A 54,554-nucleotide genomic window follows, 5' to 3' on the forward strand; every position below is an offset into this window, starting at 1 on the left:
CACTTCGTGCCGGGCATCGGGCCGTCCCCGGACAAGATGCTCCAGGGCCGCCTCTTCGCCTATGGCGACGCCCACCGCTACCGCGTCGGCATCAACGCCGACCATCTGCCGGTGAACCGCCCGCACGCCACCGTGGCGCGCACCAACTCCCGTGACGGGTACCTCTACGACGGCCGTCACGCCGGTGCCAAGAACTACGAGCCGAACAGCTTCGGCGGCCCGTTCCAGACGGACCGTCCGCTCTGGTCCGCCACGGCCGTGAGCGGCGTGACGGGCGGTCACCCGGCTCCGGTCCACGCCGAGGACGACGACTTCGTGCAGGCGGGCAACCTCTACCGCCTGATGGGCGAGGACGAGAAGGAGCGCCTGATCGCCAACCTGGCGGGCTTCATCGCCAAAGTCTCGCGCGACGACATCGTCGAGCGTGCGATCGACAACTTCCGTCGGGCCGACGGAGACTACGGCAAGCGGCTGGAGGCCGCGGTCCAGGCCCTGCGCGGCTGAACTCCAGCACTGGACCGCTTGCGGTAGTGGACGGGCCGGGTTCCCTTGTGGGGGCCCGGCCCGTCCGTGCTACGCGGGAACCCGCTGCCGTGCCGGTGCCCAGCAGCGGATGATGTCGCGGACCGAGACGATGCCGGCGGGTTCGCCGCCGTCCAGCACGATGAGGTGCCGGAAGCCGCCGTGTGCCATGGCGGCAGCCGCCTCCTCCAGCGTCCAGGCCGGAGCGGCGAACACGACGTTGTTGGTGGTGTGGGCGTGGGCGCGTTCCGTGTCCGGGTCCTGACCCAGGCCCACGGAGTTGAGGATGTCGCGTTCGGTGAGGATGCCGATGCCGCCGGCGTCGGGGTCGTGGACCACCGCCGCCCCCACCTTGCGCGCGGACATCAGCGCGGCGGCCTGGCGCAGGGTGTGGGTCGGGCCGATGGTGAGGACGACAGTGCTCATGGCGTCACGGACGAGCATGGATGGAGCCACCTCCTGGGAGTGTCCCCGCCGTTTGTTCAGCGTTTCACAAGTTCACAAGTGGGGGGACTCTCAGAGTGGCAGGCAAAGGGAGGGTCAACAAGGGGGCGCTCGGTAACAACGGGGGGCTCAGTAGCGCTGGTTGAGATACCCCAGCAGCTCGTCGTGGAGCAGTCCGTTCGACGCGGCCGCGTTGCCGCTGTGGGGGCCCGGGCGGGCATCCAGGCCGGTGAAGGTGCCGCCGGCCTCCGTGACGACGATGGCGGTGGCGGCCATGTCCCACAGGGACAGCTCCGGCTCGGCGCACATGTCGATGGAGCCCTCCGCGACCATCATGTACGGCCAGAAGTCGCCGTACGCACGTGTGCGCCACACCTCGCGGGTCAGGTCCAGGAAGCCGTCCAGGCGGCCCTGCTCCTCCCAGCCGCTGAGCGAGGAGTACGCGAAGGAGGCGTCGGAGAGCGAGGAGACGCGGGACACCTGCAGCCGGGAGGCCTTGGTCAGGCTGCGGCCGGAGAACGCGCCGTGGCCCTTGGCGGCCCACCAGCGGCGGCCGAGGGCGGGGGCGGAGACCACGCCGACGACGGGCTGGAAGCCGCCCTCGCCGGCCTCCATCAGTGAGATGAGCGTGGCCCAGACGGGCACGCCCCGTACGTAGTTCTTGGTGCCGTCGATCGGGTCGATCACCCAGCGGCGGGGGCCGGTGCCCTCGACGCCGTACTCCTCGCCGAGGATCGCGTCCCGGGGGCGGGCGCGCCCGAGGTGGCCGCGGATGAGTTCCTCCGCGGCCTTGTCCGCCTCGCTCACCGGAGTCATGTCCGGTTTGGTCTCGACCTTGAGGTCGAGGGCCTTGAACCGGTCCGTCGTCGCGGCGTCGGCGGCGTCGGCGAGGACGTGGGCGAGACGCAGGTCGTCGAGGTAGTCGGGCATGCAACGAACCTATCTGCCGAGGTGGGGGTGGGGCTACAGGGGGTTGCCGGGGGAGTCGGGTGCCGTCCCGGGCTTGCTGTGGAGGATCTCGCGCGCCTGCTCAGCGGCGCGGGCGGTGCTCTCCGAGACGAAGTCGAGGAAACGGGCGACGTTCTCGAGGCGCGCGGCGGCCGGGGAGCCGGGGCCGAGGACGCCGACGCCCTGCCGGGCGATCCCCACGACCGCGGCGATGGAGCGGGCGCTGGCCATCATCGACTGGTACCAGACGTCGTCGTCGACGACATAGCGCTCGCGGCGTCCTTCGTCCGCTTCCCGGCGGACCAGGCCCTGACTGTCGAGGAACGCGACCGCCTTGGAGACGGACGCCGGGCTCACCTGGAGCCGCTGGGCGAGTTCGGACGCGGTGAGGCTGCCCGAGTCGGTCAGGCAGAGGCAGGCCATCACCCGGGACATCATCTTGGGCATGCCCGACCCCATCAGGACGGTGGTGAACGTCTCCTCGTACTCGCGTACGGCCTCGGCGTCCCGCCCGTCGGTCCGCGCGGGTGCCTTGGGGTCCCGGGGGGCGGCCTGCCTGCGGCGCTGGGTGCGGTGTTCCGTGGCGCGATGGGCCAGGTCGGCGCGGTAGGCCGTGGGGCCGCCGTTGCGCATGACCTCTCTGGTGACCGTCGAGGTCGGGCGGTCGAGACGCCGGGCGATCTCCGCATAGGCGAGGCCGTCGGCCAGCCCCAGCGCGATCTGCTGGCGTTCCTGCTGGGTGAGCCTGCCTCCCGGCATCGCGGCCTCCTTGGTGGTGACTGATGTCCGCAGCTTAGCGTTCACCTTCATTCCATTGCAACGAATGAGATCTGCTTGTTGCGTTAGGCCGCAGAGTCATTGCAATGAAATAACTGCTTTGAACTGGGCTTATGCCTGCAGAGTGCAACAAGCTTGTTGCCAGCATTGTGAATGCAACGTAGCTTTTCCATCGTTGGAAACGACGAACCCGAAGGAGAGCACGATGCAGAAGTTCGACAGCCCCGCCCCCGTCTCGGCCGTCCTCGACATCCCGGCCGGACGCATCCGGCTCATCGCGGCCGACCGGGCCGACACCACCGTCGAGGTCCTGCCCGCGGACCCCTCGAAGAGCCGGGACGTGAAGGCCGCGGAGGAGATCGAGGTGGCTTACGGCGACGGTGTCCTGCGGATCGAGGCCCCGGCGGCGAAGAACCGGATCCTCGGCCACTCCGGATCCGTCGAGGTGACAGTGCAACTGCCCGCCGGCTCCAGCGTGGAGGCCAAGGCGGCCGCCGCCGAACTCCGCGGCGTCGGGCGGCTCGGCGATGTCGTCTTCGAGGCGGCCCAGGGCTCGGTCAAGCTCGACGAGACCGGCAGCGCCCGCCTCACCCTGCTCGCCGGCGACATCTCGGTCGGCCGCTTGGGCGGCGCCGCGGAGATCAGCACCCAGAAGGGTGACGTCGGCATCGCCGAGGCCGTGCGCGGCGTGGTCGCCCTGCGCACCGAGCAGGGCGACATCTCGGTCGGCGCCGCCCGCGGCGTCTCCGCCTCCCTGGACGCCGGCACCGGCTACGGCCGGATCAACAACAGCCTCGTCAACGCCGACGGCGCCGCCTCCGGCCTGACCATCCAGGCGACCACCGCCTACGGCGACATCACCGCCCGCAGCTTGTAGAGACCCCAGCCTCTCCGAAGGAGCACCCCTCATGACCGACCTGGCCATCGCGGCGAACGGGCTGCGGAAGAGCTACGGCGACAAGACCGTCCTCGACGGTGTCGACCTGGCCGTCCCGGAAGGAACGATCTTCTCCCTGCTCGGCCCGAACGGCGCGGGCAAGACCACCGCCGTCAAGATCCTCTCCACCCTGATCCGCGCCGACGCCGGCGTGCTGCGGGTCGGCGGACACGACCTTGCCTCCGACCCGCAGGCGGTTCGCGCCGCGATCGGCGTCACCGGTCAGTTCTCCGCGGTCGACGGTCTGATCACCGGCGAGGAGAACATGCTCCTCATGGCGGACCTGCACCACCTGCCCAAGCGTGAGGGGCGGCGGGTCGCCGCGGAACTGCTGGAGCGCTTCGACCTCACCGACGCCGCGAAGAAACCCGCATCCACCTACTCCGGCGGCATGAAGCGCCGCCTCGACATCGCCATGACCCTGGTCGGCGACCCGAGGATCATCTTCCTCGACGAGCCCACCACCGGCCTCGACCCCCGCGCCCGCCACAACATGTGGCAGATCATCAGGGAACTCGTCTCCGGCGGCGTCACCGTCTTCCTCACCACCCAGTACCTGGAGGAAGCCGACGAGCTCGCCGACCGCATCGCCGTGCTCCACGACGGCACCATCGCCGCCGAAGGCAGCGCCGACGACCTGAAGCGGCTCATCCCCGGCGGTCACGTCCGGCTCCGCTTCACCGACCCGGCCGCCTACCGGCACGCCGCCGCCACCCTGCGCGGAGTCACCCCGGACGACGAAGCCCTCGCCCTGCGGATCCCCAGCGACGGCAGCCAGCGCGAACTGCGTTCCATCCTCGACCGGCTCGACTCGGCCGGCATCGAGGCGGACGAACTGACCGTGCACACGCCCGACCTCGACGACGTGTTCTTCGCCCTGACCGGTGGCGCCGCCGGCATCCCCGACCAGCCCAAGGAGACCACCCGATGAGTTCCCTCGGCCTCGCCGTCCGCGACTCCGCCACCATGCTGCGCCGCAACCTCCTGCACGCCCGGCGCTACCCGTCCCTCACCCTCAACCTGCTGCTCACCCCGATCATGCTGTTGCTGCTGTTCGTCTACATCTTCGGCGACACCATGAGCGCGGGCATCGGGGGCGGCGGTCCGGACCGCTCCGCGTACATCGCCTTCGTCGTGCCGGGACTGCTGCTGATGACCATCGGCAGCACCACGATCGGCACCGCGGTCTCCGTCTCCAACGACATGACCGAAGGCATCATCGCCCGCTTCCGCACCATGGCGATCCACCGCGGATCGGTACTCATCGGGCACGTCGTCGGCAGCGTGCTGCAGGCGGTCATCAGCGTGGTGCTCGTCGGTGCCGTCGGCGTGGCCATCGGCTTCCGCTCCCACGGCGCCGGCGTCCTGGAGTGGCTCGCGGCCTTCGGACTGCTCGTGCTCTTCGCCACCGCGCTCACCTGGATCGCCGTCGGCATGGGCCTGGTCAGCCCGAACGCCGAGGCGGCGAGCAACAACGCAATGCCCCTGATCCTGCTGCCGCTGCTGTCCAGCACTTTCGTCCCGCTCGACGCGATGCCGGGCTGGTTCCGGCCGATCGCCGAGTACCAGCCGTTCACCCCGGCCATCGAGACCCTGCGCGGTCTGCTGCTCGGCACGGGCATCGGTCACAACGGTTGGCTCGCCCTCGCCTGGTGCCTGGGCCTCGCGGTGCTCGGCTACTTCTGGTCGACCTCGAAGTTCAACGGCGACCCGAGGTAACCGCCGTGACCACGCGGGCCACCTCCCGCGAACGTCCCACCCCAGGGCGGCGTACACCGGCATCCCGCCGGAGTGCGCCGCCCGTTCGTCTGCCCGGGGCCAGTCCCCGGAACCGGGTCGGCGCACCGCGCGACACGGCCGAAACGCGCCCCCCGCACACACTCGCGAACCCTTGACAGTGCTTCCGTGCGCGTCAAACCTGGGCGCAGAGCCGCTGGCCCCAAGGGGAGGCGAAGATGCCTGCAGCGCGGGAATCCTTACTGGACGCCGCCTACACGGCGCTGGTGCGCCGGCCGTGGTCCGCCGTACGGATGGTGGACGTGGCCGCGGCGGCCGGTGTGTCCCGCCAGACGCTGTACAACGAGTTCGGCAGCAAGGACGGTCTGGCCAGGGCGCTCGTGCGGAGGGAGGCCGACGGATATCTCGCCGGAGTGGACCGCGCCCTCGCCGGGCACAGCGACGCCCGCGACCGGCTCACCGCCACCGCCGAGTGGACCGCCTCGGCGGCCCGGGACAACGTCCTCGTCCGCGCCATGCTCACCGGCTGCTGGAGCGAGCGGCTGCCCGCCCCCGCCCTGACGGCCGTGCCGTCCACCTCCGCCGTACCGGCCCAGCGCCGCGCCGACGGGCCACTGCCCTCACCCGGCGACTTCGTCGCCCTCGTCCGCGACCGGGCCGTCACCTTCCTGGCCGCCCCCGGCACGCCCAAGTCCGACACCGCCGACCTGGCCCGCTCCTGCGAACTCGCCGTCCGGCTCGCCCTGTCGTGCGTGGCCGCGCCACCCGGCGAGGGCGGCGTCGCCGGCCTGGTCCGCAGCGCCCTCCAGCGACAGGCGGACTGACAGGACGTCAGTGCGCCGACCCCGACAACTGCAACCCGACCACGCCGACGATGACGAGACTGATCGACACGATCTTCAGCGTCGACACCAGGTCGCCCAGGAACACCATGCCGTAGATCGCCGTCCCCGCCGCCCCGATGCCCGTCCACACCGCGTACGCGGGACCCACGTCGAGTCGTCTCAGCGCCAGGGTCAGCAGGCCGAAGCTGCCGAGGGCGAAGACGCAGAACGCGACCGTCGGCCAGAGCCGGGTGAAGCCGTGGGACAGCTTCAGACACACCGCGAAGCCGGTCTCGAGCAACCCGGCCACGATGACCAGCAGCCACGCCATGAGTCGTCCTCCCGTATCCCACGTTCAGTGACCGCTCAGTCAGTTTCGTCGCGCTCGTCATACTTTGGCCAGGCTTGCATCCGGCTTGCGTGCGATTATGCACTTACCGCACGCACACCGGCACAAACAACGCGGAGGTCAGTCGCCTTCCTTGCGCTCGCGCGTGGCCAGCAGCCGGCGCAGCGAGTACAGCCGCGCGGGATCCGCGTGGCCCTCGGCCACCCAGGCGTCCAGCGCGCAGTCCGGCTCGTCGTGACTGCACGCGCGCGGGCAGCCCTCGGTGCCCGGCTCCAGATCGGGGAAGGCATGGATGACCTGGGACGGGTCCACGTGGTGCAGCCCGAAGGACCGCAGGCCCGGGGTGTCGATCACCCAGCCGTCGCTGCCCGAGAGCGGCAGTGCCAGCGCCGAGGTGGTGGTGTGCCGGCCGCGGCCCGTCACCGCGTTGACATGCCCGGTCGTACGCCGCTGCTCCTCCGGCACCAGCGAGTTGACCAGAGTCGTCTTGCCGACGCCGGAGTGGCCGACGAAAGCGGTGATCTTGCCGTCGAGCTGCTCGCGCACGCGGGCGACGGCAGTGCCGTTCTGCAGTTCCTCGCGGCTGGTCACGACGTAGGGGATGTCGAGGTGGCCGTACAGCTCCAGCAGCTTGTCGGGCGGGGCGAGGTCCGACTTGGTCAGGACCAGCAGCGGCTCCAGGCCGCCGGCGTAGGCCGCGACCAGGCAGCGGTCGATCAGGCGGGGGCGGGGCTCCGGGTCGGCCAGGGCGGTGACGACGGCCAGCTGATCGGCGTTGGCGACGACCACCCGCTCGAACGGATCGTCGTCGTCCGCCGTGCGACGCAGGACCGAGGTGCGTTCCTCGATGCGCACGATCCTCGCGAGTGAGTCCTTCTTGCCCGTCAGGTCGCCCACGATGGCCACGCGGTCGCCGACCACCGCCGCCTTGCGGCCCAGCTCGCGGGCCTTCATCGCCATGACCACACGGTCCTCGACGAGGCAGGTCAGGCGGCCCCGGTCGACGGTGAGGACGAGGCCCTCGGCGGCGTCCTCGTGTTTGGGGCGGATGTTCGTCCGGGGCCGGGTGTTCCGGCGGCCCGGACGGGTGCGGATGTCGTCCTCGTCGGTGTGCTTGCCGTAGCGGCGCATGACCTGTTCCCCGCGTCCTACGCCCCGAGCATCCCGGTCCACAGGTCGGGGAAGTCGGGCAGGGTCTTGGCCGTTGTCGCCACGTTCTCGATCTGCACGCCCTCCACCGCCAGGCCGATGATCGCGCCGGCCGTGGCCATGCGGTGGTCGTCGTAGGTGTGGAAGATCCCGCCGTGCAGCCGGCGCGGGCGGATGTGCAGGCCGTCGGCGGTCTCCGTGACGTCACCGCCGAGTTCGTTGATCTCCTTGGTGAGCGCGGCCAGCCGGTCCGTCTCGTGCAGCCGCAGGTGGGCCACGCCGCGCAGGGTCGACGGGGAGTCCGCGAGGGCCGCGACCGCCGCGATGCCCGGCGTCAGCTCGCCGACCTCGCCCAGGTCGACGTCGATGCCGTGCACCGCGCCGGAGCCGGTGAACACCAGCCCGTACTCGGTCAGTTCGCAGGAGCCACCCATCTCGGTGAAGATCTCGCGCAGCCGGTCACCGGGCTGCGTGGTGCGGGAGGGCCAGTCCGGGACGACGACCTTGCCGCCGGTCACCAGCGCCGCCGCCAGGAACGGCTGCGCGTTCGACAGGTCCGGCTCGATGACCAGGTCCCGGCCGAGCAGGGCGCCCGGCGAGACCCGCCAGACGTTCGGCTCGCCGCCCGACTCGGGCGTGTCCACCTGGGCGCCGACCGCGCGCAGCATGTCGACGGTCATGCGGATGTGCGGCATGGAGGGCAGCGTGGCGCCGGTGTGGCGGACCTCGACCCCCTGGTTGAACCGCGGAGCGGACAGCAGCAGGGCGCTCACGAACTGCGACGAGGAGGAGGCGTCGATGGCGACCGTGCCGCCGTCCAGAGCGCCGCTGCCGTGCACGGTCAGCGGCAGCGCGCCGCGGCCGTCGTCGTCGATCCGGGCGCCGAGCTGACGCAGCGCGTCGATGACGCCGTTCAGCGGACGCTCGTAGGAACGGGGGTCGCCGTCGAACCGGACGGAGCCGTCGGCGAGCGCGGCGACCGGGGGCAGGAACCGCATCACCGTGCCCGCGTTGCCGACGTCGACCGTGGCCGGGCCGCGCAGGCCGGTGGGGAGCACACGCCAGGCCTCACCGGTGCCGTCGGGACCGACGCCCTCCTCGATCTCGATGCCCATGGCGCGCAGCGCGCCGGCCATCAGCAGGGTGTCGCGGGAGCGCAGGGGGCGGCGCAGCCAGCCGGGCTCGGAGGCGAGGGAGGCGAGGACCAGGGCACGGTTGGTGACCGACTTGGACCCGGGCACGTGGACCGTCGCGTCGACGGCTCCGCTCGCGTGCGGGGCGGGCCAGAGGGCGGTGTCTGCGGTGTTCGGGGCCATGGCCCCACTTTATAAGCAGGCCGTCGTGCGGGTGCGGCGCCGTGGGGCCGGTCGCACCCGCGTGGTTCAGCCGCGCGGCACGGCGGCCCCGGCCCCCTCGGGGCGGCCGTCACATCTCCAGCAGCCAGCGTCCCCCACCGATCAGCGAGCACAGCGACACCGCGTGGAACAGGAAGAACCAGAGGCCCGCCGGCACGTGCGTCAGCCGCGACAGCTGGTCGGCGTCCGAGTCCCCGGCTCCGCCCCGGGCCCGCTTCGCCTGGAGCTCGAAGGCCGGGCGGACCCCGCCGATCAGCAGGAACCACACCACCGCGTACGCGAACGCCGCCTGGACCTGAGGGCCGGCCAGCCAGGACACGAGCACGAACAGGCCGCCGGTGACGAGCATGGTGAGGGCGCCGTAGGCGTTGCGGATCATCACGAGCATGGCGAGCAGCAGGGCTGTGGCCAGCCACAGCAGGAGCGTGATGCGGCCGGAGCCCAGCAGGGAGGCCCCGCCGAGGCCCAGCAGGGGCGGGGCCGTGTAGCCCGCGGCCGCGGTGAGGATCATGCCGATGCCGTGCGGCTTGCCGCGGCTGACGGTCAGGCCGCTGGTGTCCGAGTGCAGGCGTATGCCCGTGAGGGTGCGGCCGGTGAGCAGGGCCACGAGCCCGTGGCCGCCCTCGTGGGCGATGGTGATGGCGTTGCGGGAGATGCGCCACAGGGGGTGCGGGACCACCACGGCGAGCGCGGCGCCCAGAGTCGCGATCACCACCCACAGGTCCGGGTCGGGCTGCGTGCCGGAGACCTCGTCCCAGAGGGAGGCGAGCGAGGCGGTTGCGGTGCTGTCCATGTAAGGCGTTGGCTCCCTGTGGGCGGATGGAATCTGGCAGTGTTGCACGTATGTGCGGACGGTATTCAGCGAGTCGTAGGCCAGAGGATCTCGCAGGAATCTTCGAGATCGAGAAGTGGGAGCCCGAGGAGACCCTCGCGCCGGACTACAACGTGGCGCCCACCAAAGAGGTCTACGCCGTCCTGGACCGCCCCCTGAAAGACGCTGACGACCCGCGGCCGGTTCGGCAGCTGCGCACGCTGAAGTGGGGGCTCGTCCCGTCCTGGTCGAAAACCCCCGAGGGCGGCGCCCGCATGATCAACGCCCGCGCGGAGACCGTCCACGAGAAGCCGTCCTACCGCCGTGCCTTCACCTCCCGGCGCTGCATCCTGCCCGCCGACGGCTACTACGAGTGGGTCACCGGCACCCAGGAGCGCGAGCTGGAGGTCGAGGGCAAGAAGAAGCGGCCCCGCAAGCAGCCGTACTTCGTGACACCGGCGGACGGGTCGGTCTTCGCCATGGCCGGGCTGTACGAGTTCTGGCGGGACAAGACGCTGCCGGACGACCACCCGCAGGCCTGGTGGGTGACGTGCTCGGTGATCACCACGGAGGCCGAGCAGAGCCAGCTCGCGGTGTCCCCGGCCGACGGGCCGCGGGCGCTGGCGGACATCCACCCCCGGATGCCGCTGATGCTGACGCCCGACCGCTGGGACGCCTGGCTGGACCCCTCCCGCACGGACGCCGACGGCCTGCGCGAGCTGCTCGCCCCGCCGCCCGCCGGGCTGATGCGGGCCTACCCGGTCGCCACGGCCGTCAGCAACGTCCGCAACAACGGGCCGGAGCTGCTCAAAGAGCTGGAAGGGCCCGAAGAGGGCACACTCTTCTGACGTGACGCATGTGACGAAGACCGCCGGAACGGCCACCGAGACCGTCGAGACCGACGCCGGAACCGCCCGTATCACCTGGCACGGGGCGAAGCAGGCCCGGCTGGTGCTCGCCGTCAGCCACGGCGCGGGCGGTGGCATCGAGGCCCGTGACCTGGTGGCCCTGGCCGAGGTCCTGCCCGCCCACGGCGTGGCCGTGGCCCGGGTGGAGCAGCCCTGGCGGGTGGCCGGGAAGAAACTGGCGCCCGCGCCGAAGACCCTGGACACCGGCTGGCGCGGCATCTGGCCCGCGCTGGCGAAGTCCGGTCTGCCGGTGATCTCCGGCGGGCGCAGCGCCGGTGCCCGGGTGGCCTGCCGCACCGCCACCGAGCTGGGCGCCCACGCCGTGCTCGCGCTCAGCTTCCCGCTCCACCCGCCGGGCAAGCCGGAGAAGTCCCGCGCCGAGGAACTGCTGGGCGCCGGGGTGCCCACCCTGGTCGTGCAGGGCGGCAACGACCCGTTCGGGAAGCCGGAGGAATTCCCCGACGGGGCGTTCGAGCTCGTGGAGGTCCCGTACGGGGACCATGGCTTCGCCGTGCCGAAACGTGCGGACATCTCGCAGGACGAGACCGTGTCCCTCATCACGGACGCGGTCGTGGAGTGGACCGGGTCACTCGGGTAAAGGTTCGGGAATGCCGGGGCGGCGGTCACTGTTGTGCGGGACGTACGTGCTGGAGACCAGCACCGACGTCGTAGGAGAGGGAGTCCGCCGCATGGGTTCGACCATCTGCCCGACCCGCAGCAGCCGCGCCGACCTGGACTGGACGGTGCTGCACGCGGGCAAGACCGCCTCTATTGGGGCGGCGGGTGGACCGGATCGTCGTCTATCCTCCGATTCGGGTGAGGCCGGTCTCGGTCTCACGAGAACATTCGAGGAGGTGGGTCCGGTCACTGGGACCGACGCAGGGACCGAAAACGGCCAGGCGGAGCAGCCCGAGGGCCAGGGCGGCACGGGCGCGGAGACGGCCTCGGAGCGCAGCGCGCGCTTCGAGCGGGACGCGCTGGAGTTCCTCGACCAGATGTACTCGGCCGCGCTGCGCATGACGCGCAACCCGGCCGACGCCGAGGACCTGGTGCAGGAGACGTACGCCAAGGCGTACGCGTCCTTCCACCAGTTCCGCGAGGGCACCAACCTCAAGGCGTGGCTGTACCGGATCCTCACCAACACCTTCATCAACTCGTACCGCAAGAAGCAGCGCGAACCTCAGCGCTCCGCGGCCGAGGAGATCGAGGACTGGCAGCTCGCCCGCGCCGAGTCGCACATGTCGACGGGCTTGCGCTCCGCGGAGTCGCAGGCGCTCGACCACCTGCCCGACTCGGACGTGAAAGAGGCGCTCCAGGCGATCCCCGAGGAGTTCCGCATCGCGGTCTATCTCGCGGACGTCGAAGGGTTTGCCTACAAGGAGATCGCCGACATCATGGGGACACCCATCGGTACGGTGATGTCCCGGCTGCACCGGGGCCGCCGTCAGCTGCGCGGCATGCTGGAGGACTACGCCCGTGACCGCGGGATGGTCCCGGCCGGTGCCGGAGAGTCGAACGAAGCGAAAGGCTCGGGGTCATGAGCTGCGGAGAGCCGCACGAGACGGATTGCAGCGAAATCCTCGATCATCTCTACGAGTTCCTCGACCGTGAGATGCCGGACTCGGACTGCGTGAAGTTCGAGCACCACTTCGAGGAATGCTCGCCCTGCCTCGAGAAGTACGGGCTCGAGCAGGCCGTGAAGAAGCTCGTCAAGCGCTGCTGCGGGCACGACGACGTACCGGGCGATCTGCGCGACAAGGTCATGGGGCGGATCGAGCTGATCCGCTCCGGCCAGGCCGTCCCCGAGCAGGACGTCACGGCCTCGCCCGCCACGCCCCAGGAGTCCTGACACTCCTGCGCTTTTCAACTACCCCACCTCTGAACGGGTAGTCGCCCTCGAACGCGTCACTCGAACGTGCTAATCCGCGGGCTATCGGCCCGCGGACCCCCCTGCCGCCGCCCTAGGCTCCGGGCCTGACGGACATGGCCGGGGGAGGGGCTCATGGAAGCGGTACCGGCACGGGCACGTGTCTACATCGCCTGTGTCGCCATGGCCGCGCTGCTCTGCCTGCTGCCGCCGCCGGGCGTACGCACGCCCTGGTGGGCGGTCGCGCTGCTCGCCGCGCTGTACGCGGGCTGCGAGCGCGTCGCCCGGTCCCGGTTCGCCGGGATCTCCCATCCGGCCGGGACCTTCTACCCCGTGCTGCTCGCCGGTGCCTTCCTGCTGCCGGCGCCCGCCGCGGCGCTGGTGGCCGTGCCCGGGGCGCTGCTCTCGCAGGCCGGGCAGCGGCCCGTGGCGCTCCGGCGCATCTGGCGGGCCGCCCAGCTCGTCCTCGGGGTGTGGGCCGCTGCCAGGGTGCACCGGCTGCTCGGCGGGCCGGACGCGGTCGTCGCGGGTGACGTGCCGTACGCGCTCGGTCCGGCCGGGGCGGCCGTGCTGGCGTTCTGCCTGGTGCTCGCGCTGCTCGACGGCGGAATCCTGGCCCTGGCGGAACGGGTGCCGGTGCGGCGGGCCTGGCGGGGACTGGTGGCGCGCTCGCTCGCGCCCATCGCCGTGCACGGCCTCGCCGGGCTGATGATGGCCGTCCTGTGGCGCAGCCCCTACGGACCGGTCGCCGCGCTGCTCGTGCTGCTGCCCATGTGCGTCTCGTGGTGGGCGTTCGCCCAGTACCACCGGGAACGCGCTGCTCACCAGGCGACCATCCGGGCGCTGGTCCAGGCCGTCGACATCAAGGACGGGTACACCCGCGGGCACAGCGAGCGCGTCGGGCACGCCTCCATGATGATCGCGCGCGAGCTGGGCATGGCCGACGAGCGCGTGGAGGTGCTCCGCTTCGCCGGGATCCTGCACGACGTGGGCAAGCTGGGCATGCCCACCCGGCTGCTCAGGAAGGACGGGCCGCTGACGCCCGAGGAGCGGCGGGTGATCGAACTGCACCCCGAGTACGGGCACGAGATGGTCCGCGGCATCGGTTTCCTCGGCGAGGCCCGCGCCGCCGTGCTGCACCACCATGAGCGGCTGGACGGCAGCGGCTACCCGTACGGGCTGGTGGGCCGTCAGATCCCGGAGTCCGCACGGGTCGTGGCGGTCGCGGACGCCTTCGACGCCATGACCTCCACCCGGAGCTACAGCAGGGCCCGGCCCGTCGCCGTGGCCCTGGCGGAGCTGGAGCGGTGCGCGGGCAGCCAGTTCGACCCGGTGATGGTCGCGGCTCTCGTCGAAGCCGTCGGGCGGACGGGGTGGCACCCCGCGGTCACCGCCGACGACGAGGAGGCCCGCCCGCCCCGGGTGCCCCCGCCTGGCGCCCCCCTGCCCAGCCGCCCGGGAGCACACCGATGAGCGCGTACCGGCCGCCACCGCTCCTCACCCTCGTCCACGCCTGCGCCGCCCTCCTCGCTGCCGGCTCCCTCGCCGTCACCCTCTACGACGGTCTGGAGGAACGCCGGGTCGCCCTCGCCTTCGGCGTCCTCGTCACCGTCGGTGAGCTCACCCGGCGCAACGGCGCACAGATCCGGGAGCCGGCCCCGCTCGGAGCCGCCGCTGCCCTTTCCTACGCCCTGCTCGGCGAGGCCGGCGGACAGGCCACCCACCACGGCCCGGCCCAGGTCGTCGCCGTGGTGCTGGCCGCCTCACTGCTCGGCAGCGTCCCGCACATCGCACGCGGGCAGGGGCCCACGGCCGACCACCTGGCGCGCCGGGTGCTCACCGTCGGGTTCGTCGCCGTGTGCTTCCAGCCCCCGTACAACCGGGGCATGTTCGACGACTGGGGCGGCCCCGCCTACGCCCTGCTGCTGCTCGCGCTGCTGTCGCTCACCGCGCTGTGCGACGCGGTGCTCGGCGCCGCCCTGGCCCACACCCGCACCGGCTGGCCCTTCGGGCCGGTGCTGCGGGACGAGCTGCGGGCCGTGTGCGGCATCGGGTCCGCCGTCATCGCCACCGGGGCGGTGATGGCGCTGGCGGTCGCCGTCGTGGGCCTGTGGGCGCTGCCCGTCTTCTCCGTGCCGCTGCTGCTCGCCCAGCTGTCGTTCCGCCGCTACGCCGCCGTCCGGGCGACCTATCGCCAGACCATCGCCTCCCTCGCCCGGGCCACCGAGGTCGCCGGCTACACCCCCTGCGGGCACGCCCGGCGGGTCGCCGCGGTCAGTCAGGCGGTGGGGCGTGACCTGGGGCTGACCGAGCCCGAGCTGACCGTGCTGGAGTACGCAGCGCTCATGCACGACATCGGCCAGCTGAGCCTCGTCGACCCGGTGCCGGCGGGCGCCACCGCCGCGCTGCCCGCCGCGGAGCAGCGGCGGATCGCCCTGCTCGGCGGAGCCGTCGTACGGCAGACGGGCGTCGACGAGGCGGTGGCCGTCGTCGTGGAGCGGCAGGCCGACCCCTACGCCGAGCAGCCGCTCGCCGCGCGAATCGTCCGGGCCGTGAACGCGTACGAGGAGAAGTCCCGGGAAGGAGGGCCCGGCGGGCCGCTGACGGCGCTGGAGGAACTCCGGCTCGCCACTGCCGGGACGTACGCCCCGGAAGTGGTGGAATCACTGGCCCGCGTACTGGCGAGGAGCAGTCTGACCCTGCCCGTGGCTGGGTAACCCATGGGTAATGAGCGCCCTTGAGGCCGTACGTGGTTGGATGCGAAGGAGAAGGTGTCCGGGGGCTCGAAACACAGCTACGGCCAGCCCACCGCACGGAACTGGCAGGCGGGAATCGTGAGGATCTTCGGCAAGGGACGGCACCGGCCCTCCGCCTCCTGGCGGCAGGCCACAGACCGGGCGTTCACCCTCATCGGCGACGGCCGGTACGAGGACGCGGGCGCCCTGCTGACACGTGCCGCCGATCTGGAGCCCTGGCTTTCCGAGTCCTGGTTCAACCTCGCGCTGCTGCACAAGTTCCGGCACGACTGGGAGCAGGCGCGGGCGGCCGGACTCAGGGCCGTGGCGCTGCTCGACCGGGACACCGGCGCGCCCGACTGGTGGAACGTCGGCATCGCCGCGACCGCGCTCCAGGACTGGCCGCTGGCCCGGCGTGCCTGGCAGGCCTACGGGCTGCGGGTGCCCGGGGCGGCCAACGACTCCGGTGAGCCCCTCGGCATGGACCTCGGCAGCGCGGCCGTGCGGCTGTCCCCGGAGGGGGAGGCCGAGGTCGTGTGGGGACGACGGCTGGATCCCGCGCGGATCGAGGTGCTGTCCATCCCGCTGCCGTCGTCGGGGCGGCGCTGGGGCGAGGTCGTGCTGCACGACGGTGTGCCGCACGGCGAGCGGACGACGGCCGCCGGGCACACGTATCCGGTGTTCGACGAGATCGAGCTGTGGGCGCCGTCGCCCGTGCCGACCTGGGTGGTCCTGCTGGAGGCGGCGACCGAGTCGGACCGGGACGCGCTGGAGCAGCTGGCGGGCGACGCCGGGTTCGCGGCGGAGGACTGGTCTTCCTCCGTGCGGTTGCTGTGCCGGATGTGTTCCGAGTCCCGTATGCCGTCGGACGAGGGTGACGGAGAGCATCTCGACCCGCATGATCACAGTGAGCCGGGGCATCCCGGGCCGCTGGGGCATCGCACGGACGGGCAGCTGTGGGTGCCGGAGCGGGAGTGCGGGTTGGCCGCGCCGGCTTCGCTGGTTCGGGGGTTGCTGGACGGGTGGGTTGCCGACAGTCCGGATTCTCGGGATTGGCGGGATTTGGAAGAGGTCTGTTAGCGCCGTCGTAGGCTGCGGGTGCGCCGTGGCTGGTCGCGCCCACGCGGCGGAGCCGCACATCGAAACAGTCCCGCGCCCCCAAGGAAAAGCAGGGCGTCCGACACCCGCGTACCCTGTATCAGCATCTCAGCCCGGTCAGTTTCAGGAAGGCGTACGTAACGTCATGGGTCAGCAGGACACCGATCAGCAGCACGCGGGCGTGCTTCCCGTCGATGACGAGGGGTACGTGATCGACACGGAGGGCTGCGAGGAGCGCGAGGCGGCCTGGCGGGAGCGGGGGACCTCGCGGCCGATCACGGTGGTCGGGAACCCGGTGCTGCACAAGGAGTGCAAGGACGTCACCGACTTCGGCGACGAGTTCCAGCAGCTCGTCGCGGACATGTTCGCCAGCCAGCGCACCGCCGAGGGCGTGGGCCTGGCCGCCAACCAGATCGGCGTCGACGCGAAGGTCTTCGTCTACGACTGCCCGGACGACGAGGGAGTCCGCCACACCGGCGTCGTCTGCAACCCCAAGCTCGTCGAACTGCCCGCCGAGAAGCGCCGCTTGGACGACAGCAACGAGGGCTGCCTGTCGGTGCCCACCGCCTACGCGCCGCTCGCCCGGCCCGACTACGCCGAGGTGACCGGGCAGGACGAGAAGGGCAACCCGATCAAGGTGCGCGGCACCGGATACTTTGCTCGGTGTTTGCAGCACGAGACCGACCACCTGTACGGCTACCTGTACATCGACCGGCTCTCCAAGCGCGAGCGCAAGGACGCGCTGCGGCAGATGGCCGAGAACGAGCCCCGCTACCCCGTGGTGGCCAACGACTGAGGCCTCAGCCGCACCAGGCGCACGGCGTCTGTTCGGGTTCACCACCCCGGACAGGCGCCGTTCCTCTGTGCCGTTCGCCTGTCCGTCGCACGTTCGATCGCTTCTGCTCTCCTGGCGATCCGCCGGTAGTCACACAACGGGAGGTTCCCGGCACTGTGGGGTAGTGAATGAAGCAAATGCGTTCCCAGAACGGTCAGTTGTAGTGCTGAATGGGATGAGCGGGGTATGCAACGGCGCACGCCCGGCACGAAGGGAGGGGCGCCCGCGCCAACTGGCGTCTGAGAGGGGTTAGTTCGTGCATGCTTTGTCACACGGCACCACAACGGCACCGGTCACGATCGCAGTACCACCGTCGCTCTCTCTCCCGGTGATCGAGGCGGCGTTTCCCCGGCGACTCCACCCGTATTGGCCGAAGTGCCAGGAGAAGACCCGGGCCTGGCTGCTCGAAAAGCGGCTCATGCCGGCGGACAAGGTGGAGGAATATGCCGACGGCCTTTGCTACACCGACCTCATGGCCGGGTACTACCTCGGCGCCTCCGACGAGGTCATGCAGGCGATAGCCGACTACAGCGCGTGGTTCTTCGTCTGGGACGACCGTCACGACCGCGACATCGTGCACGGCCGTCCCCTCGCCTGGCGGCTGCTGCGGGACCGGCTGCACTCGGCCCTCGACTCCCCCCGGGAGCACCTGCACCACGAGGACCCACTGGTCGCCGGGTTCGCGGACGGCGTCCTGCGGCTGTACGCGTTCCTGCCCCCGTCGTGGAACCTCCGGTTCGCCCGGCACTTCCACGCGGTGATCGACGCGTACGACCGGGAGTTCCGCAATCGCACCGAGGGAATCGTCCCGACGGTCGAGGAATACCTGCGGCTGCGCCGGCTCACCTTCGCGCACTGGATCTGGACGGACCTGCTGGAGCCGGCTGCCGGATGTGAACTTCCCGATGCCGTGCGAAAGCACCCGGCATATCGGCGGGCGGCGCTGCTGAGCCAGGAATTCGCAGCCTGGTACAACGATCTGTGCTCGCTTCCGAAAGAGATAGCGGGCGATGAGGTGCACAATCTCGGAATCAGTCTCATCACCCATGAGGGGATGACTCTGGAAGAGGCGGTCGTTGAAGTCCGGCGTCGTGTCGAGAAATGCATCACCGATTTCCTGGACGTCGAGCGGGAGGCATTGCGGTTCGCCGACGATCTCGCCGACGGCTCCGTACGGGGAAAGGAACTGAGTGCCGCCGTGCTGGCCTGCCTGAGCAATATGCGGAACTGGTTCAGTTCCGTGTACTGGTTCCACCACGAGTCCGGCCGTTACATGGTCGACAACTGGGACGACCGGTCCACGCCCCCGTACGTCAACAACGAAGCGGCAGGTGAGAAATGACCGTCGAGGCTGTGAAGCCCGAAACCCCGCCGGCCGGGCAACTGCGGGAGCCGCCCCGGGCTGGGGGCGGCGTCCCCGTCCTCGGGCACGGCTGGAAGCTCGCGCGCGACCCGCTGGCGTTCATGTCCCGGCTGCGCGATCACGGCGACGTCGTACGGCTGAAGCTCGGGCCGAAGACGGTGTACGCGGTCACCACCCCGGCCCTGACCGGCGCCCTGGCGCTGAGCAACGACTTCATCATCGCCGGGCCGCTGTGGGAGTCCCTGGAGGGCCTGCTCGGCAAGCAGGGCGTGGCCACGGCGAACGGCCCGGTCCACCGGCGCCAGCGGCGCACCATCCAGCCCGCCTTCCGGCTCGACGCCATCCCCGCCTACGGCCCGATCATGGAGGAGGAGGCCCACGCGCTGACCGAGCGCTGGAAGCCCGGCGAGACGATCGACTGCACCTCGGAGTCCTTCCGGGTGGCCGTGCGCATCGCGGCCCGCTGCCTGCTGCGCGGCGACTACATGGACGAGCGGGCGGAACGGCTGTGCGTCGCCCTCGCCACCGTCTTCCGGGGGATGTACCGGCGGATGGTGGTCCCGCTCGGGCCGCTCTACAACCTGCCGCTCCCGGCCAACCGCGAATTCAACCGCGCATTGGCCGATTTGCATCTCCTCGTCGACGAGATCGTCGCCGAGCGCCGGGCATCCGGTCAAAAGCCGGACGATTTGCTGACGGCGTTGCTGGAGGCGACGGACGAGAATGGAGACCCGATCGGGGAACAGGAGATCCACGATCAGGTCGTCGCGATCCTCACCCCCGGCAGCGAGACCATCGCCTCTACGATCATGTGGCTGTTGCATATGCTCGCGGAGCATCCCGAACACGCCGACCGGGTACGCGACGAAGTGCTGGCCGTCACCGGTGGGAGGCCGGTGGCATTCGCAGACGTCCGAGGACTCAGACACACCAACAATGTCGTCGTCGAGTCCATGCGTTTGAGCCCTGCCGTCTGGATTCTGACGCGCCGGGCGGTGCGGGACACGGAACTCGGTGGATACCGAATTCCGTCCGGGGCGGACATCATCTACAGCCCGTACGCGATCCAGCGCGACCCGAAGTCGTACCGCCGGAACCTGGAGTTCGATCCCGACCGCTGGCTTCCGGACCGGGTCAAGGACATTCCGAAGCACGCCATGAGCCCGTTCAGCGTGGGCAACCGCAAGTGCCCGAGCGATCACTTCTCGATGGCCCAGCTGACACTGGTCACCGCGACCCTGGCCACCAGGTACCGGTTCGAGCAGGTCCCCGGCTCCAAGGACGCCACCCGCGTCGGCATCACGCTGCGGCCGCACGACCTGCGGGTGCGGCCGGTGCCGAGGTGACGGAGGGGGCTTCAGGCCGCTTCGGGGCCTCTGAACGTCCGCCGGTAGGAGTTCGGTGTGGTTCCGATCGCCCGCACGAAGTGGTGGCGCAGCGTGGCCGCGTTACCGAACCCCGTTCGGCCGGCGATCGCGTCCATCGTCTCGTCCGTCGCCTCCAGCAGCCGCTGGGCCAGCAGCACGCGCTGGCGCAGGACCCAGCGGTAGGGAGTGGTCCCGGTCTCCTGCTGGAAGCGGCGGGCGAAGGTGCGCGGGGACATGTGGGCGTGGGCGGCGAGCTGCTCGACGGTGACCTCCTCGTCGAGATGGCGCTCCATCCACGCCAGCACGTCGGCGATCGTGTCGCCCTCGGGGTGGGGGAGCGGGCGCTCGATGTACTGGGCCTGGCCGCCGTCGCGGTGGGGTGGCACCACCATCCGCCGGGCGATCTTGTTGGCGACCTCGGAGCCCTGCTCCTTGCGCACCAGGTGCAGGCAGGCGTCGATCCCGGCGGCCGTGCCGGCGGAGGTGATCACCGGGTCCTCGTCGACGTAGAGCACGTCCGGCTCGACGATCACGCGCGGGTACTGCCGGGCGAGGTCCTTCGCGTGCTTCCAGTGCGTGGCGCAGCGGCGGCCGTCCAGCAGCCCGGCCGCGGCCAGCACGAAGACGCCGGAGCAGACGCTCAGCACCCGGGCGCCGCGGTCGACCGCGCGGCGCAGGGAGTCCAGCAGCTCCGGGGGGAAGTCCCGGTAGGCGTAGGTGTGGCCGGCCGGCACGGCGATCAGGTCGGCCGTCTCCAGCCGCTCCAGGCCGTGCTCGGTCTGGAGCGAGAAGCCCGAGTTCATGCGCAGCACCGGGCCCTCGGCCGAGGCGACGGCGAAGTCGTAGACCGGTAGGCCCTCGTCGCTCCGGTCGGTGCCGAAGACCTCGCACACCACACCCAGTTCGAAGGGGTTCACGCCGTCGAGCAGGGCGACGGCCACGTTCTGCAGCATGCCTCCAGTGTGCCTCGCCGTTGGCAGTAATTCGAGGGTCTACGGCAGTACTGCCACTGACGGTAAGGAGTCATCGGCGCGACAGTGGTGTCCATGAACACGAACCAGATCGAAGCACTCATCGGACTGACCGCCACGCTGGGGATCCTGGTCCTCCTGATCCTCCCGTCCGTGATCGGCCTGGTGCGCGAGCGGCGCATCGACCGTCAGATCAGGGAGGCTCAGGAGACCCGGGAAGGAGTAGTACCGGCTCAGAAGTCCTCGTCCAGGTCGACGGTGCCCTCCACCGCCACCTGGTACGCGGAGGGCCGCCGCTCGAAGAAGTTGGTCAGCTCCTGAACCCCCTGGAGCTCCATGAAGGAGAAGGGGTTCTCGGAGCCGTAGACCGGAGCGAAGCCGAGCCGGGTGAGCCGCTGGTCGGCGACGCACTCCAGGTACTGCCGCATCGACTCGGTGTTCATGCCCGGGAGGCCGTCCCCGCACAGGTCGCGCGCGAACTGCAGCTCGGCCTCGACGGCCTCCCGGAGCATGTCCGTCACCTCCTGCTGGAGCCGGTCGTCGAACAGCTCCGGCTCCTCCTTGCGGACGGTGTCGACCACGTCGAAGGCGAAGGACATGTGCATCGTCTCGTCGCGGAACACCCAGTTCGTGCCGGTGGCCAGGCCGTGCAGCAGGCCCCGGCTGCGGAACCAGTAGACGTACGCGAAGGCGCCGTAGAAGAACAGGCCCTCGATGCACGCGGCGAAGCAGATCAGGTTGAGCAGGAACCGGCGGCGGTCGGCCTGGGTCTCCAACCGGTCCAGCTTCTCCACCGAGTCCATCCACTTGAAGCAGAACGAGGCCTTCTCGCGGATGGACGGGATGTTCTCCACGGCCGAGAAGGCCGCCGCACGGTCCTCCGGGTCGGGCAGATAGGTGTCGAGCAGCGTCAGATAGAACTGGACGTGCACGGCCTCCTCGAAGAGCTGACGGCTCAGATACAGCCGCGCCTCGGGGGAGTTGATGTGCTTGTACAGCGTCAGCACCAGGTTGTTCGCGACGATCGAGTCGCCCGTGGCGAAGAAGGCGACCAGCCGGCCGATCAGGTGCTGCTCCGCCGGCGACAGCTTGGCGAGGTCGGTGACGTCCGAGTGGAGGTCGACCTCCTCCACGGTCCAGGTGTTCTTGATGGCGTCCCGGTAGCGCTCGTAGAAGTCCGGGTAGCGCATGGGGCGCAGGGTGAGCTCGAAGCCGGGGTCGAGAAGGTTCTGGGTGCTCATTACTGGCAGGCCTCGCAGGACTCGGGGTTTTCCAGGGAGCAGGCGACCGCTTCGGGGTCCGGGGTGGCCTGCGCGGGGACGGTGGCCTGGGCGGCGCGGGCGATGCGGGTCGCCGGGCGCGAGCGCAGGTAGTACGTCGTCTTCAGCCCGGACTTCCAGGCGTAGGCGTACATCGAGGAGAGCTTGCCGATGGTCGGCGTCTCCAGGAACAGGTTCAGGGACTGGGACTGGTCCAGGAACGGGGTCCTGGCCGCCGCCATGTCGATCAGGCCGCGCTGCGGGATCTCCCACGCCGTGCGGTACAGGGCGCGCACGTCCTCGGGGATCCAGGCGAAGTCCTGCACCGAGCCGCTGGCCTCGCGCAGGGCCTCCCGGCTGCGGGCGTCCCACACGCCGAGCCGCTTCAGCTCGTCCACCAGGTAGGAGTTGACCTGGAGGAACTCGCCCGACAGCGTCTCGCGCTTGAACAGGTTGGACACCTGCGGCTCGATGCACTCGTACACGCCCGCGATCGAGGCGATGGTGGCCGTGGGGGCGATCGCGAGGAGCAGCGAGTTGCGCATGCCGGTCGTGGCGATGCGCTCGCGCAGGGCCGCCCAGCGCTCCGGCCAGGTCAGCTCCGTGTCGTAGTGGTCGGGGTGCAGCACGCCCCGGGCCGTGCGGGTCTTCTCCCAGGCCGGCAGCGGTCCGTTGCGCTCGGCGAGATCGGCGGAGGCCTCGTACGCGGCGAGCATGATCCGCTCGGCGATGCGGGTGGAGAGCGCCTTCGCCTCGGGCGAGTCGAAGGGCAGGCGCAGCTTGAAGAAGACGTCCTGGAGGCCCATCGCGCCGAGGCCGACCGGGCGCCAGCGGGCGTTGGAGCGGCCCGCCTGCTCGGTCGGGTAGAAGTTGATGTCGACGACCCGGTCGAGGAAGGTCACCGCCGTACGGACGGTCCCGTCCAGCCGCTCCCAGTCCAGATCGCCGGTCGATGTGTCGACAAAGGAACCCAGGTTGACCGAGCCCAGGTTGCAGACCGCCGTCTCCCCGTCGCTGGTGACCTCCAGGATCTCCGTGCAGAGGTTGGAGGAGTGGACGACGTGGCCGGGCTCGGCCGTCTGGTTGGCGGTGCGGTTGGCGGCGTCCTTGAAGGTCATCCAGCCGTTGCCGGTCTGCGCCAGGGTGCGCATCATGCGGCCGTACAGCTCACGGGCGGGCAGCGTCTTCTTCGCGAGGCCCTTCTCCTCGGCCGCCCGGTACGCGGCGTCGAACTCCTCGCCCCACAGGTCGACCAGCTCGGGCACGTCCGAGGGGGAGAACAGCGACCACTGCGCGTCGGCGTTCACGCGCCGCATGAACTCGTCCGGCACCCAGTGGGCGAGGTTCAGGTTGTGCGTGCGGCGGGCGTCCTCGCCGGTGTTGTCGCGCAGCTCCAGGAACTCCTCGATGTCGGAGTGCCAGGTCTCCAGGTAGACCGCGGCGGCGCCCTTGCGGCGGCCGCCCTGGTTCACGGCGGCGACCGAGGCGTCGAGGGTCTTCAGGAACGGGACGATGCCGTTGGAGTGGCCGTTGGTGCCGCGGATCAGGGAACCGCGGGCGCGGATGCGCGAGTACGCGAGTCCGATGCCGCCGGCGTGCTTCGACAGCCGGGCCACCTGGTGGTACCGGTCGTAGATGGAGTCCAGCTCGTCCTTGGGGGAGTCGAGGAGGTAGCAGGACGACATCTGCGGGTGCCGCGTGCCCGAGTTGAAGAGGGTGGGGGAGGAGGGGAGGTAGTCGAGGCGGCTCATGAGCCCGTAGAGCGCGGCGACTTCGTCGACGGAGCGGGGAGTGTCGTCCTCGGCGAGACCGGCGGCGACTCGCAGCATGAAGTGCTGGGGCGTCTCGACGACCTTGCGGGTGTACGGGTGGCGCAGCAGATAGCGGCTGTGCAGGGTGCGCAGGCCGAAGTAGCCGAAGCGGTCGTCGGCGCCGGTGTCGATGAGCGCGTCGAGCCGGGCCGCGTGCAGCCGGACGAACTCGGCGGTGCGGTCGGCGATGAGGCCCTCGCGGTGGCCGACCGCGACGGACTCGGTGAACGAGGTGACGCCCTGCGAGGCGGCCTCCTCGCGGATGCCGATGGTCAGCAGCCGGGCGGCCAGCCAGGAGTAGGCGGGGTCCTCGGAGATCAGACCGGCCGCGGCCTCCGTCGCCAGCTCCCGCAACTCGCTCTCGTCGGCCTGCGCGGAGCGGCCGCGCAGCGCGGCGGCGGCGACCCGGCCGGGCTCGGCGTCGGGGAGGTCGGCGGTCAGCTCGGTCAGGGTCCGCAGCAGCGCGGCACCGGGGGCGTCGTGCTCTTCTTCGGTGGCTGAGACCGGTTCGGCTGGCGCGATGGTCACGTGGGGCTCTCCCTCGCTCGGCACGGGGGCCTCGTCGAGGGCAGGGGGCAGCACACGAGCGCACGCGGCGTCGCGTCCACCGGCCCATTCCACGAGGCCCGGACGTCGGGGCACACCGGCCGGGTGGCCGGGTGCGCTGTCGGCAGGTCCTCGGACTGACGCCCATGCGCAGAAATGGGCATGGGTACACCGTTGCGGGACAGTTCCGGATTCGCACCGGATTCCCCTGCGGCGGCAGCGAGCATGAGCATACATCTTGTGTCGGGTTCCGGTGTCACCCCCAGATGTTGTGTCGCGGCTGTGTCAGAGCGTCAGCTTTACGTGACAGCGGGCCGCCGTGACGCTTGGTCACGGCGGCCCGCTGCGGGGTGTTCGTGGTGGGCCGGGGCCCTGGAATCAGTGCGCGGAACCAGCAGTCGCCGGCGGAAGCTCCACCTGGACCCCGGGGTCGCCCGCGTCGGCCGTGTAGTCCTCCGGCTTGGTCTCGTCGATGCCGTCGGGGGCCTTCAGGGCCTTCAGGACGAAGGTCAGGACCACCGTCACCACCACGTTCAGGACGAACGCCGTGAGGCCGATGTAGCCGATCTCCCCGATGCCCGGGATCTCCTTCGCGGAGCCGCCGAAGTGCTTCTGGGTCGGGGAGGCCACGCCGTACGCGGCGACCGTGCCGTAGACCATGCCGACCGCCCAGCCCGCGAGCAGGGCCCAGCGGTGGAACCAGCGGGTGAACAGGCCGCCGACCAGGGCCGGGAAGGTCTGCAGGATCCAGATGCCGCCCAGCAACTGGAAGTTGATGGCGACCGTCTTGTCCATGGTGAGGACGAAGGCCAGGGCGCCGACCTTCACCAGCAGCGACACCAGCTTGGAGACCTTGGTCTCCTGCGCGGGAGTCGCGTCCGGCTTGATGAAGTCCTTGTAGATGTTGCGGGTGAAGAGGTTCGCGGCCGCGATGGACATGATGGCCGCGGGCACCAGCGCGCCGATGCCGATCGCCGCGAACGCCACGCCCGCGAACCAGTCCGGGAACATCGTCTCGAACAGCTGCGGGATCGCCAGCTGCCCGTTCTGCACCTTGATCCCGGCCGCGATCGCCATGAACCCGAGCAGCGCCAGCAGACCCAGCATCAGCGAGTACAGCGGCAGGATCGTGGTGTTGCGACGGATCACCTCACGGCTCTTCGAGGACAGCGTCGCCGTGATCGAGTGCGGGTACATGAAGAGCGCGAGGGCGGAGCCCAACGCCAGCGTGGCGTACGTCCACTGGCCCGGCTCGGCCGGTGTCAGCGCACCGCGCGGCGCACCCGTGGCCGGGTTGGTCTGGCTGTACGCCTCGCCGGCCTTGGCGAAGATGTCGTCGAAGCCGCCGAGCTTGATCGGGATGTAGATGATCGCCACGGCGATGACGATGTAGATCAGCGTGTCCTTCACGAACGCGATGAGTGCGGGGGCCCGCAGGCCCGAGGAGTACGTGTACGCCGCCAGTACGCCGAACGCGATCAGCAGCGGCAGGTCCTTGATGAACCAGTTGGTGTTCTCGCCGCCGCCGACGCCCATCACGTCCAGCACGGCCTGGATGCCGACCAGTTGGAGCGCGATGTAGGGCATCGTCGCGAGGATGCCGGTGAGGGCCACGGCCAGCGACAGGCCCTTCGAGCCGAAGCGGCCGCGCACGAAGTCGGAGGTCGTGACGTAGCCGTGCTTGTGGGACACCGACCACAGGCGGGGGAGGAAGGTGAAGATCAGCGGGTACACCAGGATCGTGTACGGCACCGCGAAGAAGCCGGCCGCGCCCGCCGCGTAGATCGCCGCCGGCACGGCGACGAAGGTGTACGCCGTGTACAGGTCGCCGCCGAGCAGGAACCAGGTGATCCAGGTGCCGAACGAGCGTCCGCCCAGGCCCCATTCGTCGAGGCTGTGCTCGTTCTCGGCCTTGCGCCAGCGCGCGGCCAGGAAGCCCATGACCGTCACGGCCAGGAAGAAGAAGATGAAGACGCCGAGCGCGACGCCGTTCACGCCGTCCTTCACTGCGACGCACCGCCCTTCGCGGCCGAGCGGGCGCGCTGGTCACGCTGCCAGAGCTTGTAGGCGATCATCGTCAGGACGGTGGAGATGAGCACCCACGCCATCTGGTACCAGTAGAAGAACGGGATCCCGATGAAGGCCGGGTCGGTCTTGGCGTACGAGCCGACCCACAGCATGGCCACGAACGGCGCTATGAGGCAGACGGCGATGACGACGCGCATGGGCGTCACCACCGGCCCTCCGCTGACTTCCGGTGCTTGCGACATCAGGCGGCTCCGTCCCCTTGGTGATCACCTGTAGTGCGCAGGCAATCTAGGTCAGGGTGCGGCGACAGCGGAACCCCTCGTCCGCAATGCGGTACCCAACCGAAACCAGGCCCCAGCAGCGGCGGAAGCCCTGCCGGTGCCCCCTAGTCGACGGGGCGCTTCAGGCGGGCCACGAACTTGTAGCGGTCCCCCCGGTAGACCGACCGCACCCACTCCACCGGCTGGCCGTCCCGGTCCAGGGAGTGGCGGGAGAGCATCAGCATCGGCAGGCCGACGTCCGTGCCGAGCAGGCCGGCCTCGCGCGGGGTGGCCAGGGACGTCTCGATGGTCTCCTCGGCCTCCGCGAGGTGGACGTCGTAGACCTCGGCCAGCGCGGTGTAGAGGGATGTGTACTTCACCAGCGAGCGCCGCAGTGCCGGGAAGCGCTTCGCGCTCAGGTGGGTGGTCTCGATGGCCATCGGCTCGCCGTTGGCCATGCGCAGTCGCTCGATGCGCAGCACGCGGCCGCCGGGCGTGATGTCGAGCAGCCCGGCCAGGCGGTCGTCGGCCGTGATGTAGCCGATGTCCAGCAGCTGCGAGGTGGGTTCGAGGCCCTGGGCGCGCATGTCCTCGGTGTACGAGGTCAGTTGCAGCGCCTGCGAGACCTTCGGCTTGGCGACGAAGGTGCCCTTGCCCTGGATGCGTTCCAGCCGGCCCTCGACGACCAGTTCCTGCAGCGCCTGGCGCACGGTCGTGCGCGAGGTGTCGAACTCGGCCGCCAGCGTGCGCTCGGGCGGGACCGGCGTGCCCGGCGCCTGCGTCTCCGTCATGTCGAGCAGGTGCTTCTTCAGGCGGTAGTACTTGGGCACGCGTGCGGTACGGACGGGCACCCCGTTCTCGTTCTCCGCACTGCTGACGTCGGTGCTCATGCTCCGCCTTCCCGGCTGGGTCTGCCGACACGATCCCACTTGTATACCGTCGGCGCCTCTTTTGGTCTAGTCCACCATTCCCTGTGGTCTACCAGCAGTATGCCGTGCCCGCCCGGGTTTTCGCTGGCTTCTTACTTAAAGGTTCCTGCATATGTAGGTCGCATAACGGCTGGTCAGGGCTGTATCGGGAGCCTTGACAGGCTTCGTGGTCTGGTCCAAGCTCCCCGTACTGGTCTACACCATTGGTCCAGGCCCGGCCCCACGTTCACTGCGAGGAGCCAGGGGGTTGTGGGATCCCTGAGGAGGGTGGCGTGAAGCGCAAGCTGATATCCGCGATCGGTATCGCGGGCATGATGGTCTCCATCGCGGCGTGCGGGGGCGAGGGTGACGGGGGTTCCGACAAGGGCGCGGACGCCAAGGAGCTGACCGTCTGGCTCACCGTCGACGCCCAGAACAACTGGCCCGGACTGGTGAAGGCCGCCGACGCCGCGGTGAAGAAGAAGCACCCCGGCCTCAAGATCAACCACGAGTACTACGGCTGGCCCGACAAGAACGCCAAGCTCGACGCCGTCCTCGCCACGGACAAGGCCCCCGACGTGGTCGAGATGGGCAACACCGAGATGCTCGGCTACATGGTCAAGGGCGCCTTCGCCCCCCTCGACCAGGCGAAGTTCGACAACTCCGACGCCTGGCTGGACGGCCTCAAGGCCTCGGTCACCTACGAGGGCAAGACCTACGGCGTGCCCTACTACGCCGGCGGCCGCGTCGCCAACTGGCGCAAGGACGTGGCGGCTTCCGTCGGGGTGAAGTCCACACCCAAGACGTACAAGGAGCTCACCGCCGCCCTGGACAAGATCCAGAAGAAGCAGGGCGACAAGTTCAGCGCCTGGTACCAGCCCACCCGCGACTGGTACGCGGCCATGTCCTTCGTCTACGACGCCGGCGGCGCCATCGCCACCGAGTCGGGCGGCCAGTGGAAGGCCTCCCTCTCCTCGCCCGAGTCCCTCAAGGGCCTGAAGGAGTTCAAGAACGTCGTCGACTCGTACATGCACGGCGACAAGACCAAGGACGAGTCCGACCGCTACATCGTCTACGGCCAGGGCAAGTCCTCCATGATCTTCGCCGCCGCCTGGGAGGGCGCCACCGCCGAGGACCCGAAGAACGACAAGACCGGCAAGCTCAAGGGCAACCTCGAGAACTTCGTGATGCCCGGCCCGTCCGGCAAGAACATGCCCGTCTTCCTGGGCGGCTCCGACCTCGCCGTGCCGGTGAAGTCCGACGCGCAGGCCCTGGCCGCCGAGTGGATCAACGCGTTCGCCGGCTCCTCCGGGCAGAAGGGCCTGATGGCCAAGGGCAACCTGCCCAACAACAAGACGGACCTCGCCACGCTCAAGAACGACCCGAAGACGGCCGTCCCCGCCACCGCGGCCGAGTCCAACTGGTTCGTCCCGATGGCTCCCGGCTGGGGCCAGGTCGAGAAGGCGCAGATCCTGCAGACCATGCTGCAGAGCATCGGCACCGGCAAGAAGTCCGTCGAGGCCGCCGCCAAGGAGGCGGACGCCGCGATCGACAAGGTCATCAACACCAAGTGACCTTCGGGCGGGGCCCCACCGGGTGGGGCCCCGCCGTCGTCAAGACCTGAGGGACCGCCGAGGAGCGCGCGATGAGTGCCGCAGACACCCACATCCCTGCCAAGGTGCCGCCACCGCGGCAGGCACCCCCGCCACCCCCCGACAGCCGGCGTCCCCGCGGGCAGCGCACGTCGGGCGGGGCCGCGGTCCCCTGGCTGCTGCTCGCGCCCTGCCTGCTGATCCTCGCCCTGGTCATGGGCTATCCGCTGGCCCGCCTGGTCACCCTGTCCTTCCAGAAGTTCGGCCAGTCCCAGCTGTGGGGCTTCCAGCCGGCCGAGTCGGTCGGCTTCGACAACTTCGCCAAGGTGCTGGGCGACGGCGAGTTCTGGGCCGTCGTCCTGCGCACCATCGTCTTCGCGGGCGGCGCCGTCGTCCTCACGATGGTGATCGGCATGGCGCTGGCCCTGCTGCTCCAGCGGGTCTCGGGCTGGCTGAAGGTGCTCATCAACATCGTGCTGGTGGCCAGCTGGGGCATGCCGGTGATCGTCGCCACCACGGTCTTCAAGTGGCTCTTCGACTCCGACTACGGCGTCTTCAACGCGCTGCTGAGCAAGCTGCCCGGCGTCGACATGGTCGGCCACAACTGGTTCGCCAGCGGACCCGAGGGTCTGGCCGTGATCATGCTGCTGGTGATCTGGGGAGCCGTGCCGTTCGTGGTCATCACGCTCAGCGCCGGTCTCACCCAGGTCCCCAAGGAGCTGGAGGAGGCCGCCCGCCTGGACGGCGCCGGCTCCTGGGGCGTCTTCCGCTACGTCACCCTGCCCGTCCTCAAGCCGATCATCGTGATGCTCACGACCCTGTCGGTCATCTGGGACATGGGCGTCTTCCCCCAGGTGTTCGTCATGCGGGGCGGCCACCCCGAGCCGGAGTTCCAGGTCCTCAACACCTACTCCTACGACCGGGCCTTCGTCGTCAACGACTACGCCCAGGGCTCGGCCATCGCGCTGATCACCGTCCTGCTGCTGCTCGGCGTGGTCGCCGTCTACATGCGGCAGATGCTGAAGATCGGAGAGGTCGAATGAGCACGCTCGCCGGAGCCGGCCGCCGCAAGTCGCGGCTGGGCTGGAACCTCCTCGGCCTCCTGGTCTTCGTCACCGCCGGCTTCCCGCTCTACTGGATGCTCAACACCGCGTTCAAGCCCGCCAAGGACGCCATCGACGCGGACCCGAGCCTGCTGCCGACCGGCATCACCCTCGACAACTTCACCCGGGCGCTGGACATCGCCGACTTCTGGGGCCCGGTCGGCCGCAGCATGGTGGTGTCGCTCGCGGTGGTCGTCATCGGCATGGTGGTCGGGCTGCTGGCCGCGCTCGCCATCTCCCGGTTCGCCTTCCGCGGCCGCAAGATCGTGATCGTGGGCATCCTCGCGGTCCAGATGGTCCCGCTGGTCGCCATGATCATCCCGGTGTTCCTGCTGCTCAACGACCTGGGCCAGTACGACCGGCTGACCGGCCTCATCATCACGTACCTGACCTTCATCCTGCCGTTCACGGTCTGGACGCTCCGGGGCTTCATCGTCAACATCCCGAAGGAACTGGAGGAAGCGGCCATGGTCGACGGCTGCTCCCGCACCGGCGCCTTCCTCCGGGTCGTCTTCCCGCTCCTGGCCCCCGGCATGGTCGCCACCTCGGTCTACGGTTTCATCCAGGCCTGGAACGAGTACCTGTACGCCCTGATGCTGCTCAGCCAGAAGAACCAGACCGCGACCGTCTGGCTGGGCAACTTCACCACCAAGCACGGCACCGAATACGCCCCGATGATGGCCGGAGCCACGATGATGGCCGTGCCGATCGTCGCCCTCTTCCTCCTCGTCCAGCGCAAGATGGCCGCGGGCCTGACCGCGGGCGCCGTGAAGGGATGACCTCACCCGATGACGACACTCGCCAGCGGCACCGACACGCTCACCCGCGACGCCCTGACGGTCCTCCAGCCCGGCTTCACCGGCACCACCGCCCCCGACTGGCTGCTGCGCCGCCTCGGTGAGGGCCTCGCCTCCGTCGGGCTGTTCGGCCGCAACATCGCCTCTCCCGGCCAACTGGCCGCCCTCACCGCCCAGCTGCGGGCCGAGCGCGACGACGTCCTCGTCGCCATCGACGAGGAGGGCGGCGACGTGACCCGCCTGGAGGTGCGCAACGGCTCCTCCTTCCCGGGCAACCACGCCCTCGGCGCGGTCGACGACGTGGAGCTGACCCAGCAGGTCGCCCACGAACTGGGCCGCCGCCTCGCCGCCTGCGGCGTCAACCTCAACTGGGCCCCGTCCGCCGACGTCAACTCCGACCCGCGCAACCCGGTCATCGGCGTCCGCTCCTTCGGCGCCGACACCGCGCTGGCCGCCCGGCACACCGCCGCCTACGTCACCGGCCTGCAGTCCGCCGGGGTCGCCGCCTGCACCAAGCACTTCCCGGGCCACGGCGACACGGCCGTCGACTCCCACCACGCCCTGCCGCGCATCGACGTCTCCGCCGAGGTGCTCGCCGAGCGCGAACTGGCCCCCTTCCGCGCCGCCATCGACGCCGGCACCCGGGCCGTCATGAGCGCCCACATCCTGGTCCCGGCCCTCGACCCCGAGCGCCCGGCCACCCTCTCCCGCCGCATCCTCACCGGCCTGCTCCGCGACGAACTCGGCTATGACGGCCTCATCGTCACCGACGGCATGGAGATGCGCGCCATCGCCGGCACCTACGGCATCGAACGCGGCAGCGTCCTCGCCATCGCCGCGGGCGCGGACGCGATCTGCGTGGGCGGCGGCCTCGCCGACGACGCGACCGTGCTGCGCCTGCGCGACGCCCTGGTCTCGGCCGTGCGCGCGGGCGAACTCCCGGAGGAACGCCTCGCCGAGGCCGCCGACCGGGTACGGGCACTGGCCCGCTGGGCCGGCACGGCGGGCCGCCCGGCCGAGGACACCCACGGCACCGAGATCGGCCTGCACGCCGCCCGCCGCGCCCTCACCGTGACCGCCGCGCCCGGACTCGGCGACCCCGCGACCTTCAAGCCCCTCACCGAACCGCCCTACGTCGCCGCCCTCACCCCCGTCGCCAACATCGCCGTCGGCGACGAGACGCCGTGGGGCGTCGCCGCCGAGCTCATCCACCTCCTGCCCGGCACCGTGACCGGTAGCTTCTCCGCCGGGGACGGCCCGGAGAGCGAGGCCGGGGAGAACGCCGGCCGCGCGGCCCTCCAGGCCGCCGGACCGCGCCGCATCGTGGCCGTCGTCCGGGACGAACACCGCCACCCCTGGATGGCCTCCGCCCTCGGCACCCTGCTGGCCGCCCGCCCCGACACCGTCGTCGTCGAGATGGGCGTCCCGCAGGCAGCCCCGCGCGGCGCCCTGCACATCGCCACCCACGGCGCGGCCCGCGTCTGCGGCCGGGCGGCGGCCGAGGTGATCGCCGGGACCACAGGGGTGTGAGAGCGGGGAGCGGACGGGCCGTCGCGAACACCTTCCTGGGTCCCCTTGCCCGGCGATGAGTTCCGGCCGCGTCCCGAGTCTCCTCCGGTGACCGCCGCAGCGGCGTCGCGGGACGCCGTCCGGCACGGGACTTCACGGAGGACACCATGACGACCACCCCGGACGACCCCACCACAGCCCTGCCCGGCCGCCCGCCCGTGGTGGACCTGGCCACCTGGCAGACCGCCCGCGACGAGCTGCTGATCCGCGAGAAGGCCCACACCCGCGAGGGCGACGCCCTGGCCGCGGCCCGTCGCCGGCTGCCGATGGTGGAACTCGACGGCACGGCCCGGGTCGCCGGCCCCGACGGGCCGGTCCCGTTCCTCGACCTCTTCCAGGGCCGCGACGAGCTCGTGGCATACCAGCACATGTGGTACGACGGCGCACCGCACCAGGGGCAGTGCGAGGGCTGCACCACCACCGCCTGGCACCTGAAGGACGCCGTCTACCTCAACGCCCGCGGCGTCTCCTTCGCCGTGCTGACCACGGGCCGCTGGGACGAGGTGGCCTCTTACGTCGCGTTCATGGGATACACCCAGCCCTGGTACTCGGTCCGCGACGTGGCCCCACCGGTCGGCGGCGAGATGGGCTACCTCAGCTCCTTCCTGCGCGACGGCGACCGCGTGTTCCTCACCTACCGCACGACGGGCCGCGGCAACGAGCGGGTCAACGGCTCCCTCGGCCTGCTCGACATGCCGCCCTACGGCCGCGGTGAGGCCTGGGAGGACAACCCCGACGGGTGGCCCGAGGGGCGTGGGCCGTGCTGGTCCTGGCGCTCCGACGCCGACGGGAACGCCACCTGGGGCCCGACCAGCCGCCCCGTACCGCAGTGGACCCGCCCCGGCGCGACCCCCGTGGAGAGTCTCGGCCGGCGGGGCCACCACCACTGACCCGACCACGCCCCCGACGGCGACAACCGGACTGCGGTTGTAAGCATGCATCCGAATGTAGTACTTCTTATATATGAGCGAGCAGGTGCACAACAGGTTGGCCGTGGTGCGCGCCGAACACAAGGTGTCGCGCCAGAGCCTGGCCGAGGCAGTGGGAGCCCACTACCAGACCATCGGCTACATCGAGCGGGGGCAGTACAACCCGAGCCTCGACCTGGCGCTGAAGATCGCGAAGTTCTTCGGTCTGCCGGTCGAGGCCCTGTTCTCCCTCGAACCGTTCCGGCCGCTCACGGACGAGGTCTACGGGAGGAAACAGCCATGACGACGACACGCCTGACCCGCTACGACCGGAGCATGCTGTGGCTGATGAACGACCGCCGCGCAGCGGCCTGGTACGCCACGGCAGCACGCCGCCGCCTGGCCGTCGCCGCCCATCTCACCCTCACCCTGGCCATCGGCGGTGTGATGACCCACATGTTCCTCGCCGAGGGCGAGCCGCTGTGGACCGTGGCCGTGACGGCGGTGCTGCTGCTCCCCTGGATGGTCGCGACCGGCGTGATCAACGGCGCCACCCGGGGCCTGCTGGAACTGCGCGAACGCGCGCTGGACGAGCGCCAGTCGGCGGAACGCAGCCGCGTCCTGGCCCGGGCCCACCGCGTGACGACGCTGCTCCTCGCGGCGACGGCGGTCACCCTGCTGATCATGGGCGGGACCGCCGGAGACGCCCCGAAGGCCTACGCCGCGCCCCTGCTCATCGCCGTCCTCGTCGTGCACTGGGTGATGCCGCTGTGGGTGGCCGGCTGGCGCGCCCAGGACGAGCCGGCCGACGACGACGTAGTGGAGCCCGGGGCCCTGGTCCCCTAGAACCCGCCGCGCGGGTCGGGCCGCAGGGGAGCGACAGCACTGCCCGGTCCGGCAGGATGCCTCAGATTCCCTGCCACTCCGGCTTGTTGGCGTAGGTGTGCCGGAAGTAGTCCGCCAGCTTCAGCTTCGACGCGGCGGCCTCGTCCACGACGACGGTCGCATGCGGGTGGAGCTGGAGCGCGGACGCGGGGCACACCGCGGCGATCGGCCCTTCCACCGTCGCCGCGACCGCGTCCGCCTTGCCCTCACCGGTGGCGAGCAGCACCAGATGCCGGGCCTCCAGGATGGTGCCGATGCCCTGCGTGATCACGTGATGCGGCACCTGGTCGATGTCACCGTCGAAGAAGCGCGCGTTGTCGATCCGGGTCTGCTCCGTCAGCGTCTTGATCCGCGTCCGCGAAGCCAGCGACGAGCACGGCTCGTTGAACCCTATGTGCCCGTCGGTCCCGATCCCGAGCAGCTGAAGGTCCACACCCCCCGCGTCCGACAGTGCCTTGTCGTACGCCTCGCACGCCCCCTGCACGTCCTCCGCCGTGCCGTCCGGGCCCGTGAACTGGTCCATCCCGATCCCGAGCGGCTCCAGCACCTCGCGCCGCAGCACCGAGCGGTACGACTCCGGATGATCGGCGGGCAGCCCCACGTACTCGTCGAGCTGCGCGATCCGCGCCCGCCCGACGTCCACGGCACCGGAGCGCACCTTCGCCGCCAAGGCCTCGTAGACGGGCAGCGGCGTCGAGCCGGTGGCCACGCCGAGCAGGGCGCCGGGCTTGCGGCCGAGCAGCTGGGCCATGGCCTCGGCAATGAGCTCGCCGCCCGCCTTGGCGTCCGGAACGATGACAACTTCCACGCTGGGCCTGCCGATCTGAGAGGAGTGCTCAACTGGGACTGGACCTGGAGGGGGTCGTGTGGTTTAGACCAATCTAACAGAGCGGTCCTGTCCCTCCCAGGGTGAGCAACGCCGTTCCCGCACGGGCAGCGCCCGCGTGCCGACCAGGTCGCCACGGGGTGAACTTTCCCGCTCAGGGCTTGGAGCGGGAAGTGGAGCAGGGCGAAGCGGCGCGGGCGCGGGACATCGCCGCTCCGCGCAAGGCGCGGGATGCGGATACAGGGCCTCCAGGATGGGCGCTGCCCGGTCCGGGGGAGTGGAATGGGGTCTGCAGCCGCCCAGCCCGCGCTCCTGGAAGGACCAGCCATGACCGCCGCCGCCACACCGGACCCCCTCAGTGAGCTGCCGGGCCGGACCATGGCCCGTGAGATGGCCGAGCAGCCCGCCGTCCTGCGCCGGATCCTGTCCGAGGGTGCCCCCGCCATCCAGGACGTCGCCCGGCGCATCGCCGCCCGCGCGCCCCGCTTCGTGCTGCTGACCGCCCGCGGCACCTCCGACAACGCCGCGCTGTACGCCAAGTACCTCCTGGAGATCCGGCTCGGCCTGCCGTGCGGACTCACCTCGATGTCCACCACCACGGCCTACGGCGCCCGGCCCGACCTCACCGACGTCCTCGTCGTCACCGTCAGCCAGTCCGGCGGCTCTCCCGACCTGGTCGCCTCCACCCGGGCCGCCCGCGAGGCCGGCGCGATCACGCTGGCCGTCACCAACAACCCGGACTCACCGCTCGCCGGCGTCTCCGAGTACCACATCGACATCATGGCCGGACCGGAGAAGGCTCTTCCCGCGACCAAGACCTACACCGCCTCCCTTCTCGCTCTCTACCTCTTCGTCGAGGGCCTGCGCGGAGGCGACGGCGCGCCTGCGCAGGTGCTTCCGGAGCTCGCCGAGCAGTTGCTCGCCCGGCAGGACGAGGTGCGCATCCTCGCCGCCCGCTACCGCTTCGCCGAGCGCATGGTGATCACGTCCCGCGGCTACGGCTACCCCACGGCCAAGGAGGCCGCCCTCAAGCTGATGGAGACCAGCTACATCCCCGCCCTCTCCTACTCCGGCGCGGACCTGCTGCACGGACCGCTCGCCATGGTCGACAACGTCTCCCCGGTCATCGCCGTGGTCACCGACGGCAAGGGCGGCGAAGCGCTCCAGCCCGTCCTGGACCGGTTGCGTGGCCGCGGCGCCGACCTCGTCGTCATCGGCCCCAGGCACCAGGTCGAGCAGGCTTCGGCCGGCTTCGTCCTTCCCACGGACGACGTGGCCGAGGAGGTCCAGCCCATGCTGGAGATCATCCCGCTCCAGCTCCTGGCCTACGAGGTCACCATCGCCCGGGGCCAGGACCCGGACGCGCCCCGGGCGCTGGCGAAGGTGACGGAGACTCGCTGAGGGCGGGGGTACTGAGGCCCGGACCGGCGACACGGTCTGATCGCCACATCCGCAGCCCCCGACCTGGTCTCCGCATCCACCGCTGCCCCCTCATTCGCCCTCCGACGGCTACGTGAGCGAACCCCCCGTCACATCCACCCAGCTGCCCGTCACCCACCGCCCCCCGTCCGACACCAGGAACGCCACCACGTCGGCGACCTCGGCGGGCTCGCCCACTCCGCCCAGCGCCGACAGCGCCGCGGCCTTCGCCCAGCCGTCGGGACTGCCGTGCAGCAGGGCTGCCGTGTTGTCGGTGTCAATGATCCCCGGGGCCACCGAGTTCACCGTGATGCCCCGGCTCCCCAGCACCTTGGACAGGTCGCGCGAGAAGACGTCCAGCGCACCCTTCGTCATCGCGTACGCCATGTTGTCCGGCATCGCCGCCGTCCGGGCCAGCCCCGACGAGATGTTGACGACCCGGCCGCCGTCCCGCAGACGCATCATGCCGTGCTTGAGGATGAAGAACGGCGCCTTCACATTCACCGCGAAGACCTCGTCGTACTCCCGCTCCTCCAACTGCCCGATCGGCCGTGTGTTGCCGATCGCCGCGTTGTTCACCAGGATGTCCAGCCCGTCCGCGTGCCGGTCGAACTCCGCCCACAGTGCCTCGGCGTCCCCCGGCACTCCCAGCTCCACACCCAGCGCGAACGCCGAACCCCCGGCCTTCTCGATCGCCGCGACCGTCTCCTTCGCCGCCGTCTCGTTCCTGCCGTAGTGCACCGCGACCCGAGCGCCGTCGCGCCCCAGTCGCTCGGCGATTCCTCGCCCGATGCCCCTGCTCGCCCCCGTGACGAGTGCCGTCCTGCCTGTGAGCACGCCCATGACGGCGCCCCCCTTCTCATTTATCTAGCGGTCGCTACAGAAATGACCGTACAACAGCCCGGCGTCATTTCTCTAGTGCCCGCTATAAAATGCACCCCATGGTGAACGACGACGCAGCCGCGAAGGCCCGGACGGGGTCTGACGCCGCGAACGCGGGAGCCGCCGAGAAAGCTGCCGGCGGCGGCAAGGCCAGGACCAAGTCCCGCGGGCGCCCCCGCTCCTTCGATCGTGAGACCGCGCTGGAGAAGGCCCTCCTCGCCTTCTGGGAGCACGGCTACGAGGCCACGTCCGTCTCCGACCTCACCCGCGTCATGGACATCGGAGCGCCCAGCCTCTACGCGGCTTTCGGCGACAAGCGGTCCCTCTTCGAGGAGGTCGTCCGCGTGTACGGCACCAGGTACGGATCCTTCACCGACCGCGCCCTCGCCGAAGAGCCCACCGCCCGGGACGCCGTCGAGCGCACCCTGCGCGAGGCCGCCACCGCGTACACGCAACCCGGCCACCCGCACGGCTGTCTCGTCGTCCACGCGGCCACGAACTGCTCGACCCCCGAGGTGGAGGAGTCCCTGCGGGACCGCCGCAACGCCAACATCGCCGCGTTCGAGAGCCGTATCAGGGCTGACGTCGCCGCCGGTGTGCTGCCGCCGGCGACCGACGCCGCGGCCCTGGCCCGGCACACCGGGGCGATGATCCAGGGCATGTCACAACAGGCACGCGACGGGGCGAGCCGGGAGGAACTGGAGGCGGTCGCGGAAATTGCCCTGTCCATCTGGCCCCGCACAGGAACCCACACGGGTTAGGCTGCCTGCTGGACGCCGGAGCGTCCGACGTGTCGCAGAAATGACAACAACGAACAGCCTCCCACGCATGGACACCCATAAGTGGTCTAGTCCACAATGCGTTACGAGAGCGCGTGTGCAACGCGCACCAGCCTCCGTCTTCCCCGCACAGGAAGGCGGACCGAGGAACCGAGGCTCTCTGCCCTGACTGCCCCGGCTCCTCATCCTCGGCCGACCGGGACCGCACACCCCACGGCCGATGTTGCTCCGGGCTGCGGTGCCGGGAGGGTTGAGGGTCCCTCTCAGGCGCCGCGGCCCGCGGGTGTTTCAGGGCCGTACGAACCCCCGGGTACGCTCGCACACGTGCCCTCCATGAACGAACTCGTACGCCAGCACACCGCCCTCGACGACACGGATCTCGAGTGGCTGCACCTGCTGGTCTCGGAGTGGCAGCTGCTCTCCGACCTCTCCTTCGCCGACCTGGTCCTGTGGGTCCCCACCAGCGACGGCACCCGGTACGTCTCGGTCGCCCAGATGCGTCCCAACACCGGCCCGACCTCGTACCAGGACGACATGGTGGGCCATCTCGTCCCGCGCGGCCGCCGGCCGATGCTCGACGCCGCCCTCGACGAGGGCCGCATCGTGCGCGAGGGCGACCCGGAGTGGCGAGAGGAGGTCCCCGTCCGGGTCGAGTCGATCCCCGTACGGCGGGAGGGGCGCGTCCTCGGTGTCATCGCGCGCAACACCAACCTCCTCACCGTGCGCACCCCGAGCCGCCTGGAGCTCACCTATCTGCAGAGCGCCTCCGACCTCGCGCAGATGATCGCCGCCGGGTCCTTCCCGTTCGCGAACCAGCAGCTCGACATGGACGCCTCGCCCCGGGTGGGTGACGGCCTGATCCGACTCGACGCCGACGCCATCGTCCAGTACGCCTCCCCGAACGCCCTGTCCGCCTACCACCGGCTCGGCCTCGCCTCCGACCTCGTCGGGCAGCACCTGGGCAAGACCACCGCCGAACTCGCCCCGACCCGGGGCCCGGTGGACGAGGCGCTCGCCAAGGTCGCCAGCGGCTGGGCGCCGCGCGAGTTCGAGATCGAGGCCAGTGACGGGGTCATCCAGTTCCGTGCGATTCCGCTCAAACCGAAGGGCACCCGCATCGGTTCCCTCGTCCTGCTCCGTGACGTCACCGAACTGCGCCGCCGTGAGCGTGAGTTGATCACCAAGGACGCGACGATCCGGGAGATCCACCACCGCGTCAAGAACAACCTCCAGACGGTGGCTGCGTTGCTCCGCCTGCAGGCCCGGCGGATCGAGTCCGACCGCGGGCGCGAGGCCCTCGAAGAGGCGGTGCGGCGCGTCGGATCGATTGCGATCGTGCACGAGACGCTCTCCCAGAACCTGGACGAGCGGGTGGAGTTCGACGACATCGCCGACCGTGTGCTGGCCATGGTCGCGGAGATCTCCCCGGGCAAGGTCGCAGGCCGGCGCACCGGCCGCTTCGGCATCCTCGACGCCGAGGTCGCCACGCCGCTGTCTATGGTGCTGACCGAGGTGTTGCAGAACGCGCTGGAGCACGGTTTCCGTGAGGGCGACACCGGCACGGTCGAGGTCTCGGCGGTCCGCGGCGGCACGACCAAGGAGGCCCGACTGCTGGTCACGGTCCAGGACGACGGGGTCGGCCTGCCGGAAGGGTTCGATCCGCACACCGCCGGCAATCTCGGCCTGCAGATCGTGCGGACCCTGGTGGAGGGGGAGTTGGGCGGCACCTTCGACATGGTCCCGGCCCCGGAGCGCGGCACCCGCGTGATCCTTGACATCCCGGTGCGGTCACAGAAGTAGCGGGGCATTCGGAATCCCGGCACAGGGGCCGGAAAAGCAATGAGCCCCGGGCCACCAAGTGGCCCGGGGCTAAAGCTCGTTGCTGCTTAACTAAGCGCATCGGGGGAACTGCGCGCTGCGGCTCGGGGGCGGGAGATGCGTACTCGCTGTACGCGCCGCCAAGCTCAGGCTGTCAGCAGGGGTGGGTTGTCAGGCGGAGGCCTGACGAGCCCGGTTGCGGGCGGCGCGGCGCTTCATGGCACGGCGCTCGTCCTCGCTGAGACCACCCCAGACGCCGGAGTCCTGGCCGGACTCGAGCGCCCACTGCAGACACTGCTCGATCACCGGGCAGCGACGGCAGACGGCCTTGGCTTCCTCGATCTGCAGCAGCGCAGGACCGGTGTTGCCGATGGGGAAGAAGAGCTCGGGGTCTTCCTCGCGGCAAACGGCGTTGTGACGCCAGTCCATGGCTGCTACCTCTCCTTGGTATTACGTGCAGGTGCTTGTGAATGTGAACGCTTTCACGAATCCCTCAACAAGTGAAGGGCCGACCGTCAGGTTCCCTGACGAAGGTCCTGTGAGTTGGAGAGGGGTTCTGGTGATCAGTGGAGGCCGGTCTTGCGGGCCGTCCCGATCGCCACGTAGAGACTCGCAAACCTCAGCGGCGGATACAACCCCTTCTGGAAAGTTTTTTTTGATTCTTCGGTGTCGACTAGGTCACAGCCGTACTTCCATGGGGTGGATCCTGGCCTAAACGTTCGAGTGAAAGGACTTTAGCCAGTTCTGCTCACACAATCACACGCAGTGCACGGCGTACGCCTGTGAACGTCACGCTTGTCCGCAGCCCCAGGTGGTCACCGTCCATCTGGAGGGGGAGCGGGACCTTCGAATGCAAGGTGAACTCTGTCAAGTCATGCAGAGAGGTGGCGTGCTTGCCATGGGGTCCGCGCTCGGGGGACGAAGTGAGCAACTGGGTGCCATACCGGGCAACAGCCGCGGTGGAGAGGCGGCTGAGACCGAAGAGATCGAGCCCGGTATCGAACGAGGCTTTAGGCGCCGCGTAGATCGGGCGATTCCCCAGAAACGTCCAGGGCGAGGTGTTCGAGACTATGGACAGCACCAGATCGGTGACCGGATCCTCGCCGGCCCGCTCCAGCGTGATCGTCCCGTTGCGGCGGTTCGGTTCACCGAGGAGCTGGCGCACGACCTGGCGCACGTAAAGAGCGTGTGTGGATTTCCGGCCGCGCTCGCGATGCTGCTCCACACGACCCACCACACCGGCGTCGAAGCCGAGCCCCGAGTTGAAGGTGAACCACCGGGACGGCACCGCCTCGTCCTCCGTGCCCGGCGTGCCCGAGGTCAGCCCGAGGCCGACGGTCCGTTCGCTGCCGTCGCGCAACGCGTCCAGCAGGGCGCCGGTGGCCTCCACGGCGTCGTTGGGCAGGCCCAGGGCGCGGGCGAAGACATTGGTGGAGCCGCCCGGGACCACGGCGAGGCCGGGCAGCTGCTCCGGGGCGGGACCGGCGTGCAGCAGGCCGTTGACCACTTCGTTGACCGTGCCGTCGCCGCCGAGGGCCACCACGAGATCGATGTCGTCACTGTCCGCCGCCTGCCGGCCCAGGTCGCGCGCGTGACCGCGGTACTCGGTGGTGACCGCCTCCAGCTTCATCTCGCTGGCGAGCGCATGGATCAGTACGTCGCGTGTGCGCGCACTCGTAGTGGTTGCCGCCGGATTGACCACGAGAAGTGCACGCATGACTGGCAGCGTACCTACTGGGTGGTACCGGGCCCATACCGAGGTAGGGATCAGGTAAGAGACAGGAGGTGAACGGCACCACAGGGGGCGTGTGCGACGGGGGCTACCCTTCAGGGGTGAGCAGTGAGCAGACCCCCACCACCGAGGAAACCACCGGCCCCCGCCCCCGGCGTCTGACGTACGCCGCGCTGCTGGCCGCACTGGAAGGGCTCGCGCTGGTCGTCGGAGGCGTCTGGATCCTCGTCCTCGGCCTCACGGGCCATCCGGACGACCGGCAGCAGGCCGTGACCGGAGGCATCACGCTGGTCGTGCTCGCGCTGCTGCCACTGCTCGCCGCGCGCGGGCTGCTCTGCCGCCGCAGCTGGAGCCGCGGCCCGGCCGTCATCACCCAGCTCATGGCGCTGCCGGTGGCCTACAACCTGCTGCAGGCCGACAGCATGGCCATTCCGGCCGGGATCGCACTCGCCGTCGTGGCTGTGGCGTCGCTCGTCCTGCTGGTGAACCCCGAGACGACCCGGGCCCTCGGGATCCGCGGGCCCGGCAACCTGGAGAAGTAGCCGTCACTCCTCGACGAGGAGCTTCTCCCGCAGCTGAGCCAGCGTGCGCGCCAGCAGCCGGGAGACGTGCATCTGCGAGATGCCGACCTCCTGCGCGATCTGCGACTGGGTCATGTTGCCGAAGAACCGCAGCAGCAGGATCCGCTTCTCACGCGGTGGGAGATCCTCCAGCAGCGGCTTGAGGGACTCCCGGTACTCCACGCCCTCCAGCGCCTCGTCCTCCGCGCCCAGGGTGTCCGCTACCGCCGGGGACTCGTCGTCGGTGTCGGGGACGTCCAGGGACAGCGTGGAGTACGCGTTGGCGGACTCCAGACCCTCCAGGACCTCCTCCTCCGAGATCGCCAGCTTCTCCGCGAGCTCATGGACCGTGGGGGAGCGGCCGTGCAGCTGCGAGAGCTCGGCCGTGGCCGTGGTCAGCGCCAGGCGCAGCTCCTGCAGCCGGCGCGGGACGCGCACCGCCCAGCCCTTGTCGCGGAAGTGCCGCTTGATCTCGCCGACGACCGTCGGGGTCGCGTACGTCGAGAACTCCACGCCGCGGTCCGGGTCGAATCGGTCGACCGACTTGATGAGGCCGATGGTGGCGACCTGGGTGAGGTCGTCCAGCGGCTCGCCCCGGTTGCGGAAGCGGCGTGCGAGATGCTCCACCAGCGGCAGATGCATCCGGACCAGCTGGTTGCGCAGCTCCGCGTACTCGGGGCTGCCGCTGCTCAGGGTGCGCAGTTTGAGGAACATCTCGCGCGCACCGCTGCGATCCGGAGAGCCGTGCTGCGCACCTGACGCGTGGTGTGCGCGCGGCGCCTGATCCTCGGAGTCTCGCTCGTGCTCGTTCATCGTCCCGCCCGTCGCCCTTCCCCGAGCCCTCGCCTCCTCCGCCACTCTCGACTCCTCGCGAGTGGGGGGACCCCCCTGGGCCGGGGATGCGGTGATCCCCCCGCCCGGAGGCGCGCTCCGTACGGCACCGTCCCGGTCCGGCCGCCCGCCGCCCGGGAGGACGGCCCCCGTGGAGTCGTCCTCGGGATGCGGGCGGGCCTGCTCGGGGATGCCGTCGATGCCGTCCGCCATGCGCCGGGCACCGCTCGGGCCGCTGGTGCCCGTGCCCCCGGCCGGCAGCTCTCGTGTGCCGCGCTCTTCGTCCCGCACCGGCCCGTCCTCGCTCCTCACGCCGGCCCGGGTCCCGCGCCGCGCTGTTTGTAGAGGCTGATCGAAACGGTTTTGTCCTTGTCCACGGCCGAGGAGACCTTGCCCGCGAGAGCGGACAGGACCGTCCAGGCGAAGGTGTCCCGCGACGGGGCATGGCCATCCGTGGTGGGTGCCGAGACGGTGACCTCGAGCGAGTCGTCGACGAGGCGGAAGACACAGCTGAGCACCGAGCCGGGCACGGCCTGCTGAAGCAGGATCGCGCAGGCCTCGTCGACCGCGATGCGCAAATCCTCGATCTCGTCGAGGGTGAAGTCCAAACGGGCCGCGAGACCGGCCGTGGCCGTACGCAGCACCGACAGGTAGGCACCCGCGGCCGGCAGCCGGACTTCCACGAAGTCCTGGGTCGCGGGCTCGCCTGCGATCTGGGACACCCTCACCTCCATGGTGGTACAAGCGTTTCAGGGCCGAGGGTCGCCCCCCGGGGTAACGCGATACGTGGTTCAGCGGTGACGCTATCGCGCTCTTGACGGTCCTGTCCCCGGGACCCCAACCCCTTGTCGTCACTCACAGTAAACCTGTGGATACGCTCCGTGTCTAGGGGTTGGGCGGGCCCAAAAGGGAAGAGCGCGCGCCGGGTTGACGTACCCAGACGTCAGACGGTCGAACCGTCCGGCGCCGGGGTCCTGTCGCGTCACACCAGGACGTGGTCGACGAAGCACCAACGCCAGGTCTCCCCAGGCTCGTGGGTCCGCATCACGGGGTGACCGGACTCCTTATGATGCTCCGCCGCGTGCCGTCCCGGCGAGGAGTCGCAGCAGCCGACGTGACCGCAGCTGAGGCACAGCCGTAGTTGCACCGGATCCATGCCCTCCGCCAAGCACTCCGGACACGTCTCGCTGAGCGGGCCGGGTTCGGGGTGCGGCAGCGCGTCGGCGTGCGTGCACTGTTTCATGATTGCCAGGTTACGACGGTCGGGCGGAAGACCGCGTCGAAAAATGAGGGCGGGCGAGAACGATGGACGTGATGCCACTGCTGCTGCTCGTGGCGGGGAGTGCCGCGATCGCCGCGGCCGCGCGGCGTACCCCGGTGCCGGCGCCGCTGCTGCTGGTGGCCGTGGGACTGGCGGTCAGCTACGTCCCGGGGGTGCCCGACTACACGCTCGACCCGCACATCGTCCTGCCGCTCATCCTGCCCCCGCTGCTGCACACCGCCGCCACCGACAGCTCCTACCTCGACCTGCGGGCGCAGCTGCGGCCCGTCGCGATGCTGTCCGTCGGGTACGTGCTGTTCGCGACCTTCGTGGTCGGCTGGGCCCTGTACGTGATCGTGCCGGACATGCCGCTGACCGCGGCCCTGGTCTTCGGCGCGGTGGTGGCACCCCCGGACGCGGTCGCGGCGACGGCGGTGGCCCGGCGGGTCGGACTGCCGTCGCGGATCACCACGATCCTCCAGGGCGAGTCCCTGCTGAACGACGCGACCGCGATCACCGCCTACCGGGTGGCCCTGGCCGCCGCCGTCGGCGAGGGCGCGACCTGGGCCGGGGGCATCGGCGAGTTCCTGCTCGCGGCGATCGGCGGCGTCGTGGTCGGCCTGCTGCTGATGGCGCCGATCCACTGGCTGCGCACGCACGTGAAGGAGGCGCTGCTGCAGAACACGCTCTCCCTGCTGATCCCCTTCGTCGCGTACGCCGTCGCCGAGCAGGTGCACGCCTCCGGCGTCCTCGCGGTCGTGGTCGTGGCGCTCTATCTGGGGCACCGCGCGTGGGAGGTCGATTTCGCCACGCGTCTGCAGGAGGAGGCGGTCTGGAAGATGGTCGCCTTCGTCCTGGAGTCGGCGGTGTTCGCGCTGATCGGACTGCAGCTCCCGGTGGTCCTGAAGGGCCTCGGGGAGTACGAGGGCGTCGAAGCCGCCTGGTACGCGGTCGCCGTCTTCCTGGTCGTCGTCGCGGCCCGGTTCGTCTGGGTGTACCCCGCAACCTTCCTGCCGCGGCTGCTGTCGGCCCGGGTGCGGGAACGGGAGCCGAACCCGAGCTGGAAGGGACCGTTCGTCATCGCGTGGGCCGGGATGCGGGGCGTGGTCTCGCTGGCCATCGCCTTCTCGATCCCGCTCACCATGCACGGCGGCGAGGAGCCCTTCCCGCAGCGCAACCTCATCCTCTTCCTGACCTTCACGACGGTCATCGGGACCCTGGTCGTGCAGGGCCTTACGCTGCCCCCGCTGATCCGGCTGCTGAAATTCCCCGGGCGGGACGCCCAGACCGAGACGCTCGCCGAGGCCAACGCCCAGGCGCAGGCCTCCCGGGCCGCCGAACGGCGCCTGGACGAGCTTCTCACCGACGAGCGCAACGCCCTGCCCGCCCCGCTCGCCGACCGGCTGCGCATCGTCCTGGAGCGCCGCCGCAACGCCGTCTGGGAGCGGCTCGGGCAGGCCAACCCGATCACCGGCGAGTCCGTCGACGACACCTACCGGCGGCTGTCGCGGGAGATGATCAGCGCCGAGCGCGAGGTGTTCGTCAGGCTCCGGGACGGCCGCTACATCGACGACGAGATGCTGCGGACCCTGCTGCGCAGGCTGGACCTGGAGGAGGCGGCCGCCTTCCGGGAAGCCGCGTGACCGGCTCGGAGGAGACGGAGCGACACCTCAGAGGAGACGGAGCGACACCTCAGGGGAAGGGGCGGCCGGTGACCACGGCCGCCACCGCCGTTCCGCGCGGGAAGGCGTCTTCACCGGCCAGGGTGACCAGCCCGTACAGCAGCTTGGCGACGTAGAGCCGTTCGACGGGCAGGCCGTGCCGCTGCTCGAAGTCCGCCGCGAAGGCGTCGAGCTCGGCGGGCACGCGCGCGTAGCCGCCGAAATGGAAGCGGTCGTCCATGCTCCAGGTGCCGCGGCGGCCACCGAAGGCCTCGCGCTGCAGGGCTTCCGTCTCGGCGGTCAAGAAGCCGCCCCTGAGCACCGGCACGCCCAGGGCGCGCTGGCCGGGAGCGAGACCGGCGGCCAGCCCCGCGAGCGTGCCGCCGGTGCCGCAGGCCACGGCGACGGCCTCGGCGCGCCCGCGCAGCTCGACGCCGAGCGCCCGGCAGCCCCGCACCGCCTCGGCGTTGCTGCCGCCCTCGGGGACGACGTAAGCCTCCTCGGCGTCCGCCGCGCGCAGGATGCCGGCCAGGGCCGTCGGCTCGGCCTTGCGGCGGTACGTCGCCCTGTCGACGAAGTGCAGCCGCATGCCGTCCGCCGTGCAGCGGGCCAGCGAGGGGTTGAGGGGCCGGCCGGCCAGCTCGTCGCCGCGTATGACACCGACCGTCGGGATGCCGAGCAGTCGGCCGGCCGCGGCCGTGGCGCGCAGATGGTTGGACCACGCTCCGCCGAAGGTGACGACGGTCCGGCCGGCCGCCGCTGTCAGGTTCGGCGCGAGCTTGCGCCACTTGTTGCCGATCAGTTCCGGGTGGATCAGATCGTCCCGCTTCAGCAGCAGCCGCACACCCCGGCGCTCGAACCGGCCGTCCACGACCTCCTGCAACGGCGAGGGGAGCCGGGGACGCAGCGCGGCGAGTCCGGGGGTGTCGGGGCTGGTCACCGGGCCATTGTCACCCGGGAGCGTGGAGGCAGAGGGCCCGGGGACCGAGGCGAGGCTCCGCGGCCGGACACCCGATCCCTTGCTTGGACGCGGGTGCCTTCGAACGCCGTGACGGGCCCCCTCTGCCCAGCGGCGCAAAGATCCATTCCCGCTCTTTCGTGTAATAGCACCGCGACGTTGAGTGAGGAAGGCTTGCTCGTGCACATCGATGCCCGGGGCGTATGGGTGTCGGCCACAACCGGGAGGGCAGTTCTCTATGTCGGTAGGCGAAGAGGTCCGCACGGAGCAGACCAAGCCGCAGCAGAGTCTCGGCACTGCGGCAGCGCGGAACCTGGCCACCACGACCAAGTCCGTGCCACAGATGCAGGAGATCAGCTCCCGCTGGCTGCTGCGGATGCTGCCGTGGGTCGACATCCAGGGTGGCACGTACCGGGTGAACCGGCGGATGACCTTCGCCGTGGGCGACGGCCGGCTGACGTTCGTGAAGACCGGCGACCGCGTCGAGGTCATCCCCGCCGAACTGGGCGAGCTGCCGGCGCTGCGGTCGTACGAGGACGAGGAGGTGCTCTTCGAGATCGCCCGCCGCTGCGAGCAGCGGGAGATCCCGGCGGGCGATGTCATCGCCTCGTTCGGCAGCCCGTCCGACGAGGTGTACCTCCTGGCGCACGGCAGGGTCGAGAAGGTCGGCACGGGACCGTACGGGGAGGACGAGTCCCTCGGAGTCCTCGCCGACGGCGCCTACTTCGGCGACGACGCGCTCCTGAACGAGGACGCGATCTGGGAGTACACGGCCCGCGCCCTCACCGCGTGCACCGTACTCGTGCTGCCCCGCCAGGAGTTCGAACAGATCGCGGAGCGCTCGGACACCCTGCGCGAGCACCTCCAGCAGCGCCGCTCGATCCCCTCGCAGCGCTCCAACAAGTACGGCGAGAAGGAGATCGACCTCTCCTCCGGCCACTCCGGCGAGCCGGACATCCCGCACACCTTCGTCGACTACGAGGCCCGGCCCCGTGAGTACGAACTGAGCGTCGCCCAGACCGTGTTGCGCATCCACACACGCGTGGCCGACCTCTACAACCAGCCCATGAACCAGACCGAGCAGCAGATCCGGCTGACGGTGGAGGCGCTGAAGGAGCGCCAGGAGCACGAGCTCATCAACAACCGCGACTTCGGTCTCCTGCACAACTGCGAATACGACCAGCGGATCCAGCCGCACGACGGCGTGCCCGGACCGGACGACCTGGACGAACTGCTCAGCAGGCGCCGCGGCACCAAGATGCTCCTCGCCCACCCGCGCGCCATCGCCGCGTTCGGCCGCGAACTCAACAAGCGCGGGCTGGTCCCCGAGACCATCGACATGGCGGGCAACCGCATCCCGACCTGGCGCGGTGTGCCGATCTTCCCGTGCAACAAGATCCCGGTCTCGGACGCCCGTACGACGTCCATCATCGCCCTGCGTACCGGCGAGGCCGACCAGGGCGTCATCGGCCTGCGCGCCTCCGGCATCCCCGACGAGATCGAGCCGAGCCTGTCGGTCCGCTTCATGGGCATCAACGAACAGGCCATCATCAAATACCTGGTCACGGCCTACTACTCGGCCGCGGTCCTGGTACCGGACGCGCTCGGAGTCCTGGAGAACGTCGAGATCGGCCGCTGGCGGTGACGCTCCCGGCACGCCGGCCGTGTCCCCGCCCGCCCGGGCGGGTACACCCTCGGGGTACGGGCCCAGCGGCAGCGGAAGCGCCACCGTCCGCTCATTCTCCGAGGCGGTCCCATGGGTGAGTCCCTCACGCGGTCCAGGAGGGGGACGACGCTGCCCGCCCGCGGTGGGCTGCGCGGCGTCGAACCCCGGCAGCCGGCCGGGGCTCCGGAAGGGCAGGGGGGCATCGGGACACAGAGGCACGGCGGGCCGGGACCGGCCCAAGGGCACGAGGCGGTCATGCTGCTGGAGCGGGCCCGGGCGGAGGTCGATCCGGTGCTGCGGGCCGCGATCGGCTCGCTGCCCGGGCCGATGCGCGGGGTCGCGCTCCACCACTTCGGCTGGGAGCAGGCCGACGGCATCTCGGCGGACGGGGGCTCCGGCAAGGCGATCCGGCCGGCGCTGGTCCTCGCCGCGGCGGCCGCCCTGGGTGGGCCCGAGGCGCGGGCGGGGGCGGCTCGGGCCGCCGCAGCGGTGGAACTGGTGCACAACTTCACCCTGCTGCACGACGACGTGATGGACCCGGACACCACCCGCCGCCACCGCCCCACCGCGTGGACGGTGTTCGGCGACGCCGACGCCATCCTCGTCGGGGACACCCTGCATGCGCTGGCCCTGCGGCTGCTCGCCCAGGATCCGCACCCGGCGTCCCCGGCCGCCGCCGCCCGGCTCGCGGACTGCGTGGTGGAACTGTGCGCGGGTCAGCACGCGGACACGGCCATGGAGCGGTGCGCCCCCGGAGAGGTCACGCTCGACGAGGTGCTCTCCATGGCGGAGGCCAAGACGGGTGCCCTGATCGGGAGCGCGTGCGCGATCGGCGGGCTGTACGCGGGTGCCTCGGACGAAGAAGTGGCGGCACTGGACGCGTTCGGCAGGGAGGCCGGGCTCGCCTTCCAGCTCATCGACGACGTCATCGGCATATGGGGCGACCCGTGCCGCACCGGCAAACCCGCCGGTGCCGGCCTGGCCGCCCGGAAGAAGTCGCTGCCGGTGGTGGCGGCCTTCGCCTCCGGCACACCGGCGGCGGCCGAACTCGCCGAACTGTACGCACGGACCAGCGAGAAGGAGGACCTGGACGACATCGCCCCGATCGTGGAGCGCGCGGGCGGCCGTGACTGGGCGCAGGACCAGGCGGCCGACCGGATGGCCCGGGCGATGCAGCAACTGGCCCGGGCGGTGCCGGACCCGGAGGCGGCGGGCGGCCTGCTGGCCCTTGCCGAGTTCGTGACACGGCACAGCAATTGACGGACCGCAGCCGTCAACGGGCTCCAGCCTTCAACGGGCTCCAGCAGTCGACGGACCGCAGCAGTGAGCGGTCCGTCGGCAACGGCAGGAGACCGCCCGCACCAGCGACACCCCTTCGGGCGACCGGAGGGCAGGGCCCCGGAGTGCCGGGGCCGTGCGGCTCCTGACCCCGCACGGCCACCGGTCTCCGGTCGGCGGGTCCCGCACTGCCCCACGGTGTGCGGGGCCCGCCACCTCACGGCATCCGTCGAGTTTGGGCAAATGTTCGATCGGATCCCGCCAAGATCCGGCTCGCACCCCTCCGCGAGGGTCAACGCCCCTACGATCAACGCCCGTCGGGACGAGCGAAGGGGCGCGGCATGGGTGTGGCCATCCGGACGGCGGGCGAAGGGGACAGGGAGCTGATCGTCCGGCTTCTGGACGAGGCGTTCCAGGACGACCCCGTGAGCGGCTGGGTCTTTCCCGGCGCGGAGGACCGCCGTGCCAAGCACCCCCGGCTCATGGCCGCCTTCACCGACATCGTGCTCGCGGCCGGCCGCATAGACGTCACCGAGGACGGCTCGGCCTGCGCGCTGTGGCTCCCCGTCCCCGCCGACGAGGGGCACGATGCGGAGGACGAAGGGCCGGCTCAGGTGCGGGAGGCCGTCGACCCGGACAACGAGCGCGTGGAGAGGATCGGCCGGCTGACGGCCGCCATCCATCCCACCGGGCGGGCCCACGAGTACCTCTGGATGATCGGTGTGGCCCCCGGCCGCCAGGGCGAGGGCCTCGGCACCGTGCTCATCGAGACCGTCCTCGACCGCTGCGACCGTGAGGGGCTGCCCGCCTACCTGGAGGCCAGCAACGCCCGTAGCCGCCGCCTGTACGAGCGCCTGGGCTTCGAGCCGGCCGGTCCGGCCCTCGACCTGCCGGACGGCCCGTCGATGTGGCCCATGTGGCGCGAGCCCAGGCCCCACCGGCCCGCCTAGCTCGCCGGGAGTTCGGCACCTGCCTGTGCGGCGGCTCGAAGGTCGCCGGCGAGCTGTTCGACGAGGTCGACGAGCTCGTCATCAAGACCTACCCGCTCGTGTACGGCACGGGCATGCCGATGTCCGGCTCCGGATTCGCGATCTCGGAGTTCACCCTGGAGTCGGTGCGCACGTACAGCAGGGAGCGCTGAGCCCCCGACCGGCCTACCCTGAGGACATGGGCAGCGAAGAGCACGTCTGTCCCGACTGCGGACAGCCAGTGGAAACGGTCGTCCGGCGTCACAAGACGCTGGGCGCCTGGGTCCCGCTCTGGGTGGCGGGCCCGTGCCGCAACCCCGAGTGCGGGGCTTACGAGGCGGAGGGCGCCGACAGCGGCCACACCGCCGGAGGCACCCGGTCCGGACAAGCCCCCTCGGCCGCCGGGGAAACCGCCCCACCTGCCACGATCCCGCCCGAACCGGCTCCCGGAGACACCGCGGCCAAAAATCCCTGAGCCCGTGTCGAGATACGCGGCCCGGCTCCGACGTCCCCTGTGAAGAGCCGCCCACCGGGGCGGTGACAGCCGAAGGAGCGGACTCATGAAGTACCTGGTCATGGTGCAGGGCACACAGGCGGACTACGAAGCCATGCGCGGCAAGGCGTCGGCACACTCCCCGGCCTGGAGCGAGGAGGAGCTGCAGACGATGTTCGCCTACATGGGCGCCATCAACGACGATCTGGCCGAAACGGGCGAGCTCGTCGACGGGCAGGGCCTGGCCGAGCCGGCACAGACCCGGCACGTCACCCTCGGTGAGGACGGCAAGGCCGTGATCACCGACGGCCCGTACGGCGAGACCAAGGAGCTGCTGGCCGGCTACTGGGTCCTCGAATGCGAGAGCCTGGAGCGGGTCACGGAGATCGCCGACCGCGTCGCCCGCTGCCCCCAGCCGGCCGGCGCCCCCGACTACCCCGTCGTGATCCGTCCGATCATGGACGGTTCCGGGGACATCTGACGAACCGGCCGACGCCGGCGGACGACTGGTGAGGAACCCACCGGAGATCGAGGACCTGCTGCGCCGAGACGCGCCGCAGGTCCTCGGTGCGCTGGTCAGACGATACGGGCACTTCGACGCCGCCGAGGACGCCGTGCAGGAGGCGCTGCTCGCGGCAGCCGCGCAGTGGCCCTCGGCAGGTGTGCCCGGCAATCCGCGCGGCTGGCTGATCAAGGTCGCCTCGCGGCGGCTCACCGACGCCCTGCGCAGTGACCAGGCCCGGCGGCAGCGCGAGGAACGGGCGGCCGCGCTCACGCCCCGGGACGCCTTCACGGCGCCGCCCCCGGGGGAGCGGGCGCCCCGCGAGGACGACACGCTCTCGCTGCTGTTCCTGTGCTGCCACCCGGACCTGTCGCCGCCCGCGCAGATCGCGCTCACGCTGCGTGCCGTGGGCGGTCTGACCACCGCGGAGATCGCGCGGGCCTGCCTGGTCCCGGAGGCGACGATGGCCCAGCGCGTCAGCCGGGCCAAGCAGAAGGTGCGGGGTGTGCGCTTCGGCCGGCCGGACCGCTGGGAGCAGCGGCTGCCGTCCGTCCTGCAGACCCTCTACCTGATCTTCAACGAGGGTTACACGGCCACGTCCGGCGCCGCGCTCCAGCGCCGCGACCTCGCAGGCGAAGCCGTACGGCTGACCCGCACGGTCCACCGGTTGCTGCCCGGCGACGGCGAGGTGGCCGGTCTGCTCGCGCTGATGCTGCTCACCGACGCCCGGCGCGACGCGCGCAGCGGTCCGCGCGGCGAGCTGATCCCCCTCGACGAGCAGGACCGCGGCCGTTGGGACCGGGAGGCGATCGAGGAGGGCGTCGCGCTGGTCACCGGGGCCCTGTCCCGGGGTCGCCCGGGCCCGTTCCAGCTGCGGGCCGCGATCGCCGCCGTGCACGACGAGGCGTCCTCGCCCGAGTCGACCGACTGGGCCGAGATCCTGGGCCTGTACGACGTCCTCGTCGGCATGGTCCCCGGCCCGGTCGAACGCCTCAACCGCGCGGTCGCCCTCGCCATGGTCCACGGCCCGCGTGCGGGCCTGACCGAAGTGGACGCCCTGGCCGGTGAGTTGAAGGGGCACCGCCTGGACGCCGTGCGAGGTCATCTGCTGGAGCGGGTGGGCGAGCCGGAAGCCGCCCGGGCCGCCTACGAGTCGGCGGCCGCACAGACCCTGAGCCTGCCCGAGCAGCGCTACCTCCGGGCCCGGGCGGCGCGGTTGGCCCAGTAGCGTGTGAGGCATGGGCATACCGGGGGAGCGGCGTCGCACGATGTGGCGCGGCGCGCTGATCGGGTGGGCGCTGGTCGTGGCCGTCGCGGGCGGGCTGACGCTGTGGATGCAGGACTCGGCCGAGCCCGGGGGGCCGTACGTCTGGGAGCAGACGAATCCCGACGAGCCACCGGACCTGCCGCCCTGCCCGACGCCCGAGGACGCCGGGACCGCGGCCTGCGCGTACGGGACGTACACCGAGAGGGACTGACGGATCGCCGCGCCGCCCCGCTCGCACTCCGGCCGCACCGGGCGCACGCACCGAACGCTGCACCTCCTCAGACGGCATCCGTCGGAAGTCCCTGGCCCCGCAGCACGCCCGTCACCGGATCCCGGGTCGTCAGGCAGTACGTGCCGCCCGCCGGGTCGCGCATGACCGTCCAGCCGGAGAAGCCGGCCACGAAGACGGCCCCGAGCTCCTCGTGCCACGCCCGGGTCGCCGCGACGTCCGCGCAGGCGAGGTCGAGGTGGGCGGAAGCCGGGCGTTCCGCGCCGAGGCGTTGCAGGAGCAGACGGATCGGCAGGCCGGGCGGCGGCTTGACCACGTGGAACTCCGGGAGTGAGCCCGGCAGCGACTCCCAGCCGTCGAGCAGGCCGCTCCAGAAGGCGATTTCCGTGTCGTAGGCCGAGGGCGGGACGTCCAGGCACACCTGGTCGAGCCGGCTGCCCCGCACCACGCCCGGGCGGGACGACTGCCCGCGCCAGGGGTCCGCGCAGAACAACTGCCCGCCGGGCGAGCGCAGCACCACGAGCGACCCGAGGTCGGCCACCACGTCCGCGCCGAGCCGTACCGCCGCGGAGGCGAACTCCGCTACGTCGTCCACGCAGAAGTCGAGGTGCGCACCGCCCGGCCCCGGACCCACCGCCTGCACCTTCACGCACGCGTCGGCGCCGTCGGGGAGCAGGGTGACGAACTCGTCGTCTTCGCCGCGCAGTTCGGACAGGCGGGTGTCCGTGACCGCCGTCCAGAAGTCGCAGGCGGGGCCGAAG

General features: G+C 70.8%; 56 protein-coding genes, 1 pseudogene and 1 riboswitch (2 of these 58 only partly in view). Of the genes and pseudogenes, 35 read left to right on the plus strand and 22 right to left on the minus strand.

From position 1 onward, the window contains the following. Window positions 1-504 carry the 3' portion of a catalase gene (locus tag HNR57_RS13380; RefSeq protein ID WP_313673563.1) on the plus strand. Its footprint begins 948 nt before the window's first position, so only the last 504 of its 1,452 coding nucleotides appear in the window; its start codon lies beyond the left edge, outside the window; it ends in the stop codon at window positions 502-504. Between the two features lie 69 nt (window positions 505-573). Here HNR57_RS13380 and HNR57_RS13385 read toward each other — a convergent pair whose 3' ends face one another. The 3 genes from HNR57_RS13385 to HNR57_RS13395 all read right to left on the minus strand — a co-directional run bounded on the left by HNR57_RS13385 (window position 574) and on the right by HNR57_RS13395 (window position 2,673). Next, on the minus strand, window positions 574-966 hold the full coding sequence (locus tag HNR57_RS13385; RefSeq protein WP_184560031.1) for a CBS domain-containing protein: 393 nt from the start codon (window positions 964-966) through the stop codon (window positions 574-576). A 129-nt stretch (window positions 967-1,095) separates the two neighbouring features. Further along, window positions 1,096-1,896 (minus strand): histidinol-phosphatase, encoded by an 801-nt coding sequence (gene hisN / locus HNR57_RS13390; protein WP_184560033.1) that lies wholly within the window; start codon window positions 1,894-1,896, stop codon window positions 1,096-1,098. Window positions 1,897-1,929: 33 nt separating this feature from the next. Then, entirely contained in the window at window positions 1,930-2,673 is a 744-nt protein-coding gene (locus HNR57_RS13395; RefSeq protein ID WP_184560409.1) for a GbsR/MarR family transcriptional regulator, read from the minus strand. A gap of 223 nt (window positions 2,674-2,896) precedes the next feature. Here HNR57_RS13395 and HNR57_RS13400 point away from each other — a divergent pair, with 223 nt between their 5' ends. The 4 genes from HNR57_RS13400 to HNR57_RS13415 all read left to right on the plus strand — a co-directional run bounded on the left by HNR57_RS13400 (window position 2,897) and on the right by HNR57_RS13415 (window position 6,189). After that, entirely contained in the window at window positions 2,897-3,568 is a 672-nt protein-coding gene (locus HNR57_RS13400; RefSeq protein WP_184560035.1) for a DUF4097 family beta strand repeat-containing protein, read from the plus strand. Window positions 3,569-3,599: 31 nt separating this feature from the next. After that, the gene (locus HNR57_RS13405; RefSeq protein ID WP_184560037.1) at window positions 3,600-4,559 is read left to right on the plus strand and encodes an efflux ABC transporter ATPase subunit, DrrA-related; all 960 of its coding nucleotides are present in this window, start codon (window positions 3,600-3,602) and stop codon (window positions 4,557-4,559) included. Beyond that, window positions 4,556-5,347, plus strand: coding sequence for an ABC transporter permease (locus tag HNR57_RS13410; RefSeq protein ID WP_184560039.1), 792 nt, complete (start codon window positions 4,556-4,558; stop codon window positions 5,345-5,347). Before HNR57_RS13405 ends, HNR57_RS13410 begins: the two co-directional genes overlap by 4 nt. A gap of 236 nt (window positions 5,348-5,583) precedes the next feature. Next, entirely contained in the window at window positions 5,584-6,189 is a 606-nt protein-coding gene (locus HNR57_RS13415) for a TetR/AcrR family transcriptional regulator (RefSeq protein ID WP_184560041.1), read from the plus strand. A 7-nt stretch (window positions 6,190-6,196) separates the two neighbouring features. On the opposite strand, the gene HNR57_RS13420 is transcribed toward HNR57_RS13415, so the two are convergent. The 4 genes from HNR57_RS13420 to HNR57_RS13435 all read right to left on the minus strand — a co-directional run bounded on the left by HNR57_RS13420 (window position 6,197) and on the right by HNR57_RS13435 (window position 9,835). Continuing rightward, on the minus strand, window positions 6,197-6,520 hold the full coding sequence (locus HNR57_RS13420; protein ID WP_184560042.1) for a DMT family transporter: 324 nt from the start codon (window positions 6,518-6,520) through the stop codon (window positions 6,197-6,199). A 138-nt stretch (window positions 6,521-6,658) separates the two neighbouring features. Then, the gene (gene rsgA / locus HNR57_RS13425) at window positions 6,659-7,669 is read right to left on the minus strand and encodes a ribosome small subunit-dependent GTPase A (protein ID WP_184560044.1); all 1,011 of its coding nucleotides are present in this window, start codon (window positions 7,667-7,669) and stop codon (window positions 6,659-6,661) included. 17 nt (window positions 7,670-7,686) lie between these two features. Beyond that, on the minus strand, window positions 7,687-9,003 hold the full coding sequence (gene aroA, locus HNR57_RS13430) for a 3-phosphoshikimate 1-carboxyvinyltransferase (protein WP_184560046.1): 1,317 nt from the start codon (window positions 9,001-9,003) through the stop codon (window positions 7,687-7,689). 109 nt (window positions 9,004-9,112) lie between these two features. Next, complete coding sequence (locus HNR57_RS13435) at window positions 9,113-9,835, minus strand: M50 family metallopeptidase (RefSeq protein WP_184560048.1); 723 nt, start codon at window positions 9,833-9,835, stop codon at window positions 9,113-9,115. A 50-nt stretch (window positions 9,836-9,885) separates the two neighbouring features. Between HNR57_RS13435 and HNR57_RS13440 the strand changes: the two genes are divergently transcribed. From HNR57_RS13440 to HNR57_RS13485, 10 genes are all read left to right on the plus strand, one after another. Continuing rightward, a complete protein-coding gene (locus tag HNR57_RS13440; RefSeq protein WP_184560050.1) occupies window positions 9,886-10,701 on the plus strand; it encodes an SOS response-associated peptidase in 816 nt (271 codons plus the stop codon). 1 nt (window position 10,702) lies between these two features. After that, complete coding sequence (locus HNR57_RS13445; protein ID WP_376772233.1) at window positions 10,703-11,359, plus strand: alpha/beta hydrolase family protein; 657 nt, start codon at window positions 10,703-10,705, stop codon at window positions 11,357-11,359. A 256-nt stretch (window positions 11,360-11,615) separates the two neighbouring features. After that, on the plus strand, window positions 11,616-12,302 hold the full coding sequence (gene sigR, locus HNR57_RS13450) for an RNA polymerase sigma factor SigR (RefSeq protein ID WP_184560413.1): 687 nt from the start codon (window positions 11,616-11,618) through the stop codon (window positions 12,300-12,302). After that, window positions 12,299-12,610 (plus strand): mycothiol system anti-sigma-R factor, encoded by a 312-nt coding sequence (gene rsrA, locus HNR57_RS13455; RefSeq protein WP_033314427.1) that lies wholly within the window; start codon window positions 12,299-12,301, stop codon window positions 12,608-12,610. Before sigR ends, rsrA begins: the two co-directional genes overlap by 4 nt. A 153-nt stretch (window positions 12,611-12,763) precedes the next feature. Further along, complete coding sequence (locus HNR57_RS13460; RefSeq protein ID WP_184560052.1) at window positions 12,764-14,101, plus strand: HD-GYP domain-containing protein; 1,338 nt, start codon at window positions 12,764-12,766, stop codon at window positions 14,099-14,101. Then, window positions 14,098-15,345 carry an HD domain-containing protein gene (locus tag HNR57_RS13465; protein WP_184560054.1) on the plus strand — a complete coding sequence of 416 codons (1,248 nt, stop codon included), beginning with the start codon at window positions 14,098-14,100 and terminating at the stop codon, window positions 15,343-15,345. The genes HNR57_RS13460 and HNR57_RS13465 overlap by 4 nt, the downstream gene beginning before the upstream one ends. A gap of 117 nt (window positions 15,346-15,462) precedes the next feature. Continuing rightward, entirely contained in the window at window positions 15,463-16,443 is a 981-nt protein-coding gene (locus HNR57_RS13470) for a tetratricopeptide repeat protein (RefSeq protein WP_107456129.1), read from the plus strand. Between the two features lie 163 nt (window positions 16,444-16,606). Beyond that, window positions 16,607-17,257, plus strand: a complete 651-nt coding sequence (gene def, locus HNR57_RS13475; protein ID WP_184560055.1) for a peptide deformylase — start codon at window positions 16,607-16,609, stop codon at window positions 17,255-17,257. Between the two features lie 295 nt (window positions 17,258-17,552). Beyond that, window positions 17,553-18,638 (plus strand): epi-isozizaene synthase, encoded by a 1,086-nt coding sequence (cyc1, locus tag HNR57_RS13480; RefSeq protein WP_184560057.1) that lies wholly within the window; start codon window positions 17,553-17,555, stop codon window positions 18,636-18,638. Next, entirely contained in the window at window positions 18,635-20,005 is a 1,371-nt protein-coding gene (locus HNR57_RS13485) for a bifunctional albaflavenone monooxygenase/terpene synthase (RefSeq protein WP_184560058.1), read from the plus strand. The genes cyc1 and HNR57_RS13485 overlap by 4 nt, the downstream gene beginning before the upstream one ends. An 11-nt stretch (window positions 20,006-20,016) precedes the next feature. Here HNR57_RS13485 and HNR57_RS13490 read toward each other — a convergent pair whose 3' ends face one another. Continuing rightward, window positions 20,017-20,979 (minus strand): GlxA family transcriptional regulator, encoded by a 963-nt coding sequence (locus tag HNR57_RS13490; RefSeq protein ID WP_184560059.1) that lies wholly within the window; start codon window positions 20,977-20,979, stop codon window positions 20,017-20,019. A 93-nt stretch (window positions 20,980-21,072) separates the two neighbouring features. On the opposite strand from HNR57_RS13490, the gene HNR57_RS13495 reads away from it, so the two are divergent. Continuing rightward, window positions 21,073-21,318: a hypothetical protein gene (locus HNR57_RS13495; RefSeq protein ID WP_184560060.1), complete on the plus strand. Its 246-nt coding sequence runs from the start codon at window positions 21,073-21,075 to the stop codon at window positions 21,316-21,318. Here HNR57_RS13495 and HNR57_RS13500 read toward each other — a convergent pair. From HNR57_RS13500 to HNR57_RS13520, 5 genes are all read right to left on the minus strand, one after another. Next, complete coding sequence (locus HNR57_RS13500; RefSeq protein ID WP_184560061.1) at window positions 21,231-22,238, minus strand: ribonucleotide-diphosphate reductase subunit beta; 1,008 nt, start codon at window positions 22,236-22,238, stop codon at window positions 21,231-21,233. The genes HNR57_RS13495 and HNR57_RS13500 overlap by 88 nt on opposite strands. Next, window positions 22,238-24,595 (minus strand): ribonucleoside-diphosphate reductase subunit alpha, encoded by a 2,358-nt coding sequence (locus HNR57_RS13505; RefSeq protein ID WP_184560062.1) that lies wholly within the window; start codon window positions 24,593-24,595, stop codon window positions 22,238-22,240. The genes HNR57_RS13500 and HNR57_RS13505 overlap by 1 nt, the downstream gene beginning before the upstream one ends. Window positions 24,596-24,719: 124 nt before the next feature. Further along, window positions 24,720-24,856: riboswitch (cobalamin riboswitch) on the minus strand. Window positions 24,857-24,991: 135 nt separating this feature from the next. Next, the gene (gene mctP / locus HNR57_RS13510) at window positions 24,992-26,620 is read right to left on the minus strand and encodes a monocarboxylate uptake permease MctP (RefSeq protein WP_033313570.1); all 1,629 of its coding nucleotides are present in this window, start codon (window positions 26,618-26,620) and stop codon (window positions 24,992-24,994) included. After that, a complete protein-coding gene (locus HNR57_RS13515) occupies window positions 26,617-26,883 on the minus strand; it encodes a DUF3311 domain-containing protein (protein WP_175434677.1) in 267 nt (88 codons plus the stop codon). Before HNR57_RS13515 ends, mctP begins: the two co-directional genes overlap by 4 nt. A gap of 143 nt (window positions 26,884-27,026) precedes the next feature. After that, window positions 27,027-27,791: a GntR family transcriptional regulator gene (locus HNR57_RS13520; RefSeq protein WP_033313567.1), complete on the minus strand. Its 765-nt coding sequence runs from the start codon at window positions 27,789-27,791 to the stop codon at window positions 27,027-27,029. 311 nt (window positions 27,792-28,102) lie between these two features. On the opposite strand from HNR57_RS13520, the gene HNR57_RS13525 reads away from it, so the two are divergent. The 7 genes from HNR57_RS13525 to HNR57_RS13555 all read left to right on the plus strand — a co-directional run bounded on the left by HNR57_RS13525 (window position 28,103) and on the right by HNR57_RS13555 (window position 34,624). Continuing rightward, on the plus strand, window positions 28,103-29,383 hold the full coding sequence (locus tag HNR57_RS13525; protein ID WP_184560063.1) for an extracellular solute-binding protein: 1,281 nt from the start codon (window positions 28,103-28,105) through the stop codon (window positions 29,381-29,383). 71 nt (window positions 29,384-29,454) lie between these two features. Beyond that, the gene (locus tag HNR57_RS13530) at window positions 29,455-30,444 is read left to right on the plus strand and encodes a carbohydrate ABC transporter permease (protein ID WP_184560064.1); all 990 of its coding nucleotides are present in this window, start codon (window positions 29,455-29,457) and stop codon (window positions 30,442-30,444) included. Continuing rightward, the gene (locus HNR57_RS13535) at window positions 30,441-31,283 is read left to right on the plus strand and encodes a carbohydrate ABC transporter permease (RefSeq protein ID WP_161365325.1); all 843 of its coding nucleotides are present in this window, start codon (window positions 30,441-30,443) and stop codon (window positions 31,281-31,283) included. Before HNR57_RS13530 ends, HNR57_RS13535 begins: the two co-directional genes overlap by 4 nt. A gap of 9 nt (window positions 31,284-31,292) precedes the next feature. After that, entirely contained in the window at window positions 31,293-32,831 is a 1,539-nt protein-coding gene (locus HNR57_RS13540) for a glycoside hydrolase family 3 protein (protein ID WP_184560065.1), read from the plus strand. Window positions 32,832-32,977: 146 nt separating this feature from the next. Next, a complete protein-coding gene (locus tag HNR57_RS13545; RefSeq protein ID WP_184560066.1) occupies window positions 32,978-33,760 on the plus strand; it encodes a DUF899 family protein in 783 nt (260 codons plus the stop codon). Window positions 33,761-33,833: 73 nt separating this feature from the next. Next, window positions 33,834-34,082 (plus strand): helix-turn-helix transcriptional regulator, encoded by a 249-nt coding sequence (locus HNR57_RS13550; RefSeq protein WP_062929004.1) that lies wholly within the window; start codon window positions 33,834-33,836, stop codon window positions 34,080-34,082. After that, window positions 34,079-34,624: a hypothetical protein gene (locus tag HNR57_RS13555; RefSeq protein ID WP_184560068.1), complete on the plus strand. Its 546-nt coding sequence runs from the start codon at window positions 34,079-34,081 to the stop codon at window positions 34,622-34,624. The genes HNR57_RS13550 and HNR57_RS13555 overlap by 4 nt, the downstream gene beginning before the upstream one ends. Window positions 34,625-34,685: 61 nt before the next feature. On the opposite strand, the gene nagB is transcribed toward HNR57_RS13555, so the two are convergent. Continuing rightward, the gene (gene nagB / locus HNR57_RS13560; RefSeq protein WP_184560069.1) at window positions 34,686-35,471 is read right to left on the minus strand and encodes a glucosamine-6-phosphate deaminase; all 786 of its coding nucleotides are present in this window, start codon (window positions 35,469-35,471) and stop codon (window positions 34,686-34,688) included. A 345-nt stretch (window positions 35,472-35,816) separates the two neighbouring features. Here nagB and HNR57_RS13565 point away from each other — a divergent pair, with 345 nt between their 5' ends. Next, window positions 35,817-36,890: an SIS domain-containing protein gene (locus HNR57_RS13565; protein WP_184560070.1), complete on the plus strand. Its 1,074-nt coding sequence runs from the start codon at window positions 35,817-35,819 to the stop codon at window positions 36,888-36,890. 108 nt (window positions 36,891-36,998) lie between these two features. On the opposite strand, the gene HNR57_RS13570 is transcribed toward HNR57_RS13565, so the two are convergent. After that, window positions 36,999-37,751, minus strand: a complete 753-nt coding sequence (locus HNR57_RS13570) for an SDR family oxidoreductase (protein ID WP_184560071.1) — start codon at window positions 37,749-37,751, stop codon at window positions 36,999-37,001. Between the two features lie 98 nt (window positions 37,752-37,849). Between HNR57_RS13570 and HNR57_RS13575 the strand changes: the two genes are divergently transcribed. Further along, complete coding sequence (locus tag HNR57_RS13575) at window positions 37,850-38,551, plus strand: TetR/AcrR family transcriptional regulator (protein WP_184560072.1); 702 nt, start codon at window positions 37,850-37,852, stop codon at window positions 38,549-38,551. Window positions 38,552-38,902: 351 nt separating this feature from the next. Further along, window positions 38,903-40,369: a sensor histidine kinase gene (locus HNR57_RS13580; RefSeq protein WP_184560415.1), complete on the plus strand. Its 1,467-nt coding sequence runs from the start codon at window positions 38,903-38,905 to the stop codon at window positions 40,367-40,369. 189 nt (window positions 40,370-40,558) lie between these two features. Here HNR57_RS13580 and HNR57_RS13585 read toward each other — a convergent pair whose 3' ends face one another. Together HNR57_RS13585 and HNR57_RS13590 are read right to left on the minus strand one after the other, a co-directional pair. After that, window positions 40,559-40,816, minus strand: a complete 258-nt coding sequence (locus tag HNR57_RS13585; RefSeq protein WP_003992873.1) for a WhiB family transcriptional regulator — start codon at window positions 40,814-40,816, stop codon at window positions 40,559-40,561. Window positions 40,817-41,135: 319 nt separating this feature from the next. Further along, the gene (locus HNR57_RS13590) at window positions 41,136-42,104 is read right to left on the minus strand and encodes a diacylglycerol/lipid kinase family protein (RefSeq protein ID WP_184560073.1); all 969 of its coding nucleotides are present in this window, start codon (window positions 42,102-42,104) and stop codon (window positions 41,136-41,138) included. 116 nt (window positions 42,105-42,220) lie between these two features. Between HNR57_RS13590 and HNR57_RS13595 the strand changes: the two genes are divergently transcribed. Then, the gene (locus HNR57_RS13595) at window positions 42,221-42,661 is read left to right on the plus strand and encodes a hypothetical protein (protein ID WP_184560074.1); all 441 of its coding nucleotides are present in this window, start codon (window positions 42,221-42,223) and stop codon (window positions 42,659-42,661) included. A gap of 3 nt (window positions 42,662-42,664) precedes the next feature. Here the strand turns inward: HNR57_RS13595 and HNR57_RS13600 are convergent, their stop codons facing one another. The 3 genes from HNR57_RS13600 to HNR57_RS13610 all read right to left on the minus strand — a co-directional run bounded on the left by HNR57_RS13600 (window position 42,665) and on the right by HNR57_RS13610 (window position 44,753). After that, the gene (locus tag HNR57_RS13600) at window positions 42,665-43,801 is read right to left on the minus strand and encodes an RNA polymerase sigma factor SigF (RefSeq protein WP_184560417.1); all 1,137 of its coding nucleotides are present in this window, start codon (window positions 43,799-43,801) and stop codon (window positions 42,665-42,667) included. Window positions 43,802-43,818: 17 nt separating this feature from the next. Next, the gene (locus HNR57_RS13605; protein ID WP_003992877.1) at window positions 43,819-44,232 is read right to left on the minus strand and encodes an ATP-binding protein; all 414 of its coding nucleotides are present in this window, start codon (window positions 44,230-44,232) and stop codon (window positions 43,819-43,821) included. Window positions 44,233-44,492: 260 nt separating this feature from the next. Further along, the gene (locus HNR57_RS13610; RefSeq protein ID WP_053672413.1) at window positions 44,493-44,753 is read right to left on the minus strand and encodes a UBP-type zinc finger domain-containing protein; all 261 of its coding nucleotides are present in this window, start codon (window positions 44,751-44,753) and stop codon (window positions 44,493-44,495) included. Between the two features lie 62 nt (window positions 44,754-44,815). On the opposite strand from HNR57_RS13610, the gene HNR57_RS13615 reads away from it, so the two are divergent. Further along, the gene (locus HNR57_RS13615; RefSeq protein ID WP_184560075.1) at window positions 44,816-46,414 is read left to right on the plus strand and encodes a Na+/H+ antiporter; all 1,599 of its coding nucleotides are present in this window, start codon (window positions 44,816-44,818) and stop codon (window positions 46,412-46,414) included. Window positions 46,415-46,463: 49 nt separating this feature from the next. Here HNR57_RS13615 and HNR57_RS13620 read toward each other — a convergent pair whose 3' ends face one another. Then, on the minus strand, window positions 46,464-47,372 hold the full coding sequence (locus HNR57_RS13620) for a 1-aminocyclopropane-1-carboxylate deaminase/D-cysteine desulfhydrase (protein ID WP_184560077.1): 909 nt from the start codon (window positions 47,370-47,372) through the stop codon (window positions 46,464-46,466). Window positions 47,373-47,628: 256 nt separating this feature from the next. Here HNR57_RS13620 and HNR57_RS13625 point away from each other — a divergent pair, with 256 nt between their 5' ends. The 7 genes and pseudogenes from HNR57_RS13625 (at window position 47,629) to HNR57_RS13655 (ending at window position 53,775) form a co-directional block, all read left to right on the plus strand. Next, window positions 47,629-49,035 (plus strand): family 2B encapsulin nanocompartment shell protein, encoded by a 1,407-nt coding sequence (locus HNR57_RS13625; RefSeq protein WP_184560079.1) that lies wholly within the window; start codon window positions 47,629-47,631, stop codon window positions 49,033-49,035. Between the two features lie 111 nt (window positions 49,036-49,146). After that, complete coding sequence (locus HNR57_RS13630; RefSeq protein ID WP_184560080.1) at window positions 49,147-50,316, plus strand: family 2 encapsulin nanocompartment cargo protein polyprenyl transferase; 1,170 nt, start codon at window positions 49,147-49,149, stop codon at window positions 50,314-50,316. A gap of 359 nt (window positions 50,317-50,675) precedes the next feature. After that, window positions 50,676-51,284, plus strand: a complete 609-nt coding sequence (locus HNR57_RS13635; RefSeq protein WP_184560082.1) for a GNAT family N-acetyltransferase — start codon at window positions 50,676-50,678, stop codon at window positions 51,282-51,284. Between the two features lie 8 nt (window positions 51,285-51,292). Then, window positions 51,293-51,475 (plus strand): annotated as a pseudogene (locus HNR57_RS13640) (dihydrofolate reductase family protein); the annotation flags it as partial. A gap of 387 nt (window positions 51,476-51,862) precedes the next feature. Next, on the plus strand, window positions 51,863-52,276 hold the full coding sequence (locus HNR57_RS13645; protein WP_184560083.1) for a YciI family protein: 414 nt from the start codon (window positions 51,863-51,865) through the stop codon (window positions 52,274-52,276). Between the two features lie 28 nt (window positions 52,277-52,304). After that, on the plus strand, window positions 52,305-53,525 hold the full coding sequence (locus HNR57_RS13650) for an RNA polymerase sigma factor (RefSeq protein ID WP_184560085.1): 1,221 nt from the start codon (window positions 52,305-52,307) through the stop codon (window positions 53,523-53,525). A 10-nt stretch (window positions 53,526-53,535) separates the two neighbouring features. Next, window positions 53,536-53,775 (plus strand): hypothetical protein, encoded by a 240-nt coding sequence (locus HNR57_RS13655; protein ID WP_246554491.1) that lies wholly within the window; start codon window positions 53,536-53,538, stop codon window positions 53,773-53,775. Window positions 53,776-53,842: 67 nt separating this feature from the next. On the opposite strand, the gene HNR57_RS13660 is transcribed toward HNR57_RS13655, so the two are convergent. Continuing rightward, window positions 53,843-54,554, minus strand: the 3' portion of a protein-coding gene (locus HNR57_RS13660) for a VOC family protein (RefSeq protein WP_184560086.1). 47 nt of this gene lie beyond the right edge of the window; the window shows 712 of its 759 coding nt (coding positions 48-759); its start codon lies beyond the right edge, outside the window; its stop codon occupies window positions 53,843-53,845.

The organism is Streptomyces paradoxus (assembly GCF_014202475.1).
GTDB classification, from domain to species: domain Bacteria; phylum Actinomycetota; class Actinomycetes; order Streptomycetales; family Streptomycetaceae; genus Streptomyces; species Streptomyces paradoxus.

Excerpts from the sequence above, each read along its gene's own strand:
- HNR57_RS13565 (WP_184560070.1), top strand. The coding sequence starts at position 35,817 with ATGACCGCCGCCGCCACACCGGACCCCCTCAGTGAGCTGCCGGGCCGG.
- HNR57_RS13515 (WP_175434677.1), bottom strand. The coding sequence starts at position 26,883 with ATGTCGCAAGCACCGGAAGTCAGCGGAGGGCCGGTGGTGACGCCCATG.
- HNR57_RS13395 (WP_184560409.1), bottom strand. The coding sequence starts at position 2,673 with ATGCCGGGAGGCAGGCTCACCCAGCAGGAACGCCAGCAGATCGCGCTG.
- HNR57_RS13535 (WP_161365325.1), top strand. The coding sequence starts at position 30,441 with ATGAGCACGCTCGCCGGAGCCGGCCGCCGCAAGTCGCGGCTGGGCTGG.
- HNR57_RS13555 (WP_184560068.1), top strand. The coding sequence starts at position 34,079 with ATGACGACGACACGCCTGACCCGCTACGACCGGAGCATGCTGTGGCTG.
- HNR57_RS13465 (WP_184560054.1), top strand. The coding sequence starts at position 14,098 with ATGAGCGCGTACCGGCCGCCACCGCTCCTCACCCTCGTCCACGCCTGC.
- HNR57_RS13545 (WP_184560066.1), top strand. The coding sequence starts at position 32,978 with ATGACGACCACCCCGGACGACCCCACCACAGCCCTGCCCGGCCGCCCG.
- HNR57_RS13635 (WP_184560082.1), top strand. The coding sequence starts at position 50,676 with ATGGGTGTGGCCATCCGGACGGCGGGCGAAGGGGACAGGGAGCTGATC.
- HNR57_RS13520 (WP_033313567.1), bottom strand. The coding sequence starts at position 27,791 with ATGAGCACCGACGTCAGCAGTGCGGAGAACGAGAACGGGGTGCCCGTC.
- HNR57_RS13385 (WP_184560031.1), bottom strand. The coding sequence starts at position 966 with ATGCTCGTCCGTGACGCCATGAGCACTGTCGTCCTCACCATCGGCCCG.
- HNR57_RS13550 (WP_062929004.1), top strand. The coding sequence starts at position 33,834 with ATGAGCGAGCAGGTGCACAACAGGTTGGCCGTGGTGCGCGCCGAACAC.
- HNR57_RS13570 (WP_184560071.1), bottom strand. The coding sequence starts at position 37,751 with ATGGGCGTGCTCACAGGCAGGACGGCACTCGTCACGGGGGCGAGCAGG.
- HNR57_RS13440 (WP_184560050.1), top strand. The coding sequence starts at position 9,886 with ATGTGCGGACGGTATTCAGCGAGTCGTAGGCCAGAGGATCTCGCAGGA.
- HNR57_RS13485 (WP_184560058.1), top strand. The coding sequence starts at position 18,635 with ATGACCGTCGAGGCTGTGAAGCCCGAAACCCCGCCGGCCGGGCAACTG.
- HNR57_RS13630 (WP_184560080.1), top strand. The coding sequence starts at position 49,147 with ATGGGTGAGTCCCTCACGCGGTCCAGGAGGGGGACGACGCTGCCCGCC.
- HNR57_RS13575 (WP_184560072.1), top strand. The coding sequence starts at position 37,850 with ATGGTGAACGACGACGCAGCCGCGAAGGCCCGGACGGGGTCTGACGCC.
- HNR57_RS13490 (WP_184560059.1), bottom strand. The coding sequence starts at position 20,979 with ATGCTGCAGAACGTGGCCGTCGCCCTGCTCGACGGCGTGAACCCCTTC.
- HNR57_RS13625 (WP_184560079.1), top strand. The coding sequence starts at position 47,629 with ATGTCGGTAGGCGAAGAGGTCCGCACGGAGCAGACCAAGCCGCAGCAG.
- HNR57_RS13585 (WP_003992873.1), bottom strand. The coding sequence starts at position 40,816 with ATGGACTGGCGTCACAACGCCGTTTGCCGCGAGGAAGACCCCGAGCTC.
- HNR57_RS13420 (WP_184560042.1), bottom strand. The coding sequence starts at position 6,520 with ATGGCGTGGCTGCTGGTCATCGTGGCCGGGTTGCTCGAGACCGGCTTC.
- aroA (WP_184560046.1), bottom strand. The coding sequence starts at position 9,003 with ATGGCCCCGAACACCGCAGACACCGCCCTCTGGCCCGCCCCGCACGCG.
- HNR57_RS13610 (WP_053672413.1), bottom strand. The coding sequence starts at position 44,753 with ATGAAACAGTGCACGCACGCCGACGCGCTGCCGCACCCCGAACCCGGC.
- HNR57_RS13645 (WP_184560083.1), top strand. The coding sequence starts at position 51,863 with ATGAAGTACCTGGTCATGGTGCAGGGCACACAGGCGGACTACGAAGCC.
- HNR57_RS13500 (WP_184560061.1), bottom strand. The coding sequence starts at position 22,238 with ATGAGCACCCAGAACCTTCTCGACCCCGGCTTCGAGCTCACCCTGCGC.
- HNR57_RS13615 (WP_184560075.1), top strand. The coding sequence starts at position 44,816 with ATGGACGTGATGCCACTGCTGCTGCTCGTGGCGGGGAGTGCCGCGATC.
- HNR57_RS13415 (WP_184560041.1), top strand. The coding sequence starts at position 5,584 with ATGCCTGCAGCGCGGGAATCCTTACTGGACGCCGCCTACACGGCGCTG.
- def (WP_184560055.1), top strand. The coding sequence starts at position 16,607 with ATGGGTCAGCAGGACACCGATCAGCAGCACGCGGGCGTGCTTCCCGTC.
- HNR57_RS13580 (WP_184560415.1), top strand. The coding sequence starts at position 38,903 with ATGAACGAACTCGTACGCCAGCACACCGCCCTCGACGACACGGATCTC.
- rsgA (WP_184560044.1), bottom strand. The coding sequence starts at position 7,669 with ATGCGCCGCTACGGCAAGCACACCGACGAGGACGACATCCGCACCCGT.
- HNR57_RS13495 (WP_184560060.1), top strand. The coding sequence starts at position 21,073 with ATGAACACGAACCAGATCGAAGCACTCATCGGACTGACCGCCACGCTG.
- HNR57_RS13655 (WP_246554491.1), top strand. The coding sequence starts at position 53,536 with ATGGGCATACCGGGGGAGCGGCGTCGCACGATGTGGCGCGGCGCGCTG.
- HNR57_RS13435 (WP_184560048.1), bottom strand. The coding sequence starts at position 9,835 with ATGGACAGCACCGCAACCGCCTCGCTCGCCTCCCTCTGGGACGAGGTC.
- HNR57_RS13410 (WP_184560039.1), top strand. The coding sequence starts at position 4,556 with ATGAGTTCCCTCGGCCTCGCCGTCCGCGACTCCGCCACCATGCTGCGC.
- HNR57_RS13460 (WP_184560052.1), top strand. The coding sequence starts at position 12,764 with ATGGAAGCGGTACCGGCACGGGCACGTGTCTACATCGCCTGTGTCGCC.
- HNR57_RS13400 (WP_184560035.1), top strand. The coding sequence starts at position 2,897 with ATGCAGAAGTTCGACAGCCCCGCCCCCGTCTCGGCCGTCCTCGACATC.
- hisN (WP_184560033.1), bottom strand. The coding sequence starts at position 1,896 with ATGCCCGACTACCTCGACGACCTGCGTCTCGCCCACGTCCTCGCCGAC.
- HNR57_RS13405 (WP_184560037.1), top strand. The coding sequence starts at position 3,600 with ATGACCGACCTGGCCATCGCGGCGAACGGGCTGCGGAAGAGCTACGGC.
- HNR57_RS13530 (WP_184560064.1), top strand. The coding sequence starts at position 29,455 with ATGAGTGCCGCAGACACCCACATCCCTGCCAAGGTGCCGCCACCGCGG.
- HNR57_RS13590 (WP_184560073.1), bottom strand. The coding sequence starts at position 42,104 with ATGCGTGCACTTCTCGTGGTCAATCCGGCGGCAACCACTACGAGTGCG.
- HNR57_RS13540 (WP_184560065.1), top strand. The coding sequence starts at position 31,293 with ATGACGACACTCGCCAGCGGCACCGACACGCTCACCCGCGACGCCCTG.
- rsrA (WP_033314427.1), top strand. The coding sequence starts at position 12,299 with ATGAGCTGCGGAGAGCCGCACGAGACGGATTGCAGCGAAATCCTCGAT.